The sequence below is a fragment of the Sulfitobacter sp. TBRI5 genome (assembly GCF_051013555.1).
In the GTDB taxonomy this organism is placed as follows: domain Bacteria; phylum Pseudomonadota; class Alphaproteobacteria; order Rhodobacterales; family Rhodobacteraceae; genus JL08.
In genome coordinates this window covers 3,075,000-3,131,581 of the sequence record NZ_CP112884.1, presented here as the reverse complement: position 1 = coordinate 3,131,581, position 56,582 = coordinate 3,075,000, and the positions used below count along the sequence as shown (strand labels likewise).

The following is a 56,582-nucleotide window of genomic DNA, read 5'->3' as shown; positions in this document are numbered from 1 at the left end:
CGAACCAGTCTCTGCAAGGACAGCGACACTGCACAAGTTCCATGTTGGACAGATTCAGTGCATCTTGAAGTGAGTTGGCACACACGAGGTCGGAATTTATAAATGACAACAGTTGAACGGCGAAGAGCTTTAGCGCGTTTATTGCGACCATTCGATGTTGGCCATGAACTAATTAGGGTCGGAGACTTCGGTGACGGTGGTTACCTTGTGCCCGACGATCTGTCTAAAATAAGGGCTTGCTTTTCACCTGGAGTATCCAAGCAAGCGAGTTTTGAGATGGACCTTGCAAAGCGAGGCATCCAGTCCTTCATGGCGGATGCATCAGTCGACGGACCGGCTGAGGACGTGCCGGGTGCCGTTTTTCGCAAACAGCATGTCGGCCCACGTACGGAACGTGGTCTCATCTCATTGAAAGACTGGATCGACGACTGCGTTCCCGGTGAAGGCGAATTGCTTCTACAGATGGATATTGAAGCGGCCGAGTATCCCGTATTTTCATCGCTTCCTCCGCAGTACCTTGCCCGCTTCCGGATCATCGTAATCGAATTACACCGCATACCTTCGATATTGATGAAACCAAAATTCTTTGATCGTGCAAAACCTCTCCTGGATGCAATCGGCGCTTCGTTCACCAGCGTGCATAGAGCGCTCGTCAGGCCAGCAACTCAGTCTCGTGATCCTCGATGAAGGCATAGGAATGGGTATTTATGTCGCCACTCCAACGCCAGATTGCGAGGAAACCCTCAGATCCGGTGCGAAAGGCATGCGGCATCAGGCTGGGATGATGGATCATGTCACCCGCCCCTCGCATCTGGGTGTCATCGCCGGCTGTCCACAGCGCCCGTCCTGCAATAATGGCATAGGTCTCGTCAGCATCATGAAGATGCAGCGGGTAATAGCTTTCGGGTCGCATATAGACCAAGCCCAGCCTTACATCTGGCGCGGGGATCGGTCCCTCTGGCCCCATCAGTGTCAACACGCTTATCATCGCAGCAATACTCTCTTCGGTATTTCCTTCGACGGGGTTTGATCCCCAGGACAGGAAATTCTGTGCGGTCAGAACCGAGCGTGCTGTCGGGTGGGTGCTGTCAGCCAAGACCGCGCGAATGCCCGCATCAAACAGGCAGGGCAGAACAGGGTTGAAGGCCACAGGCGATGGTGTCACCAAAAGGGTTTTGGCCGTATAAGGCCCTTGCGGATCGGCTTCGGTCTCGTAGACCTCCGCGATTGCCCGCAGCATGTCGTGAAAGATATTGTTTTGCACCATGGTAAGTGGACTCCGAATGACAGCCCAGACGTTGTCGGTTTTCGTTCGTCTATCTGCGAGGAACGCGACCGGTTCAGGTCGTAATTATGCTTGGACAGTTCGAAAAAGCTGTCTGACCAATCTGTTTTAGAGGTTGGCGAGAAATCTGCGAAAACGGATCCAACCCAAAAGCAGAGCACTTGTAGAAGGACAGCTTCGCCCCGCATGTGAGACGTCCGTAACCGGCGCAGCGTACGACCGGTTTGGATTTCGGCCAATTTGGACGATTTCAATGGCCTCTGTGGATGGCTCCTGCATTGCAAGACATTTTTGACGTTTATTGCGGCATTTAATCAGTACAGTCGTCTGTCCGGCCTGTTCACGTGGTGATCTGCCACTGGCCTTGATGATTTCCGCAAGCGAGGTTCCAATCGGCTTCACGGCCTAAAGAGGCCATCGTCATTCCCGGAGTGTCCTCGCTCTTGGTTGACTCATTCCGCGTCATCACATCATGCGTCTTGCATTTCTGGCAGGTTTCCCGATCAGGTGATCGGCTGCCGGTAATTCTCCTGCCTCGTCAGCATTGCCCAGATCACGTGCGCCGTTTTGTTTGCCATGGCAACTGTTGCAAGCCGAACCGGCTTTCCAGCGAGCATCCTCGCGGTCCAGATATCGACTTTCTCGGGATGAAGTTTTGCCATCAATGCGCGCGATGTCATGCCAACGATAAGGAGTTTCCTGAGGTAATGATCACCTTTCTTGGTAATCCGCCCAAGCCTCTCTTTGCCGCCACTGGACTTATTGAGTGGGGTTAAGCCCAGCCAAGCGGCCAGATCTCGTCCGGTTTTGAACTGTTTGGCGTCGCCGACGGTCGCCACGATGGCTGACGCCGTAATCGGGCCAATCCCAGGCACCTGCATCAGTTGGCGTGCGTTGGCATCTCGTCGAGCATGGCTCTCGATCAACTTGGAAAAGCCTTCAATTCGGGCGCTGAGCCCAAGGAGTTGATAACACAAGGTGCCGAGAACCCCGTTCGCCAGTTCGGGAATTTTAGGTTGATCACCTTCCAGGTGGCTTTTGGAAAAGCGGACCACAGCCTCAACCCCGGTTGGGAGAACATAGCCAAACTCACGCAGCATCCCCCGTATCATGTTTGAGACCTGGGTTCTCTGGCGGACGATGAGTTCGCGCGTGCGGTGAGCGGTCAAAAGAGCTTGCTGGTCTTCGGTCTTGATCTCAACAAATCTCATCGTCGGGCGGCCAACCGCTTCGCAGATTGCCTCTGCATCCACTGCGTCGGTCTTTCCGCGTTTGACGTATGGCTTGACGTAAGTTGCTGGCATCAAACGGACATCGTGCCCTAACTTGCTAAGTTCTCGACCCCAATGATGGGCCGAACCGCAGGCTTCCATACCGACCACACAAGGCGGTAGGCCCTCAAAGAACTCTAACAGTTTTGCGCGTTTGATCTTCTTGTTGAAGACCTTGTCGCCTGTCACAGAAACTCCATGAACCTGGAAAACATCCTTGGCCAGATCCAGTCCTATGGTTTTTACTTGCATTGGGTGGCTCCTCTCAAAAGCAGATTCTGACACCTGCATTATGGCGCATTGCGACGCCGGGTGGAGCAGGAGCCATCCACTTCATCCGCTCTGGCGACACGCGCTGCTTCACAGCGAGAGCCATGCCGCGCCCGCGAGCATTTTCTGCGTCAGCAATAGTGGCGGGGGCAAAAGGCGGCTGTGTCCCGCGCAGCCGACATTGGTGCAGTCTACTGCGAACGACTGCTCAACGCGAGACAGCAGACATTCACCAAAATTCGGCGAATGACTGCAGTGAGCCCTTTTGCGACCTTCGCCAAGCATTTACAGAAGGCAGCATTCTGCCAAAAGCTGCCATAACGCTGAGGAATACCCCATAGATTTTCTCTCTTTAGAGAATTAGGCTCTTGGAAGGGAGAATGATCTTGGAACGCAGGTTAGCCGCCATACTGGCCGCCGATGTCGTTGGCTATTCACGCCTCACACGTGAGGATGAACAAGCCACACTCGTGGCCTTTAGCAAGCTAAGAGAAGACTTCATCGAACCCTTGATAGTTCAGCACCACGGCCGCGTTGTTAAGGTCATGGGTGATGGCTACCTGGTGGAGTTCAACAGCGCGGTTAATGCCGTACAGTGTGCGGTAGCCTGGCAACAGGGAGTGACTGAAGCGCAGGACACGAAAACCCTGACGTTTCGCATTGGAGTGAACCTCGGAGATATCGTTGTTGAAGGTGATGACATCCTAGGGGATGGCGTGAACCTTGCTGCGCGTCTTGAAGGCCTGGCCGACCCTGGTGGAATCGTGATCTCCGATATGGTTCAAAAAAATGTCTGCCACAAATTACACTTCAAATTTATAGATCAAGGGAAGCAAACACTAAAGAACATCGATCAGGCTTTGCGTACCTGGAAATGGGTAGATGGTGACGTTAATGCCACTGTAGCTGGCGATGTCGTGGCCATTGGTGACAAGCCAACAATCGCTGTCCTGGCGTTCAAAAATCTGAGTGGCGGTCCTGAGCAAGAATATTTTTCCGATGGAGTTAGTGAAGACATCATTACCGAACTGGGACGCTTTCCAGAGTTGTTCGTGATCGCTCGAAACTCGTCGTTCGCATACAAAAACGCGCGGACCCTGGCAGGAAATATTGGGCGAGATCTCGGTGTCCAGTATCTGGTTCAGGGTAGCGTCAGAAAGGCAGGTGAACGAGTTCGGATTTCAGTCCAGTTGGTGGATACTGAGACGGGCAATCAAATTTGGGCAGAGCGATACGACAGACAGTTGGAAGACATCTTCGAGCTTCAGGATGAGATCACTCGATCAGTGGTGGCCGTACTTCCTATTCGCTTACAAAGTGCCATTGTAGAACGTGCCAAACGCAAACCAGTCAAGAGTCTCTCTGCATATGACTTTGTTCTGCGAGCACGATACATGGAGAACCATACGAGCGACAAAGTCCCTGAAATACTTGAACTACTGAAGACAGCAATCGAGCTCGACCCAACATATGCACGGGCCTTCGGCATGCTGGCGTTCGTGCAAGCGTACAGCGTCTTCACATTCAGCCCGATTGGGGATGATCCGACAGCCTCTGCAGAGGTGAATATCCGTAAGGCACTAAGCCTTGATCCAGACGACCATCTAATTCAATCCGATGCAGCACATGTATATCTGATTGCTGGAAAGCATCACCTCTCGGAGAAACACATTAAAAGAGCCTATGCTCTCAATCCCAATGATATTTCTCTTCAGATAGAACGAGGCATAATCACAAACTATTGCGGTGACTCACAGCTTGGCCTGGAGATCTTGAAGACCGCTCTTGCACATGACCCGTTGGCGCGGGACCATTGGTTCGAGAGCCTGGCAGAGACCTCTTACATGCTGCGAAAATACGAAGACGCAATCGAACTATACGAGCAGTGGCAAAATCCACCTGTACATATGCTAACCCATCTTGCCGCTTGCTATGCGCAACTCGGCCAAATGGATAATGCGCGCCAAGCAGTGGAAGAGTTTGAGCGCAGGCGGCCAGCAAACTCAGATTTTGAGTTCTATGCAAACGCACACGCCCGGCTATGCAAGAGATCCGAGGATGCTAATCATTGGGTTGAGGGCTACCGAAAAGCCGGACTCATTGGCCATAACCTTGCCGACAGCTAGGTCCGGTGAGGGTCAGAAGCTGACTTTCAACTGGACAAAAAGAAGGCCAGGTTTGTCCCGCAACTCAGTCATTGCGCCATGACGCGGCGAAGGTCCGGTGCTGATGGAAGCGGGCATTTGGCTGGGCAAGAAAACGAATGAACTTTTGGATGGATTGGGGTGAGCGAGGAATTTTCCAGCCTTGAAGAACTAGACACCAAGCAGTCGACGGAGTTGAAAAGCAGGTGATCTATGTGGGTCTTCTGCAAGATTTGCTGCCGATAGCGACACGGCAAGAATTTCGATACGTGTCATAGTAAACTGACCAACTACAGTCATTGCCCAAATCCTTGCTAGAGTTTCACAGCTTTTGTTTCTCACGGGAAGGCGGCAACAAATCGCAGAAATTGTGGCATTTTTCGAAACAGTATGAATTTTCCTAGAAACAATCGGCTGGACAATGAGCGGGCGCTGGCTTGCGATTTGGGAAACTGAATGTATTCATTCAATTTCATAATGGCGGACAAAATGGGGGATAAGACAACGACCCAATCACTTAACATATTGATAAAATAGAAACTATTAAGGATGAGTGGCGGACAGACAGGGATTCGAACCCTGGAGACGGTCTCCCGCCTACACACTTTCCAGGCGTGCGCCTTCGACCACTCGGCCACCTGTCCGTGGGACGCTGATTAGACCAGCCCGCAATGCAATTGCAAGGGCCAAGCGCATAACAATCGTACGATTGTTTCATGCGGTGCTTTCCAGTAGCCTCATGCCGGTAAAACCAGACCACAGGACATCCGGCACGTTATGAACGATCTTGACCCGGCCACTTCGCCTTCCCGCACCGAACCGACTTCGCGCCGTCGCGTTGACACCGGTACCGTGCAGGCCATTGCTCTGGTGATCATCGCCTGTGCCGTCGCGGGAGAGGTTCTGGTACAATCCCGGTTTCTGCTGATCAATCTGGTGGTTGCAATCATCATTTTCAGCCTGACCAGCGATGTGATCAATTTCATCGCCCGTCAGCGTATCGGCCCGCTGCACATCCCCAACTGGCTGGCCAGTCTGGGCGGTCTTGCCATCATCTCGGCCTCGTTGCTGATCCTGACGTCGATCCTTCTCAGTCAGGTGAACCCGGTTCTGATGACCACATTGCGCATATCCGAAAGCGCCCCCGCCGCGATCGCATCGCTGTTCGCCTGGATGGGTGAAGAGGTCGAGGCGTCGATCCTGCAATCCCTCGGCTCTATCAAGGTTTCGGGGTATCTGCGCACCATCGCGGGACAGGCAGGCAACCTGATGTCGGCCACTGTCATCGTCATCCTGTTTGTCGGGTTCCTGTTCGTCGAACGGATCTGGTTCGGGGCCAAGCTGGACAATATGTTGCGCGATCCGTCACGGGCGCAACAGGTGCGCCGAGTGATCGCGTCGATCATGCACAACGTGAACTATTATCTGCTGGTCAAAACATCGGTCGGGGCCGTTACCGGAACTCTGGTCGGTATGGTCTGCGTCGGCTTTGGGCTGGAACTGGCCGTGGCGCTGGGGGTTCTGACCTTTGTGTTGAACTATATTCCGTCAGTCGGCTCTATCGTGGCGACGCTGCTGGTGACACTGGTCGCCTATGTCGAACTGGGCGATGCCGGGGCAACATTTGCGATTTTCCTGATCGTGGCGATCTTGCAGTTCGTCATCGGCAACGTGATCGATCCGCTTCTGACCGGGCGAACATTGCGCGTTTCCTCGTTCGGGATCATCCTGTCGCTGGCCTTCTGGGGGGCGGTCTGGGGCATTCCGGGCATGTTCCTGTCGGTTCCGATCATGGTGGCAGGCATGATCATCTGCGGCCAGTTTGAGGTGCTGCGCCCGGTGGCGATCCTGTTGTCCCGCGAAGGCCTGCCCGATCCGGAACCCTATGTCGATATCGATCCGGCCGCGCCGCACCGGTCCGCGACAAACGGCAAGTAAGGCGATAAACCCCGCCTTCAGCCTTCGCCGCGGTTCAGCACTTCGGGATTGCGCAACCAGATGTCACGCTGGGCAAACGGAATTTCGATACCTTCTTCTTCGAACCGTTTCGCGATTTCGTGGTTCATGTCGGATTTCACGGACAATACCCAGTTCACATCGCGCAGGATCGCCCGGATTTCAAAATCCAGCGAGTCCGCACCAAAGCTTTGGAACACGATGTTCGGTGCCGGATTGGCCAGAACCATGGGGTGCGCGTTCGCAATCTCGCGCAAAATCTCTTCCACGCGTTTGGTATCGGTGCCGTAAGCCACACCGACGCTGACGATCACACGACCCACGGTATTGCCGCGCGTATAATTCGTGACCGTACCGCTGACAAAATCGGCGTTGGGTATGATCACATCGGTGCGGTCAAAGGTTTCGATCCGTGTCGCGCGCACCGAAATATCGCGCACATATCCCATCTGGCCATTCACTTCGATCCAGTCGCCTTCGGAAATCGGACGTTCGATCAGCAGGATGATCCCGCTGACAAAGTTCTGCACGATGGTCTGAAGACCGAAACCGATCCCGACGGACAGCGCACCAGCCACAATCGCAATTGATGACAGATTGATGCCCGCCGCAGTGATCGCCACCACGGATGCAATGAAAATCCCGACATATCCCAGCCCCGCAACAATCGCTGTCTTGCCGCCGGGATCAATCTGCGTTTTTGGCAGAACCGTGTTGCGCATGGTCCCTTGCAACAAGCGGGTGATCGAATAGCCGATGGCAAAAACGACAGCAAATGTCAGAAACGCCGAAGGAGAAATCTGGACGCCGCCGATGGAAAATCCGCCCAGAAAGTTCAGCCACCATTCATACAGATCAGCAATCCGGGCACCCCAGAACAAGGCCAGAAACGGCAGTGATGCCAGAGTAAGCCCAAACCCCAACAGGACCGGTACCAGCGCATCGCGCCCTGCCTCACCCTTTTTTGTGACCCAGACATAAATGTCGGTTGCAAGCCGGTTCAGCACCAACACCAGGGCCAGCGCCCAGGTGGTTGCGATCATCGGGAAAATGATGCCCTTGCTGGCGGCGGTGTATCCGAACGCGGCAAGTATTGGTGTCGCAATGCCGATCGCCGCCATGGCCGTGCCGATATTGCGCGCCAGCCATTCCGCATTGCTTTTCTGCGTTGCGTCCTCGTCGTCCTCCGGTTTCGGGATGTTGCGCAAGATCTGGCCCAACCTCGAAAACACCAATCCGGCCAACAGGACTTGCGGGAAAAACAGGATCGCTTCGACCTGAGGGGAAAACCGTTCGAAATTCGAAAGCATTTCGAAAAAGCTGCGCAACACGATCAGAACCGCGAGGAATGTGCCGTAGAACCGTGCCTCGGCGCGGCGCTGAAGCGGCAAATTCAAAAGCGGGTCATCTTCGTTTTTTGCGAAAACCTGTTCGCACAACCAGCGGAACAACAGGATAATCGCCCCCCACGCGGGAATGGCGAAGATAAGCGTGCTACCGCGCAACCCAAGATTTCCGGTCAGAACAAAGGCCTGTGCAATAGCCACCAGACCAATCAACGGCAGAATGATGCGCCCAAGCGAGACGATCAACTGCCAGATCCGCGCGCCGCCCCCACCCAAAAGAGCGAAACGCGCGCCAAGACGTTTGGACCAGCGCCCGCCGCGCGCGATCAGGACGAGGCCAATCGCGGCCAGTGCAATAATCACTGGCAGATTATCGCGTGTCGTTACGGTGCGGGTGGGCGCGTTGCGCATCGCCTTTGACTCGGCTCCGATGGCACGCAAGGATCGCAAAACATGTTCAAACGCGACGGGCCATTCCGACAGGTTAAGAGGCGACGGGGACCGTTCCAGAAAATCGTCGCGCATCCGTTCGCGGATCAGCTTGTCGATTTCCGACACAAGAGCATCAGCAAGACTATAGGCTTCCTGTGCCGCGACCACAGGCTCGCGCGCCTGAGCCAGTTGGTTCTTCAGGTTTTCACGACGCACGGCTACCGGTTCCGGATCGCCTGACTCGGGAACAGGACCCAGCGCTTCAAGCTGCGCATTCAGCGTACTTATGCGAGTGTCATTGATGCTTTGCGCGTCCTGAAACTGTTTGCGGAACGCCACGATTTCCTTGCGCAGGTTTTCCATCGTGATGACCGACGCACGATTGGCCTCAATGGCCGCCTCGGCGCGCGCAGCAGTCGAGTCCCACGCGTCGTAATCCGGCGCCTTGCCTTGGGCAACGGCCAGCCCGGCGCACAGCACAAGGCAAAAGGCCGCGATAAGGGTGCGTAACGTTTTCATACGTCTTCGAACACGCCGGGGATGCTGGCCGGCGCCTGTGTCAGCCAGCGCGGCTGCGGCAGGTTCTTTTCGCGCAGGAAATCAGGATTGAACAGCTTGGATTGGTACCGCGTGCCGTAATCGCACAATATGGTTACGATCGTATGGCCCGGTCCCATATCTCTGGCCATCCGCACCGCTCCCGCGATGTTAATGCCGGATGAACCGCCCAGACACAGACCTTCGTGTTCCAGCAGATCAAACACATAGGGCAGTGCCTCGGCATCGTGAATGTTGTAATTGAAATCCGGTGTCAGACCTTCCAGATTCTTGGTGATCCGGATCTGCCCGATCCCTTCATTGATCGACCCACCTTCGGACATCACCAGTTCACCACTGGTGTAAAAATTGTAAAGCGATGCGCCATCCGGATCCGCCAATCCGATCTTGACCCCCTTGGGTTGCAAGGCCTGCGCCACACCGGCCAGCGTTCCGCCTGATCCGACCGCACAGATAAACCCGTCAACCTTGCCGTCGGTCTGCTGCCAAATTTCCGGTCCGGTGCCCTCGACATGGGCCTGTCGGTTGGCCACGTTGTCAAACTGGTTCGCCCAGATCGCGCCGTTGGGTTCGGTCTTGGCCATTTCGCGCGCCAGTCGCTCTGAATAGCGCACAAAGTTATTCGGATTGCGATAGGGCACCGCCGGCACCAGAACCAGCTCTGCTCCGATCAGGCGCAACATATCCTTTTTTTCCTGGCTTTGGGTTTCCGGCATCACGATAACGGTCTTGAACCCCATCGAGGCGCCGACCAGCGCCAGACCGATGCCGGTGTTGCCCGCCGTGCCTTCGACAATCGTGCCACCTGGTTTCAGATCACCGCGCGCAATCGCATCACGGATGATGAACAACGCCGCACGGTCCTTGACCGACTGGCCCGGGTTCATGAATTCGGCCTTGCCCAGAATCTCGCATCCGGTTGCCTCACTGGCCTGTTTCAACCGGATCAACGGAGTGTTGCCGACCGCCCCGGCCAGATCTGATGCAATGTGCATGATACGTCCTCGATTATTCAGTGGCGTTGACGCCTTGGACAGATGTACCCGCGCGCCGCCGCGACCTCAAGCCATTGACGGGGTCAGGCGGTATTTCGCAACCTGTCGCGGTGCCGCGCCAGCCACAGCGTGGCCAGCACCAGCGGCGCATTCCGGATATGGCCCCGATCCAGCATCGCCATCAGCGCATCAAATCCGATCAGATGCACGCGAATATCCTCGTTCTCGCTGTCCAGCCCGCCGGTGCCATTGGTCTTATCCGGCAAATTCGCAAGGCCGACATAGACATAGAAAAATTCGCTGGATGCGCCGGGGGACGGATAACAATCCGCAACGTTTTCAAGCGTATAAAGTTCAACCCCCGCCTCTTCCAGCGTTTCGCGATAGGCGGTTTGTTGCGGCGTTTCCCCGGCATCCAATCGCCCCGCAACCGGTTCAAGCTGCCAGACATCCGGATCACCACGCCCCAGCGGCCCCATGCGCATCTGTTCCACCAGCAGAACCACATCGCGCACCGGATCGTAGGGCAGCACAATTGCAGCATCCCCGCCCATGAAAACCGCACGTTTGACAATATCGGTTTCCTGCCCGTCGAACCGGCGAAACGACAGATCATATTCATCCAGCGCAAAGAAATCGGCATAGGCGCGCCGGTGCTGTGAAATCCGGACATCCGCGCGGCTCAGGCCGCTTGGGCTGACCGGCACGCCCGCCGCTGCGTTCAGACGGGCGGCGGCGCGGGCCTGTATCATCGGGAACATGCGCCCGATCTGATCGTCGGATTTGACCCCGAAATAATCCATCACTTCTATCGCGGCCGTCGAGGCCAGTGGCCCGCAATCCTTTTCCCATTCGGTCAGGGACCACGGCGCACCGGGCTGCCACAGCAATACATCGGGGAAAAAAACCTGTGCCGGTTCGGCATTGCCGTCCTCCGTCACCACATGGACCGGGCTCAGATCATAATCGAACCCGGATTCGTAGAAATCCAGCCGCGCCACGTCTTCATCGCTTAACCCGCGGATCAGCAGGCCCTGCGCCTGCGCGCCAGCCTGCGCGACAATCATCGGAAAGGTCTGATCCTTGGCCCAGTACACAGCATGATCGGGCAACACCGCCTGCGCCATGTCCAGACTTGAAGGTGCGCGCCCCAACACGATCCCGAGAAGCGGCAGATGCCGCAACGTGCCATAACAAAAGAATGAAGTCATGCCGTCAGCGCCATTTCCGCGACGCATGTTCCGTAAGCAGGCCGACAATCACGCCGCCGATCACCAGAACCATGATCAGCGGGCCGTTCAGCAACACCATACCAAACTGGGCCATCAGTTCGAAAATCGCGATCACCGCTTCGAACGCGTTGTCATAGCGGTTACGCATCGCAAGGCGTACCATTTCGTTGCAGCCCTGCACGAACAGACCCCAGAACACCAGACTGACCATACCGGTAAACCCGTTGTTGATCGCGGCCGTGGTGCCCCGCCCTGCCCGCTTGCCCATCACAACCCAGCCGCACAGCACGCCCAGAACGATGTTCACGATTGTGAAATACCCGAAATCCGTGCTTTCGGGCATCAACGGCATAATCATACCGGAGGCGATAAAGGCCAGCACAGCCAGCCCGACAGCGGCGACAAGGCGGGCGGCGTTAGGCATGTATCTTCATTTGAATCATGTGGGCCGTGATATTGTGATCTGGGTTACGTCACAGTTGGCACTTTCAAACGTCGCAGCGCAAGAGGTGAGATAAAAATTCCACATTCTTCGAAACCTCTGATCAAAGCCAAGGGCTGCGATCTGATCCCACTTTTCGTTGAATGTTTCATGCCAGCGCCGCAATGACAGGCTGTAGCTTTTGCCGAATTCCAGCGACCGGACGATGCCAAGACCGGATTTTTCGATCTGCGCGCGCAGCACAGACGGGCTGGGCAGCATGCCGCCCGGAAAGATGTATTTCTGGATGAAATCGGGCCCACGCTTGTAAACGTCCCAACGCCGGTCGGCAACGGTGATGATTTGCAAGGTCGCGTTCTTGCCCGGCTTCAGCCGTTCACGCACCGTTTCGAAATAGATCGGCCAGTATTGTTCGCCAACCGCTTCGAACATCTCGATACTGGCAATGCCGTCATAGACGCCCTTTTCGTCGCGATAATCCTGAAGCTTGAAATCCACCATTCCGGAAAGCCCAGCCTTTTCAATGCGCTTTCGTGCATAGTTGATTTGCTCTTCGCTGATGGTAAGCCCTGTCACCTTCAGGCCGCGCTCTTTGGCGGCGTATTCGGCAAAACCGCCCCAACCACAGCCGATTTCCAGAATATGATCGCCGGGCTGTGCGCCCATCTGATCCACCATACTGGCATATTTGGCAATCTGGGCGGCCTCGTGGCTTTCCTGCCCCGTCTGAAAGATGGCGCTGGAATAGGTCATCGTGTCGTCCAGCCACAATTTATAGAAATCGTTGCCCAGATCGTAGTGATAGGAAATGTTCTTGCGCGCCTGGTTCTTGTGGTTGCGCTGCAGCCAGAACCGCACCCGTTCAAACAGACGTACAATGCCCATTCCGGGAAACCCGTCATATATGTCTTCGTTGTCGGCATGCACCAGATCCATGAACGCCTGCAAGTCGGGGGTCGACCACCATCCTTCAAGATAGCCGTCACAGAACCCCAGATCGCCTTCGCGGATCAGGCGGGCGAACAAATCGTCGTTGTGTATGTCAATTTCGGCCACGGGACCGGGATTCTTGCCGTGGGCGCGAAACCGGCGGCCATCGGGCAAAACAAAATCGACCCATCCGTTGTTCATGCCTTGCGACATCGCAAAAACATTCGAAAAATAACGGGGCAGCCCTTTCTGGCCGTCTGTTGTCGTCAGGATCATCCCCGCTCCTTCTTCGTTCTCTTGCAGAAAAAGGCTAGGCGCTGCGGCGTGGCCCTTCAAGGTTTCAGTCATATGTTTCATCAGAATCCACGATCTTCATAGGCGCCCAGTGCCCTTTTGCGTCCGTCCGCCGGCGTTACAATCGGGTCGGGATACGCATCATCCGGGGACAGGCCCCAGCGCTTTGGAACGGCATCAAAATAGCTTAACGCGGTGGCACTTGGCCGCGCGCGGCCTTCGGCGATCCATTTATCGGCATAGACGCCCTTGGGGTCGAACTTGTCCAGTTGGCTGGCAGGATTGAACACCCGGAAATAGGGTGTCGCATCCGGCCCCGATCCGGCCGACCACTGCCAGCCCATCGCGTTGCTGGCCGGATCCCAATCGGTCAGGCAATCGGCAAACCAGTCCAACCCGATTTTCCAGTGGGTCAGCAGATGTTTGGTCAGGTAACTGGCCACGATCATCCGCCCGCGGTTGTGCATCCGGCCTGTCACATACATCTCGCGCATGGCGGCATCGACAAAGGGCAATCCGGTGCGCCCCTGTTTCCACGCCAGCACATCGGGATGATCACCGTCAGTCTGCCAAGGGAATTCATCCCAGTCCGGTTTCCAGTTACCGGTCAGAATACGCGGTGTGTGATGCATCAGGTGATAAGCAAACTCGCGCCACACCAGTTCCTTGAGAAACGTTTCCGCGCCCTGTTTGCCCTGATCCTGCGCGCGCGCGCCCGCATGCCAGCACTGATGCGGGCTGATTTCGCCCAAGGCCAGGTTTTCGGACAGGTTTGATGTGCCATCCACGCCCGGACGGTCCCGGTTGGCAACGTAGTCCCCCACCAGTTCATCGATAAAATAATCCAGCCTGTCCTGCGCCGCTGCCTCGCCCAGTTGGATATGGGGGCGCACGATCTCTGCGCCGCGATACATGCCACGCCCCAGCGCCCAATCTGCCAGCGGCTCTGATTTTGGCCAGTCATCGGGGGCCGGCAGGGTTGCGGGTTCAGCCAGCGGATAGGCCACATCGCGCCCCTGCACCGACCGCCAGAACGGCGTGAATACCTTGTAATACCCGCCGGTTTTTGTTTCCACGCTCCACGGTTCAAACATCAGATGCCCGCCAAAGGATCGCGCGTCGATGCCCTGATCCTTCAGCGTTGCCTTGATTTCCGTATCGCGTTCCACCGTATCCGGATCATAGAGCCTGCTCCAGTAAACCGCCGTCGCACCCGTATCCCGGATAAGGTCTTGCAACATATCTAGCGCGCGCCCCTGCCGCAGGATCAGATCGCTGCCCTTTTCGCGCAGGCGGTCCTGCAAATGGCCGACCCCAAGACCCAGACGCCATTGTGGCGCGGTGCCCAACCCGCGCACCGCGTCATCGCAGATGAATACGGGTATGACAGGGCGGCCGGACTCAGCCGCCGCACAAAGTGCCGGGTGATCGGACAGGCGCAGATCGCGCCGGAACCACATTATGATGGGGGTATTTGACTGCACAAGGTGCCTTTTATTATCGTCTTTTAGCTTTATACGCGCGCCACGTCCGTCCGGATTAAACGATATCGTCCAAAGCGTTCAAAAGTTGGTCCATTTCGGATTGTGCGGTGTAATGGGTGAAACTCAGCCGCAGCACACCGTCCTCGGGCGAGATACCCAACGCTTCCAGCGCGCGCACCGCATAAAAATCACTGCCCTCGGCCATGATCCCGCGATCCGCCAGCTTTTTCGCCAGCGGAAAGGCCGCGCGCCCCAGATCCAGCGCCACGGTCGGCGCCCGTCCGCTCGCCTTGTCCGGCCCGATCAGCCTGACGGAATTACGGCTGTTTGCCCAGTCCAGAAGCGGCTGCAACAGTCTGGTTTCATGGGCGCGCATCAGGTCGTGCACAAAGGCGGATTTCCTGGCTGGCGCCATATCGCCGCCACCACCGTGATGTGCATGGAGCGCGTCGATGTAATCCGCCATTCCGGCGCAGGCGGCTATCTGGGCATGGTCCGGACCCGCCGGGGTAAAGCGTTTATACAAGCTGTCCGCATTGAAATAATGCCCCTGATTGGGCAGCAATTCCCCCAAGGCCCGCCGGATCACCATCAATCCCTGATGCGGCCCGTATGTCTTATAGGCTGATAACAGATAGATATCGGCCCCCAGCATCCCGACATCGGGGAACCCGTGTGGCGCATAACTGACCCCGTCAACACACACGAACGCGCCCGCCGCATGGGCCATTGCAGTGATTTCAACCACCGGATTGATCGCGCCGATCACGTTGGAGCAATGCGGAAAGCACACCAACCGTACCTTTTCGTCCAGCAACTCATCCAGATCATCGGTGTTCAGCATACCGCTAACGGGGTCGATCTTCCACTCGCGCACCTCGATCCCCTGATCGGCCAGACGCCGCCACGGCCCGGAATTTGCCTCGTGATCCTGATTGGTCACGATTATCGCCTCGCCCTTTTGCATCCAGTCCCCGAACGCACGGGCCAGAACATAGGTGTTCTGTGTCGTTGACGGGCCAAAGCTCAACTCGTCGCCCGCCACCCCAAGCATGGCCGAAAGCCGGGCGCGCGCCTCGTCCATTTCGCAGCCCGCCAGTTGTGACGCGGCATAGGGCGCATAGGGCTGCACCTTGCGCTGCGTATAAAAGCGGAACAACCGGTCGATCACCGGCTTGCAGGTATAAGACCCGCCCGCGTTTCCAAAAAAGGCCTGACCGCGCAGGCTCGGTTCGCTGAACGCCGGGAATTGCGCCCGGACAAAATCGATATCAAGTGTCATGGCAGATTGGTGGCGCGTCCCGCATCATGCGTCAAGACCACAAAAAAAAGGCCGCCCCGAAAGGCGGCCTGATCTTGCAGAGTAAATTGTAACGCGGTTGCTATTCCGCGGGTTCGGCCGCGACAACCGATGTGGTGGGCAAACCATGCTTGATACGCTGCCCGTCACGCCAGATCGCCTTGATCAGCGAAACGCCCATCAACACCATCACAAAGCTGAACGGCAAGGCCCCGATCACCATCGCCGTCTGGATCGCGCCCAGACCGCCGGCAATAATCAGACCGCCCACAACCAATGCCAGGGCAGCGCCCCAGAACAGGATATGCGGGCGCGCCTTTGGTCCTTCATCACCCGCCGCGTTGATCGTGTTGATGATCAGCACCGCGCTGTCCGCCGACGTGACCAGATAGGTCAGCAACAGCACAACAATCAGGATCGACATCAGCCAGGCCAGTGTTTCGCTCAGGATCACACCCAGCATCGCGAACAACTGGTCTGCCTGACCAGCGCCGACAATGGCACCGTTTGCTTCGCCGGTCAGTTCCAGATCGATGGCTGTACCGCCCACGATCGCGAACCAGACGAAACACATCAGCGCCGGGATCACCATCGCACCCAGAACATATTCCCGCACCGTACGACCTTTCGAGATCCGTGCCAGAAACACGCCGACGAACGGCGCGAACGCAATCCACCAGGCCCAGTAGAAGATGGTCCAGGCACCCTGCCAGCCCGACAGTCTGCTTTCGGTGGCCGCAGCATAGGCCGCTGCAATATCACCTGCCGGCAAAGATGCGGCACCTTCCGGCAATCCTTCGGTAAAGGACGCCAAAGTGCCCCACGGGCTTGTCGCGCCGTCATACACGGCCGACAGCGTCTTGGCGGGCAACGCCTGAACGCTTGCCGGCACATTTGCCACAAACGCATCCATGGGTGTTGCCGACCAGACGGTAAAGATGTTCCCCGGAATGGACAGGAGATAATCCCAGATACCGACAAACAACGCCGACAGCCCAAAGAAGGTCGATCCGAAGATGACAAAGAAGGTCAGAACGAAAAAGCTGAGGCCCATGTTGATGTTGGACAGCCACTTGATCCCCTTGCCCACACCGGAAAGCGCCGACAGCGTCGATGCACCCATGATGATCAGCAGTGCAAAGATGATCGCGCTGGTCGAGGATGATTGCGAACCATCCGCCGCCGTCGTGTACAGCCAGTCGCCGAAGCCGATCCGCGAAAGGCCCGCAATAAACTGCTCCACGCCAAAGCCCAGCGTCTGCGCCACACCCAGAACCGTGGCAACAACCGCCACCACGTCCACAGCATGTCCTACCGGACCAGACAGCTTTGTGCCAAAAATCGGCACCAGTGCCGACCGGATGGTCAACGGCAGCCCGCGCCGATACGAGAAATAGCCAAGCGCCAGCCCGACAATCGCATAAGACGCCCATGCCGCAAGCCCCCAGTGGGTGAACGACCAGATATAGGCATCCCGCACGTTTCCGGCAGTGCTGCCTTCGGTGTCACCCATGATCGTCGCGGGGTTCGATCCGAAATGATACATCGGCTCTGCCGTTGCAAAGGTCAGCATCCCGATACCGATACCGGCGCCGAACATCATGGAAAACCACGAAAAGTTCGAAAATTCCGGTTTGTCAGACTCAAGCCCAAGCTTGAGCTTGCCCGCCGTCGGCCACAGCGCCAGCGCGAAACACAGGATCACGAAAAACGCCATCACATAGACGTACCAGTAACTGAACGATGCAAGAATGATACTGTTCAGTGCCCCCAGAACGCTGGCCGCCTGATCGGGGAACGCGATGGCCCACAGGATCAGCGCACCGACCAGTAACTTGGCCGTAATGGTCACATCCTTGGTGAACCCTCGATAAAATCCGGACGCTGCCGTCTTGATCGGCAGCTCCGTTAGAGCTGGTTTTATTGGCATTTTTCCCTCCACTGCCGCCCGAAAGAAAGACGGTCATTTTTGCGTATTGCGTTTTTATTGTGCCTGATATTGCAGCAATACATACATCTCAGGCTCATCATAAGCGGCACTATGTCAACAAAAAAAGGCAGCTTGCGCTGCCTTTGATCTTTTAATCCCTTGCCACTTACGCGTTCACATCCACCACAACCCGGCCCTTGACCTGGCCTTTCAGAATGTCTTTCCCCAGTTGCGGCAGATCGCCCAGCGTCGCCGGTTGCACCATCGCATCCAGCTTGTCCATCGGCAGATCCTTGGCAATCCGCGCCCAGGCCCGCACTCGGTTGTCATAGGGCTGCATCACGCTGTCGATCCCCAAAAGGTTCACACCGCGCAACAGGAACGGAATGACCGTCGCAGGCAAATCCGCCCCGCCGGCAAGGCCAACAGCAGCCACGGAAGCCCCGTATTTCATCTGTCCAAGCACCCGCGCCAGCATTGCCCCCCCCACGGCATCGACACAGCCCGCCCAGGTTTCGCCCTCAAGCGGACGCTTGACGGTTTCGTTGATGTCTTCGCGCGCGACAATCTGTGTTGCGCCCAGCGATTTCAGATAATCGGCAGTTTCGGGGCGTCCGGTTACACCGGCCACTTCGTGTCCCAGATGCGCCAGAATGGCCGTGGCAACCGATCCAACCCCACCGGCAGCGCCGGTCACCAGTACCGGCCCGTGCCCCGGCTTCAGCCCGTGATCCTCCAACGCCATCACCGCCAGCATCGCGGTGAAACCGGCCGTTCCTACCGCCATCGCAGCGCGCGTGTCCAGCCCTTCGGGCAAGGGCACCAGCCAGTCGGCCTTGACCCGTGCCTTCTGCGAATATCCGCCCCAATGCGCCTCGCCCACGCGCCAGCCTGTCAGCACCACCTTGTCGCCGAGTTTATAGCGCGCGTCCTCTGAACTTTCGACAGTGCCGGCAAAATCGATCCCGGGCACATGCGGATAATTGCGCACCAAACCGCCCCCCGGACCGATGCACAGCCCGTCCTTGTAATTCACCGTGGAATATTCAACCGCGACAGTCACCTCGGCATGGGGCAGATCATCCAGACCGATCTGCGACACCGCTGCGCTGGTTTTTCCGTCTTCATTCTTGTTCACGACCAATGCGTTAAACATCTTATTCTCCTGTTCCGCGCGGCGGCACCTTGCGCACCGCCTTCCTCTTCATTTGTCCGCAAATACTCCCGCCGGAGGCTCCGGCGGGGGTTGGCGGGACTACAACCAGAATGTCTCCTGCACGGTTGCACCGCGCATGCCATCGGGGGTTTCGACCTCAAGCCTGGTGCCCGCGTCCCAATGGGTCATGCGCACCATGCCGATGGCCACGTTGGTTTTGAAATCGGGCGACCAGGCCGCCGATGTCACCTGCCCCACACGTTTGCCCTTGGCAAAGACCGGCCACGCGCGGTCACATCCGGGCACGGCATCGCCGTCAATCGCAATCGGGCGCACCTGCTGCACCGGCCCTTCCTTGGCCACCCGCAGCAATGCATCCCGCCCGATACAGCCGATTGCCGTCTGGGTGTCGCAAAACCGCCCCAGCCCGCATTCATGCGGCGTGTTGTCATCCGTCATGTCATTGCCGTAAGACAGCAAACCCGCCTCGACCCGCTCGATCCCGTTGGGGCACCCGGCCCGCACGTTCAGATTTTCTCCGGCCTCGAACAGCGCGTTCCACAAGGGCATGCCGAGATCACTGCCCTCGACATAGATCTCGAACCCGCCCTGCTTGGAATAGCCTGATCGTGCCACGACCAGATCGCGCCCCTCGAACTGGTAAAGCCCGTAGCGGAAAAAGCGGATGCTGCGCACCGACTCTCCGAACACCCGTTCCATCAGATCGTCGGCCTTGGGCCCCTGCACCGCCAGTGGCGAAATATCGGGTTCATCCACCAACACGTCCAGCCGATAACCGTTGGCCACGCCCTTGACCCACAACAACAGGTCACTGTCGGCAATCGAAATCCACCAGCGGTCTTCCGTCAATTTGACCGCAACCGGATCGTTCAGCATCCCGCCAGTTTCATCGACGATGGGCACATAGTAACACTGCCCCGGCAGCATGCCGCGCAGATCGCGCGGCGTCAGCATTTGCATCAGACGCGCCGCATCCGGGCCGCGCAATTCCACCTGCCGCTCGCAGGCCACATCCCACACCTGCACGTGATCCTTCAGATGCCGGTAATCGGCCTGAACCGTCTCGAACATAGTGGGCAGCAACATCCGGTTGTAAACCGTGTACGCTTTCACGCCAGCGGCCTCGACGCAGTCGGAAAAAGGGGTGCGCCGCAAACGGCGGGAGGGAGAGATCAGGGCCATTATTCAGGTTCCGGCATAAAGGGAAGATCGGTATCGGACGTTTTCAGTCCTGCGGCGGTCATCATCGCGTGGATTTGCCCGCGATGGTGGGTCTGATGATTGAAAAGCTGCATCACACAGATCTCCTTGGGCTTTGTCAGTTCTTTTCCAACGGCGCCGGAAAACCATGTCAGATCGCCTTTCAGGTCGATATTGTTCAGCATTTGCGCCCATTGCAGAATCCGTCCATCGGTTTTGAACCGCGCGGCGCTCCAACTGGCAAAAGTGGGGTGCTGTACCAGTCCTTCCTTGGGGCCCACCGCAGGCGGATCGCCCCCGTCAAAGCGCGAAATCCACAGATGATCGCCCCAGACCAGATGATTGAGCGTCGCCATGATCGATCCGAAAAACGCGCCCCGGTCCTGATGCAAAGCCTTTTCATCCAGCGCCTTGAGAGTGTCGGTCATCTGTGTGTTCTGCCACGCATTGTAGCGCGCCATCGTGACGCAATACCCGCGGTCGATCATCACTTGGGGCCTTTCCAGTCGATCGGGCAGATTTCGGCCGACATGCCGGCAAAATCCCACACCCGCCCGTAATCGCGCACGCGGCTTTTCAGCCCCTTGGCGGCAATTATGTCCGGCCCCATCCAGTATTTGGAATTGCTGACCATCACCGGATGTTCCGGGCTCAGCCCCGCGATCATCTCGATCTCGCCCTGTATCTTGCGGCCGATATTGATCGACCGGCGATTGCCTTCGCGCACGATCTCGACCGGCGCCTTTTCCGCGCCGATGATTTCGGACACCAGCATCGTGAACAGGCCCGTCGTGCCGCCCGCGGCTCCGGAAAAGATTTGCAGGATGCCGTTATAGGCTTTCTGGCTGGCACGTTCGTCGACATAAGCGGCGACCTTCCAGTTGCCCTCGCCCATGCGACCGGGAATATCCACCAGCAGCCCGACTTTCAGACCACCCAGATCCTCGCCTTCGTAATGGCCCTCATCAATGGCAATCGCCATCCACGCGTGGCAATGGCCTTCGGTCGGCGGGTGTGCACCCAGTGAAACAACACAGGGGCAGAATACGGTACACGAGCAGTTCAGGAACAGCTCTCCCTTGATTGCCCATTCGGTTGCATTTGTCTGCCGCCGTTTGGGGTTGGGCATCCGCTGGTCGATCCGTTGCGATATTGGCAAACGATCCGCATCAGGTCTTTTGGTCGCCATGTCTCTCTCCCTTTAAATCAGTGTCGTGTACGGGGCCGCCATCACGGCGCATCCGCCCGCGATCAACGCAAATCCCATCGGTTTCGTCACATAATGCCCGATCTGGGGCAGTTTTTCGATCACCATGAACAGCGTCGCCAACCCCATCCACAACAGGCTCATCACCCCGCCGACAAAGCCAAGCACCATGAAGCCCCAGCAACAGCCCACGCAGAACGCGCCCAATCCCAGCCCCATACGCATGCCGCCGCCAAATCCGGTCCGCCAGTGGCCCAGAAAATACATCATCGGGCTGTGGCAAACGCCGTGGCATACCTCTTTGGCGCGGGTGAACTGGAACGCCCCGACCGCGATCAGCAATCCACCGGCAAACCAGTGCGATGTGGCGATGCCCAGCATGTCGATCGCGCCGGAAAACAGCAGCGCCAGTTGCACCAGCGCAATCAGCGCCGCAAACCCGACCCAGACCACGAAATAGCCCAGCAATACGCCCAGCCATCCGGCCCGGGTGCCTGTGGCGCTGGTCATCAGATCCTCGTAGCTGCGCAGGGTCGGCACCAGCGTCGGCAGCATCATCGCCGCCATCATGATCGCCCACATCCAGAACAGCGGGCCGAAAGTGGCCATCGGCATGTACATGTCCATACGCGGATCCATGCCCTGCATCGCCTGCCCCATCGGTCCCGGGCGCCCCAGCAGATCCAGATCCATATCGGCGCTCATGGAATACATGACCCACCATGCCGCCAGAATGGCCGCAAAAAATCCGATCCACAAAATATTGCGTACAGGTGTCAGGCTCACCGAATTCTCCCGCATGTTCGCCGACTCAAGGACTTGCCTTTTTAATGTCAGACATTTAATTGTCTGACAAATGAAAATTGATCCAGACAACCCCGCAGACCTGTCGGCCCAGATCGCCACCGCCATTCGCGACGCGATTATGTCCGGCGCGCTGATCGTTGATGCCCGCCTCCCGTCCGAGGCCGAACTGGTCGAACAGTTCCAGGTGTCGCGCCCCACCGTGCGCGAGGCCCTGAAACGTCTGGCGGCCCAATCCCTGATCCGCACCCAGCGCGGTGCCTCCGGCGGCGCCTTTGTCAACCGGATCAGCTTTGAAGACGCCTACAACCAGCAAATCACCACATCCACATTGCTGCTCAGCATGAACGCGGTCAGCTTTGAAACCGCGTGCGAAGCGCGTTACGCACTGGAACGCGCCTGCGCCCCGCTTTCGGCCACGCGCCGCAGCGCCGATCATCTGGCCACGATGCGCGCCGAAATCCACCGCCAGTCCCAGCCTGGCCTGACGGACGAGGCGTTCTGCGCCTCTGATGTGGCGTTTCACCGCGCGCTGGTCGATGGCGCAGGCAATCCCGTGCTCAGCTATCAACTGGCGGGCGCTGTCGAAGCGATGCAGCCCCTGATGAACATGATCACCTTTACCGCCCGCGACCGCGCGCGCATCGTGGCGCTGCACACCCGCATCGCCGATGCGCTGGAAACACAGGACGGCGATGAAACCAGCGCCGCGCTGTCCGCGCTCGAGGCCGAGACCCAGGCCCTGGCCCAAAGCGTCTTTGCCGCACGTAAAAGCGCGGGCGCACGCGAAAGCTAGGCCCTTGCCGCGCGCAGCACGCAGCGCTACCTGCATCTCATGACAGATACTCTCAACATCGTGGCCGCGCTTCTGACCATCGGCTTTGGGCTTTTCGGCTTTCTTGCGCCGCGCTTTACTGCCGCTGCGCTAGATCTGGCGCCCACCACATCCACCATGGGGCTGTCGGAAATGCGTGCTTCGGTCGGCGGGCTTTTCGTCGTGGCGGGTGCGGCCGCCCTGTGGATCGCAACGCCGCTGGCCTATGCCATGGTGGGGTTTTGTTTTGCCGGCGCGGCGCTCGGGCGCGGCCTGTCCCTGCTGCTGGACAGCCCGCCGCTGCGCAAGACCCTGCTGTTCGGCGGGATCGAAGCCGCACTGGCGCTGTGGCTCATCGCGGCCAATCTCTGACACCGCATCTTCATCTTTTCAAAAATACTTGTCGCGCTGCACAAGCAATTGAAACGCAACACGGGTTGTCTTATATAAAAACTGTCCTTCGGGACTATGAACATAAACGCGCTCGTAATACGCGGATCGGACCCGGGGGCGGTACCCGGCGACTCCACCAAAAACCCGTTCATTTGGCGGTCATGGGGTCGAAATAGGATCGACGAACGTCTAAAGGGGTTAGCTTTGTTTCGGCGGGGTGCCACCGTATCGGCCCGAAAAGTACAATTGCAAATGACAATCGTGCTCCGGTAGCCGTTGCTGCGTAAGCAGTAACCAAACCGAAACTTAAGCCCTTGCGCCTAGCAGCGTAAGGCGGGGTTCGCAGGCACCTGGCAACAGAAGCCTGCACTTTCAACATATTTTTTCGCCGGCGGCCCCGAACACTCACAGAAACGTGAAATTGGCTTGCTTGTCCCGTTTCAAAGTGAGCCTAAACTCTATTCAATGAAACATTTCATAGTCACTCTCACCCTCATTCTCTCGGCTCCGGTCGCGGCGACTGCTGCGTCCTCGCCGCCCGAACAGGGATGTGGCGGTCGCTGAACCTGACCGTCACAAGAGACCCACACGAAAGAAAAGCGCCCCGAGGTCCGGGGAGCTTTTCACGTGAATACATAAGCAAATAGGTCGAATTATGCCGCTGCGGCCCCTTTTCGGGCCTTGCGCCGGCCGGCAAATCCCAGACCACCGATCGCGGCACCCAGCATCAGAACCGAAGCCGGCAGTGGCACGGCCGATACTTGAATACCGTCAACGGAAAACCCGTCATTCAGGCTGTACTGGTTTCCGCCAAGGGATGAAAAATTGCCCAGAACGATATTGGCCGACGACATCTGCTGTCCGAAATCGATAACAACCAGCTTGGCGTTCCCGTCCGGCAGTTTACTGCCTGTGCGCAACTCTTCCACCATGCCGCCTGCACTGATCCGCAAAAACGCGCCCACATCGCTGGCATCGTTCAGGATAAAGGATATCGCATCGAATCTGGATCCGATGGACACATCCCAGGACATGCCCCAGGTGTCGTTTGAATCCAGAAACCACGAACCACCTGTCGGAACGGTGTTTTCACGCCCGAAAACGTTGCTATCGCGCAGGGCCAAAGTTTTCCCTGTGTTGCCCGGCAACCCTGTCACGGTACCACCGCCACCAGTGCCACCCAGTGTCGAGAACGTCCCGACGGCAGTGCCAAATCCGTTGGCCACTTCACCTTCACCCAGCGTACTGCCCAATTGCTCGAAATCCTCGCCCACATTGGGGGCCAGACCGAAGCCTGCGTTGTAAGACGCAGCATCAAAGATCGAAACTGTAATGGAAGAAGCTTGGGCGCTTGCAGTGCTGACCAGCACAATCGTAGCGGCCGAAACCGTTTTAAGAAAAGTCATGATACACACTCGCTAATAAACCAATTGTGGCAGAAATAAGGAACCTGCATCAACCTGACAATCCAAGGATCAGGAACATTCTGTTTCCGAAAACGATCCAAAGGGCCACAGCGGCGGCGGGCAAAGCCTTGCCGAGCCTGCATTTGTCCGTTCCGTTCCGCAGATTTCATCTGTAAACCATGCGCATACAAACAAAATTCCGGGCAGCGCCATGCATTTTTCAATTGTCATTCCGGTTTTCAACGCCGGATCGAAAATCGGAAAAACCCTGTCAGGGCTTCTGGCGCAAACCTCGGTTCTGGATGGGCGCGACAGTTTCGATTGCATCGTCGTCGATGGCGCCTCGAGCGATGACACGCTGGATCATGTGGCTGGCTTTCAGGACGACCGGATCACCGTGATCTCGGAACCCGACAAGGGCATGTATGATGCGCTGGCCAAGGGTCTGGCGCGCACAAAGGGCGACGTGACCAGCTATTTGCCGGCGGGTGAAGTCTTTGATGAAAACGCTTTTGCAGTCGTGTCCGACGTGCTGGGCCGGTTTCCCGATATCAACTGGCTGACAGGGCGGTCCGTCACGCGCAATGCAGACGGCGTGATCACCGATTCCTTCCTGCCGCATCCGTTTCAACGGCGCTACATCGCCTGCGGCATGTACGGCACCCGCCTGCCCGCCCTGCAACAGGAAAGCACGTTCTGGCGGGCCTCCCTGACGCAGGAAATAGATCTGGATGCCTTGCGCCCACTGAAGCTGGCGGGCGATTACTTTATCTGGAAAACCTTTGCCGAAAATCACGATCTCTACGTGGTCAACAGCCATCTCGGGGCGTTTTCAATCGAACAGGGTCAGTTGTCGCAGCAGGTTCGCGGCGCCTATCGCAAGGAATTGCGCACCCTGCGCCGCCGCCCGACGTTTATTGAACGCGCAGGTGCGCTGGTCCACCGGTTGCGCACCAAGTACAGGCAACCAAGGAAAAACGCACCGCGCCTGATCCGCTATGATCACGGTGCAGCCTGCTGGGTGATGAAAAACAAAGGCTGACCTGCCCCTTGACCTGCGCCCTTTGATCCGGCCATCATGGCGCATGGGGTTCAACTGCGAACGCCCCGTGAGGCGCAAGCCGCAGGTTCGCATGTTTCCGCACAAAAAGGATGCATGCCATGGCTGCCCCCAATGAAATCACCCCGCCCCAACTTCTGCGCCTGATCGGAACACCCGATGCGCCCGTGATCGTCGATGTTTCGATCGATCCCGATTTTGCCGCCGACCCGTTTCTGATCCCAGGTGCCATCCGCCATCCCCATACCGACATTCCCGGCCTGATCGCCCGCCTGAACGGGCGCGCCTGCGTGATTGTCTGCCAGAAGGGCCACAAGCTTAGTCAGGGTATGGTCGCATGGCTGCGCAGCGCGGGCGTGGCCGCCGAATACCTGCAAGGCGGCAATTTCGGCTGGCGCGACCTGAAGAACGCGCCGCGTATTCCGGTTGCCGCCATTACTGTTTCAGCAGACCAATCCACGCTGTGGGTGACCCGCCACCGCCCCAAGATCGACCGGATCGCCTGCCCGTGGCTGATCCGTCGTTTCGTCGACAGAACCGCGCGGTTCCTGTTCGTGGCCCCGTCCGAAGTCGACGGTGTGGCCGAGCGCTATGGCGCAACGCCCTTTGATGTCGAAGATGTTTTCTGGTCCCATCGTGGCCCGCTATGCACCTTTGATACAATGCTGGACGAATTTGGTCTGCGCACGCCCGCGCTGGATCGTCTCTCAACCGTGATACGCGGCGCGGATACCAACGCCCACGATCTGGCCCCCGAAGCCGCGGGGTTGCTGGCGTTTTCGGTCGGCCTGTCACGGCAATACCGCGATGATACGACCCAGTTTGAGGCAGGAATGCCGCTTTATGATGCGCTCTATCGCTGGGCGCGCGATGGCGCGGACGAAGGCCATGACTGGCCCGCGGATCGCAATTCATGAACGCCCCCGATCTGTCCGAACTCACCCGCGTTGCCGCCCGGATCGGGCTGTTGTCTTTTGGCGGCCCCGCCGCCCAGATCGCCCTGATGCACAAGGAACTGGTGGAAGATCGCAACTGGCTGGATGAACCGACATTCCTGCGGGCGCTGTCCCTGTGCATGTTGCTGCCCGGCCCCGAGGCGATGCAACTGGCCACCTATGCCGGCTGGCGGCTGCATGGTGTGCGCGGCGGGTTGATTGCGGGTGGATTGTTCGTACTGCCCGGTGCGCTGATCATTGCGGCGCTGGCACTGGGGTATGCAACCTATGGGCAATTGCCGCTGGTGCAGGCGCTGTTCATCGGCATAAAGGCAACGGTGATCATAATCGTCTTGCAGGCGCTGCTCAAGGTGGCGCGCAAGGCGCTGACCTCGCGGGCGGCGTGGATGATCGCGGCGCTTTCCTTTATCGCGATCTTTGCCTTTGGTCTGCCGTTCCCGCTGATCATTGCCTGTGCCGCACTTTGGGGATACGCCACGGCCCGTGCAACACCTGTGCAGGCTCCGCCTTTGCCTGCGGCCACGACGCGACAGGGCCTGGTGCGCACAATCGCGATCTGGGGCAGTTTGTGGCTGTCACCTCTGGCCGTTCTTGCGCTGACCGGTCACAGCTTTCTGACGCAGCTTGGCCTGTTCTTTGCAAAACTTGCCGTGGTGACATTTGGCGGGGCCTATGCCGTTCTGGCCTATATGACACAAACCGTGGTGGCCGATTACGGCTGGATCACCACAGCCCAGATGATCGACGCGCTGGGGCTGGCCGAAACCACCCCCGGACCGCTTATTCTGGTGACCGAGTTCGTGGCCCTTCTGGCCGGTTTTTATCAGGGCGGATGGGGGATGGCGTTTGCAGCGGGCGCACTGGCGCTTTGGGTGACGTTCATACCCTGTTTTCTATGGATTTTTCTGGCCGGCCCTCTGCTGGATCAGATCGCGACACGCCCGCGTCTGGGCGCTGCCCTGACAGCCATCACCGCGGCGGTGGTGGGTGTGATCCTTAATCTGTCGCTGTGGTTTGCCCTGCATGTTGCATTTGCCGACGTAAATCAGACCGCAATAGGCCCGCTGTCACTGCCGGTGCCCGATCTTGCCACGCTCCAGCCTGTGGCACTGGCTCTGATGGGGCTGGCTGCACTGCTGCTCTTGCGCCTTGATCGGGGCCTGCCTGTGACGCTGGCAATCACGGCTGCCTGCGCCGGCTTCATTTCGGTGATCTGACCGGCGCAATTGATCAAGTGGTCTTTTGTTTCGGATCGAATCCCCTATGCTGGTGTCAACACCATTCAGAGGGTAAGCCATGACCCGTTCTATTGATTACGGAAACCTGATGCACCGCGCCATGCGCGGGCTTATCCAGAATGTATTGCAGGACGTGGCCGAGAACGGGCTGCCGGGCGAACACCATTTCTTTATCACCTTTGACACCGGCCACCCTGATGTCGAACTGGCCGATTGGCTGGCCGACCGGTATCCCGGCGAAATGACCGTTGTCATGCAGCACTGGTATGACAACCTTGAGGTGACGGACGAAGGGTTTTCGATCACCCTGAATTTCGGTGACGCACCGGAACCGCTTTATATTCCCTATGACGCGATCAAGACATTTGTCGATCCGTCGGTGGAATTCGGCCTGCGCTTTGAAAACCACAACGACGACAGCGCCAACAGCGATGTTCTGGCGCCTGCGACGCTGGAACTGGCGCAATCCGAAAAAGGCGACAAACCCGTCAAGGACAAGGACGCGGACGTGGTGTCACTCGACAGTTTTCGCAAACCCTGACAGGGTCGCGAGACTTACAGTCACCCGGTCATCTAGCCTTCGACGCGTTCCAGATAGGCGCCCAGTTCCCGGTGAACGTGGCCATCCCGCATGCTTTTGAATTTCAGTTCCAGCCCGCCTTCGACAAGGGTGCGGTCGAATTGCTGGATCTCGTATTCTCCATCGTCATAGACATAGAGGGAAAACACGGTCAGCGTATCATCCTCGATCCGGCCCCAGACATAGGGTTCTCCCTTCATCGGGTCCAAAGGCACGGCCTTGCCAAACACATTGTTTTTCATCGCCGCGCCATAGACGCCGTCCCGTTCGCTTGGCTGAAACTCGACCGAATAGGATTTCGCCTTAAGCGTCCCGTCAGCGCGATAGGTGCCGGTCGTCCAGTCGACGGTAAACCCCGCCTTTGTCGGCGCGATCTTTACATTCAGATCCCGCTGGATCGTCTTGCCACCCGACTCGAACGAAACCGAACCGGTATAGGTGCCGGCAAACCGGTCAATCTGATTGGCAAACGCCATCTGGGCGGCCATCGCCAACGCCAACGCCATGACCAGCCCCAAAATGCCAATCAACCGGAAACGTTCTGATCCAAAAACGGAAATCATCATGGTCTTCCTTTTCGTGGCGACATTTACACGCGGGATACGCATTTACAGCTTACACCTCTATATGTGGGGCCAGATCACCATCAAGGCAAGGGTGCTGTGCCCGCCCTGCGCCAATTGGCCCATATCTGCGCGATTGCCTTGATCCATCCGTATGGGTAAACCGCACCCAACACTGGAATTGGAGAATATGATGGCCCAGACCCGCACAGAAACCGACAGCTTTGGCCCACTGGAAGTCCCCGCTGACAAATATTGGGGGGCGCAGACGCAGCGTTCGATCATCAATTTCCCGATCGGCTGGGAAAAACAGCCCATCGCCATCGTGCGCGCCCTTGGGGTGATCAAAAAGGCCTGTGCGCAGGCCAATGTCGCCTCGGGCAAGCTGGACGCGACGCTGGGCAACGCGATCATTCAGGCCGCTGGCGAGGTGGTAGAGGGCAAATTTGACGATAATTTCCCGCTGGTCGTCTGGCAAACCGGGTCGGGCACCCAATCCAACATGAACGCCAACGAAGTGATCGCCAACCGTGCCATCGAGCTTCTGGGTGGCGTGATCGGATCGAAAGACCCGGTTCACCCCAATGATCACTGCAACATGGGGCAATCCTCGAACGATACGTTCCCAACCGCAATGCACATTTCAACCGCCATGACGGCCCGCGATGTCACCCTGCCCGGTCTGGAAAAACTGCATGCCGCGCTTCAGGCCAAGGTGCGCGAATTTGACGGCATCATCAAAATCGGGCGTACCCATACACAGGATGCCACCCCGCTGACCCTCAGCCAGGAATTTTCCGGCTATACCCATCAGGTCGCGATGGGCATCCAGCGGATCAAGGATGCGCTGGGGCGGATTTACGAACTGGCGCAGGGCGGCACCGCCGTGGGCACCGGTCTGAACACCGCCAAAGGCTGGGATACCACCGTCGCCGCGAACATGGCCGACATCACCGGGCTTCCCTTTATCACTGCCCCCAACAAATTCGAGGCACTGGCGGCCCATGATGCAATGGTGGAAATTTCGGGCGCGCTGAAAACCGTGGCCGCGTCGCTGTTCAAGATCGCCAATGATATCCGCCTGCTGGGGTCTGGCCCGCGCTGCGGTCTGGGCGAACTGATCCTGCCCGAAAACGAACCCGGCAGCTCAATCATGCCGGGCAAGGTGAACCCCACCCAGTGCGAGGCCCTGACACAGGTCTGTGCCCATGTCATGGGCAACGATGCCGCCGTCGGCTTTGCCGGATCGCAGGGGCATTTCGAACTGAACGTCTATAAGCCGATGATGGCCTATAACGTGTTGCAATCCATGCAGCTGATCGGCGACGCGGCCAGCGCGTTCACCGACAATCTGGTGGTCGGCTTGCAGGCCGATCCGGTGCGCATCGAAAAACTGATGCGCGAATCCCTGATGCTGGTCACGGCGCTGGCCCCGGAAATCGGCTATGACAACGCCACCAAGGTGGCCAAGACGGCGCACAAGAACGGCACCACCCTCAAGGAAGAAGCGATTGCACTGGGCTTTGTCGATGCCGAAACATTCGAACGCGTGGTGCGCCCCGAAAACATGATCGGGCCGAAATGACCACGCCGGTCAACCTGAACAAGGCCCGCAAGGCCCGCGCCAAGACGGCGCGCAAACAGGCGGCGGATGAAAACGCCGCAAAGCACGGGTTGACCAAAACCCAGCGTGACCTGAACCGCGCGAAGGCAGATCGCGCGGTCAGCCAACTTGACGCCCACAAGCGCGAGACATGAGCGCGCGGCCAAAAAAACGCTCTCTCACCTTGCGCGGGCACCGCACCAGCGTGTCGCTGGAAGATGAGTTCTGGACTGCCTTTGTGCAGATCGCGCAGGAACGAAACATGCCGATCAACGCGCTGGCCGCCAGCATTGATGAAGAACGCGGCACCGAAATCGGCCTTGCTTCGGCAATCCGTGTGTTCGTGTTAAAGGCACTAACCAACCGCTAGCTGATGGGTGGCACTCTGGCGGACCCTACCAGACCTGCGCCCCTAACGCCGGCTGATCCGCAGCCATATCCCGTCCATGGACCGTACCGTCAGATGCGCCACCGGCACCGGATCGCGCCCGTTTACCACTTCGAACCGGAAATGCCGCACAAGGGTGGACAGCAAAACCACCCCTTCGACCATGGCAAAACCCGCCCCAGTACACACGCGCGGCCCGGCGGAAAACGGGATATAGGCCGTACGCTGGCAGGATTTGCCATTTTCGGTCTGCCAGCGCGACGGGTCAAATTCGTCCGGCGCGTCCCATAATTCTGTGTGGCGGTGCAGATGCCACGGGCTGATCACCAGTTGCGCGCCTTTTGGCACATCACGGTCGCGAAACCGCTCTTGCTGTGTGGCCTCGCGCACCATCATCGGCACCGGCGGGTAAAGCCGCAAGGTTTCGCGAAACACATCGCGGCTGATCCGCAACCCGGACAGCAGTGCAAAATCGCACTTTTCCAGCACCTCAGCCTCGGCGGCGACACGATCCTGCCAGTCGGGGTAAAGCGCCAGCAGATAAAGCGCCCAGGACAGGGCCGACGCGCTGGTTTCATGCCCGGCCAGAAAAAAGATCGCGACCTGGTCCACCATCTCCTGCGTTTCAAAGCACGCGCCGGTTTCCGGATCGGGTGTTGTCATTATCTTGGTGGCCAGATCATCAGGGGCGCTGCCATCGCGGATCGCGCGCATCCGCTCTTGCGTCAACTGGGTGATCAGGCTGCGGATGGCGGCGGCGGTGCGTTTGGTGCGCCGCCGGAAGAAGCGCGGCATCCAGCGCGGCACCGGCACAAAAGCCGCCAGATTAAGGATCGGCTGGCTGCGCTGATAGGTTTTGAACTGGTCAAAAACCTGCGCCGCGATCCGGTGTTCGATGGGAATGGAAAACAGCGTGCGAAAAATCACATCCGCCGCCGCGTGGCTGGTTTCGGCCTCAACCTCCACGATGCCATCACCCTGCGCCGCAAGCCGCCCCACCGCCGCCTGCGCGGCCTCCCAGATCGCGGGAAACGTGTCTTTCAGGCGCCCGCCTTCAAAGGCAGGATCAATGATACGGCGCTGGCGTTTCCAGACCTCGCCGTTTGTCAGGAACACCGATTGGCCCAAAAGCGGGCGCAAGCCTTCGCCGATCCGGTCCGATTTAGGGAAGTCATCGGGGCGCTCTTTCAACACCGTCTGGATCAGATCCGGCTGGTTCAGCAGGAAACTGCGGAAAAACGGCGTGCGGAATTCGGCCATCTTGGCGCGGTAAAGCCGCGCCGGCTGGGCCGACAGTATATCGGCACGAAACAGGCGCGCATAGCGCCACAGCGATACCTTGTCGGCGCGCGCGGGCGGTTTGGGCGGTGTCGTCATGCGGCGACCGATGCGTATTTGGACACCGGCGTTTCGATCCGCGAACGGGATGCGGGCCGCCCCGCATAGCGGTCTTTCAACGTCACCGGCCCTGCGGTGATCCGGAAGTAATCATAGTCCCTTGGCCGGTCGAACGCGCACAGATACTGGAAATGCAGCCGGAAAAACCGCCAGCGCAACTCTTTCCAGCGCGCGGCACTCAGGCTTTGGGTAAAGGCCGCTGAAAATACCAGAGGCCAGCGTTTGCCTTTCGTCGCGACCCCCGACACCGCCACCGGATCGCACAGCGCAAAGGCGCACCCGTCCCCCGGCGCCGAAACATCGACCCACACCAGTTCATTCCGCGTTGACAGAAACTGTAAATCGGCGCGCAACCGGTGCGCCCGGGGCAAGAACGACACCATCGGCACCACCTGCCCCAGCGACAGAAACGCCAGATGCGGCCCCTTTGGCGGCACCCGCCCTGCGCGGATCAGATCCGACAGGATCGACACGGCCAGATGCGCCCCCGAAGAATGACCCACGACCAGAACCTCGTCCACATCGGTATCCAAAGCGGCGGCAATCGCATCGCCGAATTGCGCCATGCGCTGTTCCAGTTCGGGAGGATAGGCACCGCGCGATTGCGCTGAATAGGCGTAATCATGCATCAGGTAATAGGCGAACAGCTTGTTGTCTTTGGCCTTGAACCAGCGCAGCGCCGCCACGGCTGCACCCAGCCCCGCCACCAGCGCCAGTGCGTTACCGGCCACTCCGGCCGACGGCATTACCGCATCAATCCCACGCGCCAGACCGGCCCGCACCAGCGCGGCCAGCGCGACCGCCAGCGCCAGTTGCCCCAGCAACATGCCCACCGGATAAAGCGCCGCGATCACCGGCCCTTTGCGCAACCGCATCAGCCGCCACAACGCACCGGTGCTGAAATAGGTCCACGCGGTGCGCACCAGTTGCGCATAGGTTCCCGGAATGGTGCCAGCCATGCTGGCGCGCACGATATCGGACCACAGAAGTACATCGAATTCCGCCGACACCTGCGCGCCGTCCATATCGCCCGCAACGTGCCAGCCAAAGGTATCACCTACTGTTTTCGGTTTCAGATCAAGGCTGTATCCGGATATCTTCGCCTGATCCGCGCCTTCGCGCCGATACAGTTCACGATAGCGGCGCGGGTGAAAGGGATCATAACCGGGAATATAGAAAACCCGCCTTTTGCGCACCTGATTGGGTGGGGTCCTGTCCATCCTGCTCCTCGCTCTGGCGCAAGGCTAGCGCGATTTTCCGGCAAGAGTAAGGCTCTATCCAAGCGTCGCCAAGGCAGGGAAGCGTTCCAGCAACCAATAGGAAAACGAACTGAATGCCCCGGTGACCAGCGCCAGACCGACAAGGATCAGCAACACACCCATCATCCGTTCGATCAGCTTCATATGCGGCTTTAGCCGGTTCATCACGCCCATCGCGCGGGTCAGGAACATTGCCGCCAGCAAGAACGGCAGGCCCAGACCCAGCGCATAGATGCCCAGCAACATGGTGCCGCGCGCCACCGAAGCCTCGGATGCGGCAAGCGACAGGATCGCTCCAAGCTGCGGCCCGATGCACGGTGTCCAGCCAAAGGCAAAGGCCAGCCCCAGAATATAGGCGCCGAACGATGTGCCGCCGTGATCACCGGCTTCAATCCGCGCCTCGCGGTCCAGAAAGGGAATGCGGAAAATACCCAGAAAATGCGCCCCGAAGATAATCACAACCACGCCTGAAATCTGCGCGAAAAGCTGTTGGTTTTGCAGGAAAAACGCCCCGAACGCCGACGCGGTAAAGCCCAGGAACAAAAACACCGTCGACAGGCCCAGAACAAAACACAACGCCGCCACAACCGCCTTGCGCCGTGCGGCTTGCGACCCTTCGATCTCGTTCAGGCTGACCCCGCTCATATAGGCCAGATAGGGCGGCACGATGGGCAGCACGCAGGGCGACAGAAAGCTGATGATCCCGGCTGTCAGCGCCACGATCATTCCCGGCAAAAGCCCGGCGTCTATGATGTCAATTCCAAACATATCCCGTCCCTTACGCGACACCGCGCACGGCGTCACGCCCCTGTCGCATCGCATGCGGTCACATCTGTGTGGACAGGATGTAACATCCCGCTTATCTGGGGACCATGACCCAGATCACCGATCATCTAGACGCCACCGGATTGCTGTGCCCCCTGCCCGTACTCAAGGCCCGCAAACGGCTGAAATCCCTGCCTGCGGGCGCAGTTCTGGCATTGCGGGCCGATGATCCCGCCGCCGTGGTCGATGTGCCGCATTATTGCCTGGAATCGGGCCATACCCTGCTCGACACCACCGATGCCGATGGGGTCCAGACCTATCTGATCCGGAAATCCGGCAGCTAGGCTTTTGCGCCCCAGCTACGAAAAAGGGCAGACCAGCGGCCTGCCCAAATTCTGTATCATCGTCAATTCCGGATCACTTGCCCAGTGACCACCAGCCTTTGCGCTTTGGCTTGGCCGGTTCACTTGACGCGACCGGTCCGACAGGTTCCGGCACCGGTTCGGGTGCGGGTTTTGCTGCGGGGGCCGGTGTCGGGGCCTGTGCGGCCTTGGATTCGGGCGCAGGAGCGGCATCAACCGGTTGCGCCTTGGCCGCGTCATTGACCGACGCGTCCGGTTCTGCATCGGCTTTCGGCTTTTTGGCCCGCGGTGCCGCAGGTTTGCGGGTGCGTTTCGGCTTGGCCGGGGCGGCTTCGGCGTCTTCTGCCTTCACCTCGGTCGCATCGGCCTGTTCGGCAGCAGCCGGTGCAGCTTCGGCTTCGGCCTCGGCCTTTTTGGCGGCTGCAGATTTGCCCTTGGCCTTGCTTGTCGTCGACCGTGTGCGCGTTGTTTTCTTCTTCGGAGCAGGGGCGTCCTCGGCCTTGTCATCTTCTTCGGGCGCCGGCGCGTCTGCATCAGCGGATGCGTCCTTGGCCGTCACGGTTTCCGCTTGTGCCGGCGTAGCGTCGCCCTCTTCGGTCACATCGCTGTCGCCATCTGCGGACGCACCGTTGGTGTATCCCTCGCCATTGTTCTTGCTGCCGCCACGCCGCCGCGATCTGCGCCGACGTTTGCGCTTGGGTTTGCCATCGCCTTCGCCATTGCCATCCTGCGTTTGCACGTCATCCTGTGCCTTTGCGGCGGCCTCGCTTTGCGCTTCGTCTTCGTCGATCTGATCCATGATCGATGTATCCACCGACACCACATGAGCAGATGCAGCGGGCACAACACGGGTGGCCGTCTTGAATTTTTCCAACGCGAAATCAGGGCTGACCAGATGCGGATCGCCCTCAACCCGCACAGACAGGCCATAGCGGGCCTCGATCTGGGCAATGTGTTCGCGTTTCTGGTTCATCAGGAAATTGGCAATGCCGACCGGTGCCTTGACCAGCACCTCGCGCGAGCGGCGGCGGGTGCCTTCTTCTTCGATCTGGCGCAGGATCGACAGCGCAAGGTTGTCGTCCGACCGGATCAGACCGGTGCCATGACAGGCGGCACAGGGCTGTGTCGTTGCCTCGATCATGCCGGGGCGCAGGCGCTGGCGCGACATTTCCATCAGGCCGAAACCGGAAATACGGCCCACCTGAATACGCGCACGGTCGGTTTTCAACCGGTCCTTCATACGCTTTTCAACAGCGGCATTGTTCTTGCGTTCGTCCATGTCGATGAAATCGATCACGATCAGTCCGGCAAGGTCGCGCAGGCGCAACTGGCGCGCCACTTCATCGGCGGCCTCAAGGTTGGTCTTGGTCGCGGTCTCTTCGATCGAACCTTCCTTGGTGGCCCGCCCCGAGTTGACGTCGATCGCCACCAGCGCTTCGGTCACTCCGATCACGATGTAACCGCCCGATTTCAACTGCACCGTCGGGTTGAACATGCCGGCCAGATAGGTTTCGACCTGGAAACGGGCAAACAGCGGCAGGCTTTCGCGATACTGTTTCACGTTCACCGCGTGCGATGGCATGATCATTTTCATGAAATCCTTGGCGATGCGGTAACCGCGTTCGCCTTCCACCAGAATTTCATCGATGTCACGATTGTAAAGATCACGGATCGACCGTTTGATCAGGTCGCCTTCCTCATAGATCTTGGCGGGCGCGATCGATTTCAGCGTCAGTTCGCGGATCTGTTCCCACAACCGTTGCAGATATTCGTAATCGCGCTTGATTTCGGGCTTGGTGCGTTTGGCACCGGCGGTGCGCACGATCAGTCCCGCGCCCTTGGGCACTTCGATTTCCTGTGCGATCTCTTTCAGTTTCTTGCGGTCGGCTGCATTGGTGATCTTGCGCGAAATGCCACCACCACGTGCCGTGTTGGGCATCAGCACGCAATACCGGCCAGCCAGCGAAAGATATGTCGTCAGCGCCGCGCCCTTGTTGCCACGCTCTTCCTTGACGACCTGCACCAGCAAAATCTGGCGTACCTTGATCACTTCCTGAATTTTGTATCTGCGCGGGCGCGGTTTGCGCGGCGGGCGGATATCTTCGATGTCATCTTCGTCCGCTACGGATTCGATGCTGTCATCCTTGGCGGCGGCACTCGCCCCCTTTGCCGGGCTGTCATCGTCATCATCGCCGCCATCTGCCTGGCCGGCGTCTGCCTGTTCGACATCTGCAGCGTCATCGCCTGTTTCGTCTGTCGTCTCTTCTTCGGCACTTGGTGTGTCCACCGGGGTTTCGGCCACCGTTTCCATGGGCGACGATCCTTCCAGATCGTCATCGCCCAGATCAATGGTTTCCATGCCCGAGATTTCGCCGTCCACGTCCTGCGTTTCAACGGCGTCCTTGGAACTGACCGCTTCGGCCTTGGATCGGCTGCGGCTGCGCCCGCGACTGCGGGATTTCGGTTTTTCGTCTTCGTCTTCACGCGCCTTAAGGCTGTCCGCATAGGCCTGTTCTTCGGCCATCAGCGCCTCGCGGTCGGCGACGGGTATCTGATAGTAATCGGGGTGGATTTCCGAAAACGCCAGAAAACCGTGCCGGTTTCCGCCGTAATCCACAAACGCCGCCTGAAGCGACGGTTCGACCCGCGTAACTTTTGCTAGATAGATATTGCCAGCAAGCTGGCGTTTGTTTTCGGATTCAAAATCGAATTCCTCGACCTTGTTTCCATCCACCACAACCACGCGCGTTTCCTCGGCGTGGGTGGCGTCGATAAGCATTTTCTTAGCCATGTTGTCCAATTGCACCTTGGCCCAGGCCCTGATCCCGGGGGATCACTGCACTCGGGAAGGTGACTTGTTCGGGCGAAAACAGGCGCGCGACAGGCGGCGCCCGAAAGGGCCCCTGCTCTGTGTCTCAATACGTCCGCGCGCTTCATCGCGTTTCTTCTCCGATGCTTGACCTGTTCGGGCCAGCACCCGTTTATTTCCTGTTCATCCTGTTAGACGTTCAGGCATTTCATCGGCCCCTTACGGGCCCTATCGGTCTGCCTCGGTCTTGGGCGGCATATCGCCAGCAAGGCCCCGAAACAGCGAATCTCATCCCATGACACACGCGCAAAATCGCGTTGCCATGTCTCTGTTACAATAAAGCCAGCAAAAGAAGAATGACAATGGGCAATGTGCCCGCAATGCGAAATGAGGCCCCACATTTCGTGCAAGACCCGCCAAACCTGTCCGTTTGGCGGGATATCTCGCGATTTCTCAGCCTGTGCGTGTCTTACAGATAGTCAGACCGCTGCAGGCCATACTTGGCCATCTTTTCGTTCAGCGTACGCCGCGGCAGGCACAATTCGTCCATCACCGCAGCAATCGATCCCTTGTGGCGCCGCATCGTGTTGTCGATCAGCATCCGCTCGAATGCCTCGACATATTCCTTCAGCGGCTTGCCTTCGGTGGTCATAACCGGCTGCATATCCTCGTGATCGGACATCAGCAGCGACGCAATTGTTCCGCTGCCACGGCGCGATTGCAGGACAGACCGTTCCGCCACATTGATCAGCTGGCGCACATTGCCCGGCCATGGCGCCTGCAGCAACTGTGCCGCCTCTTGCGCGCTGACCTTGGGTGTATCGCAACCGTATTCTTCGGCAAACTGTTCGCTCAGGCGGGTGAACAGCGTCAGAATATCCTCGCCCCGCTGGCGCAGCGGCGGCACGGTGATGCGCAACGCGGCCAGACGGTAAAACAGATCGGGGCGCAAGACATCCTCGCAGGTCCGGTTCTGTTCCTGAAGGTTGCTGATCGCAACGATACGGGTTTCGGCCGGTGTGCCCTGCTCGTTGATCACACTCAATAATTTGGCTTGCAGTGTTTCGGGCAGCGCCTCGATATCTTCCAGCACCAGCGTACCGCCGCGCGCTTCCTCGATTGCGGGCAATTGCGCATCTTCGGGCTGCATCGGGCCAAACAGGCGCTTGGCCAGCGCGTCGGGCTCCAGCGCGGCGCAACTGACTAGTACAAACTTCTTGCCTGCGCGGCTGCCCACGGCATGCAGCGCATGTGCCACCAGCGTTTTTCCGGTGCCGGTTTCGCCATCAATCAGAACATGGCCATCCGCCTGCCCCAGATCCAGAATATCCTCTTTCAGACGTTCCATAACCGGTGCCGCACCAATCAGCTTTTTCATCAGCTGGGTGCCGTCGCTCAACTCGCGCCGCAGGGCGCGGTTGTCCATCACCAGACGACGCGCGCCGGTGGCTTTTTTCGCCAGCGCCGACATACGGTCGGGGTTGAATGGTTTTTCCAGAAAATCGAACGCGCCCACGCGCATTGCCTCGACCGCCATCGGCACATCGCCGTGCCCGGTGATCATGATCACCGGCAGTGCGCTGTCATTGCCCATCAGCTTCTTCAGAAACTGCATTCCGTCCATGCCCGGCATCTTGATATCGGAAATCACGATGCCCGGATAATCCGGCCCCAGAACCTTCAGCGCGTCTTCGGCGCTGGCGAATGTTTCAGTGTCATATCCCGACAGGGCCAGCCACTGGCTGATCGACTGGCGCATATCCTGTTCATCATCAACAATCGCAATTTTCATCGCTTGTGCCATCACCGGTCACTCCGCTGCTTCAATTTCTTCTTCCAACAGGGGCAGTTGCATTTCAAACACCGCCCCCCCTTTCCGACCGTTGCGGGCCATCAGGCGTCCGCCAAGGTCGTTTACGATCCCCGAGGAAATGGCAAGCCCCAGCCCCACGCCGTCGCCCGCCTGCTTGGTCGTGTAGAATGGCTCGAACAGGGCGTCCAGATCCTCGATTCCGGGGCCGTTGTCACGCACCGTCAGGCTGGCGACACGGCCCGCCGTCAGGATGATATCAACCTGCGGGTTCGGAACCGATTTGGTCGCGTCCAGCGCATTGCGCAACAGATTGACCATCACCTGTTCAATCCGCATCTGATCACCCATGACCCGCACAGGCGCATCAGGCAAAATCCGGTTGATCTCGACCTGGCGTGATTTCAGCTGCGGCTCCATCATCGACAGCGCCGAATTCAGCGCAAGCCCCATATCCACAGGGGAAAATGTCTCGGATCCCTTGCGCGCATAGGATTTCAGCTGGCGGGTAATACCCCCCATACGCTCGATCAGATCATCGATCCGCCCAAAAGACGACATCGCCTCGTCCGGGCGGTTGCGCCGCAGCAGCAACCGCGCCCCGGCCAGATATGTTTTCATCGCCGCCAGCGGCTGGTTCAATTCATGGCTGACCGCCGCCGACATCTCGCCCAAAGCAGCAAGTTTAGAGCTTTGAGCCAGCGTTTGTTCCGCCACCGAAAGCGATTCCTGCACCCGCTCGCGTTCGGCGATTTCCCGCTGCAGTCTTGCATTCAGTGCGCGAAGCTCCGCCGACTCGCGCTGGAACAGCGCCATGCGCAAGGCGTTCTTGCGGCTGAGCGCATAAAACGCCAGCGCCAGCAAGATTGCGAATCCCATGATTTCAAGCGCCAGAACCCCGTTCACCCGTTCGCGCACCGATGCATAGGTGGTGAACGACGCCATGCGCCAGCCGCGAAACGGAATACGTGTTTCAAGCCGCATCACCGCTTCACCCTGCAGATAGGTATCGGCAGGAAGCGCCGTCCAGTCGGCGGTGGCCTGTATCGCGCGTTGGATCGCGCCCTGCGGCGTCTGCTGCGCCAGAGCCTCGCCCTCGATCCGGCCACGCCATCGCGGTTCGGTCGCCAGAATGATGGTGCCTTCGCTGTCCGTCACAAGCACCGCGTCCGAAATGCCCGCCCAGGCCCGTTCGAATTTCTGCAGATCCACCTCGACCACGATCACGCCCAGAACTGCCGCACCGCTTTCAATGCGGCGCGAATAGGTAAACCGGTAGCCGCCGCTTTCGCGCGGGATCACGGAAAACACCGTTGCATTGGACCGGATCGCATCGACGTAATAAGGCTCTGTGCGATGTTGCGATCCCAGCCTGTTGCGGTCGGTCGCTGCCACGGTGCGGCCGCTGCCATCCAGCAGCATCAGGGATTCCGCGCCAATTTCTTCGACAAAGGAAATCAGCCGCTGCGTTGACAGGCTGAAATCTTCGGATTCCAGCGCCGCAATCAATGTCGGATCGCGCGCCAGAAGCTGTGGCACAATCGAATTACGGCGCAATTCGCTCAGCAGGTTGCCGCTGTACAGCGCCAGCCGCAGTTCGGCCCGGTTCTTGGTACTTTCGGTAAAGCGTTCGGTCAGCAGATGGTTCGTGACCCAGACCGTCGCCACCGCCACCACCAGCAACAGCACCAAAGCCAGGCGCACCCGCCAGCTGATCGGGGCTGCCTGCCGCTTGGGCGCAATGTTCAAAAGGTTGGCCATAGGGCCAAACTACGCGCCCCGTGCCACAGGCTCAAGTCACGCTGTCACCAGCGCCCCCGTCAATGCGCGAAAGAGCGCCGCCCCGTCAGTGCCGCCATGGCCCGCATCCGCCGCCCGTTCCGGATGCGGCATCATCCCCAGTACACGCCGGTTTTCCGACAGGATGCCGGCGATATCGGCCACCGAACCGTTGGGGCTATCGGTATAGGAAAACGCGATCCGGTCTTCGCCCTGCAAGCGGGTAATGGTTTCGGCATCAGCGAAAAAATTGCCGTCATGATGCGCAATCGGGATGTTGATCACATCGCCTGCATTATAACCTTGCGTATAGGCGGATTGCGATGTTGCAACCCGCAACCCTATGGTTTTGCATATATATTTCAGACCCGCATTGCGCAGCAGCGCGCCCGGCAGCAAACCGGTTTCGGTCAGTACCTGAAATCCGTTGCAGATGCCCATCACATAGCCGCCCCGCCCCGCATGATCCGCCACCGACCGGCAAATCGGAGAGTTCGCGGCAATCGCGCCACAGCGCAGATAATCCCCATAGGAAAACCCGCCCGGAATGCCGACAATATCCACCCCCTGCGGCAGGGCCGTGTCCTTGTGCCAGACCATGCTGACCTTCGCACCGGCCTTCTCAAAGGCCACCGCCAGATCGCGGTCACAGTTCGATCCGGGGAAAACGACAACCGCCGCGTGCATCACAACACCTCGATCCGGTAGGATTCGATCACCGTATTGGCCAGCAGACGCTCGCACATCTGCCTGATATCGTCCTCGCCGGTGCCCTCGGCCAGATCCAGTTCGATCACCTTGCCCTGACGCACCTTGTTCACACCGGCAAATCCCATCGCCCCCAGCGCGTGGCGTACCGCCTCGCCCTGCGGATCCAGAACCCCGTTCTTCAGCATCACGTGCACTCTTGCCTTCATCTGTTCCCCCGGACCCTTTGCAGCTTCATTTGTCCAAAAATACTCGAATGCCGAACGCCGGCCTAGTTGATCAGCGTCGGTTTGGTGATCGGTGTCGATGTTTTCGGCATCACCCCCAACCGGCGTGCCACTTCGGTATAGGCATCGGTCAGATTGCCCAGATCGCGGCGGAACACATCCTTGTCCAGCTTCTGGCCGGTTTCCAGATCCCACAGGCGGCAACTGTCTGGGCTGATCTCGTCCGCAATCACCAGACGCTGGAAATCGCCGTCGTAAACCCGCCCGATCTCGATCTTGAAATCCACAAGGCGGATACCGACCGCCATCATCACGCCGGAAAGGAAATCATTGACCCGCAGCGCCAGGCTCAGGATATCGTCCATGTCCTGCTGGCTGGCCCAGCCAAAGGCGGCAATATGTTCCTCGGTCACCAGAGGATCACCCAGACTGTCATCCTTGTAGCAATATTCGACGATCGGGCGCGGCAGTGCAGTGCCTTCCTCGATGCCCAGCCGTTTGGACAGGCTGCCGGCGGCGTAATTGCGCACGATCACTTCCAGCGGAATGATTTCGCAGCTGCGCACCAGTTGTTCGCGCATGTTCAGCCGTTTGATGAAATGCGTCGGCACCCCGATATTGGTCAGACCGGTCATGAAAAATTCTGACAGGCGGTTGTTCAGCACGCCCTTGCCTTCGAACACATCTTTCTTTTCCGCATTGAATGCGGTGGCGTCATCCTTGAAATATTGCACGATCGTGCCCGGTTCCGGGCCTTCATACAAAATCTTGGCTTTGCCTTCGTAGATTTTCTTGCGGCGGGCCATATTGAATATCCTGTGCATGGGGCGGGCCGACTCCCCGGCGCCTTTGTCAGTCTCATAGTCCAAGGGACCCGGTGTCGCAAGCGGGCCGCGCCCTCTTGCGCACACGGCCAAGGGACTGCATATCTATAAGGAACTTATCTTCAGTTTCAGGAAGCCAGAAATGACCACATTCGACGAACGCGAAAACGCATTTGAAGCCAAATACGCCCATGACGCCGATATGCAGTTCAAGGCCGATGCGCGGCGCAACAAATTGCTGGGTCTGTGGGCCGCCGAATTGATGGGTCTGTCCGGCGAGGCCGCCGCCAATTACGCCAAAGAGGTCGTGAAGTCCGATTTCGAAGAGGCCGGACACGAGGATGTCTTTCGCAAAGTCTCTGGTGATCTGGGGGACAAGGCAAACGAAGCGACGATCCGCGCGCAGATGGCCAAGCTGATGGCCGAAGCCAAGGCCCAGATCATGACGGAAGTCTCCAAAGACTGATCCCGCCCTGCCGCGCAGTTCGGCAAAACGTTGCAAAACGGGTGATCCGCGCGCAGGCCGGATCACCTTGTAACGCCACGCGTTCTGCCGCCCGCCTCATGATTATCATGAATATTATGAATTTGCCTCATGCGGGCAGACATGGCACACCGCGCGAAAGCGCGGCGCACCCGGGCTGTGAAACCCTCAAAACCGGAACATCCCAATGACTTCTGCTTTTCGCGACATGTTGGCCACCTATGACGTCATTCTGGCAGATGGGGCAACCGGCACCAATCTGTTCAACATGGGCCTGATGTCTGGTGATGCGCCCGAAATGTGGAACGATGAACACCCCGATCGCATTGCCGCGCTTTATCAGGGGGCTGTGGATGCGGGCAGCGATCTGTTTCTGACCAATTCCTTTGGCGGCAACGCTTCCCGTCTGAAACTGCATGGCGCCGAAAAGCGCGCCCATGAACTGTCACGCATCGCCGCCGAAATCGGGCGCGAGGTCGCCGACAAATCCGGCCGCAGGGTGATTGTGGCGGGTTCGGTCGGACCGACCGGCGACATCATGGAACCCGTCGGCACGCTAAGCCACGCAAACGCCGTTGAAATGTTTCACGAACAGGCAGACGGCCTGAAAGAAGGCGGTGCCGATGTGTTGTGGCTGGAAACCATTTCCGCGCCCGAAGAATACCGCGCCGCCGCCGAAGGCTTTGCGCTGGCCGGAATGGACTGGTGCGGCACGATGAGCTTTGACACCGCAGGGCGCACGATGATGGGCGTGACATCCGCCGACATGGTGAAGATGGTCGAAAAACTGCCCAACCCGCCATTGGGATTTGGCGCCAATTGCGGCACCGGCGCATCCGATCTGTTGCGCACGGTGCTGGGTTTTGCGGCCCAGGGCACCGAACGCCCGATCATCGCCAAGGGCAATGCCGGCATCCCGAAGTATGTTGACGGACACATCCATTATGATGGCACACCGGAGTTGATGGGCGATTATGCGGTGATGGCGCGTGATTGCGGTGCCAAGATCATCGGTGGCTGTTGCGGCACGATGCCCGACCATTTGCGCCACATGCGCGATGCGCTGGACACCCGCCCGCGCGACGCACGCCCGACGCTGGATCAGATCACCGCCGCGCTTGGCGCGTTTTCATCGGCCAGCGATGGCACCGGTGATGATGAACCCGCACCGCGCCGCACCCGCCGCGGCCGCGCACGGGCCTGATACGGGCCTGATACGGGCCGCTTTCGCATGCGAAACAAAAAACGCCAATGCCTTGATATCGCTCAGCCGAATCATGCACCTTAACCGACTGTAAATGGTGTGTTTTTCAGATCAAAGCAGCGTTAACTGATCCCCAGCTCTGGCCGGAACCCGAAACAGATCGCAGCGCAGTTCGGGCTGTTTGTGATGCAGCCCCAAACGGCGGCTGGCCAGTTTGAACCGTTGCGCCACCATCTCAGCATAGGCGCCCTCGCCGCGCATCCGGTGGCCCCAGCGCGCGTCGTAATCGGCGCCGCCATGCATTTCGCGCACCCGCGCCATGATACGGTCCGCGCGGTCGGGATAATGCTCGGCCAGCCAATCCTGCCATAGCGGCGACACCTCGCGCGGAAGGCGCAGCATGATCCAGCTGGCGCTGGTCGCACCGGCACTGCGCCCCGCACTCAGGATCGCTTCAAGCTCGGGATCGGTCAGGGCCGGAACGACAGGCGACACCATCAGCCGGACAGGTACTCCGGCCCGCGACAGGCGTTCGATCACCTTCAGACGACGCGCCGGGGCGGGCACGCGCGGTTCCATCAAGCGCGACAGGCGCGTATCCAGAGTGGTCACAGAAATGCCCACCCGTACCAGACCGTCCGCTGCCAGTTCAGCCAGAATATCAATATCGCGTTCGATCAGCGTACCTTTGGTCACAATCGCGACCGGATGGCGGAACCGCTTTAACACAATCAGACAATCCCGCATGATACCGTGATTTTTCTCGATCGGCTGGTAGGGATCAGTGTTGGTGCCAAAGGCAATCGGGGCCACGCGGTAACCGCGCGCACGCAATTCGGCATCAAGCCGCTGCGCCGCATCCTTTTTTGCCACAAGCCGCGTTTCAAAATCCAGACCCGGTGACATCCCCAGATAGGCGTGGCTGGGGCGCGCAAAGCAGTAGATGCAGCCATGTTCGCAGCCGCGATACGGGTTGACGGACCGATCAAACGGCAGATCGGGCGACCGGTTATAGGTAATCACCCGTCGCGGGTCTTCGATGCTGACATGGGTGCGCAACACCGGCATTTCTTCGGCCAGATCCCAGCCATCATCTTCGGCAACGTGCTGAAAACGCTCGAATCGGCCAGTGACATTGCTGGCAGCGGCGCGTCCTTTCGCGCGATGTTTCGGGTCAAAGCGACTGGAACCTGTGGTCATGCCCTCATTTAGAACATTACGGGAACATTTGCCAGAAAAACTGCGCGCTTCCGGCCACATGCCTGCCAAAAAAGAACGTTTTCGCAGGCATTCGGTCGGTTGCAGCGCCAGCCATGTCGCAATTCGCAAAGTGGAACTGTGACAAAATGCCAAAACGGGCAGAACACTAAACGCCGCGCTGCGTGCGCGAACATTAAGGGAATGCCCCATGTCAGACGAAGACGACATCATCCTGTCAGAGCTGGACGACGAAGAACTGGTCCAGCAGATGTTTGACGACCTGTATGACGGTCTGCGCGAAGAAATCGAAGAAGGTGTGAACATTCTGCTTGAGCGCAAGTGGGAACCCTATGACATCCTGACCAAGGCGCTGGTCGGCGGTATGACCATCGTGGGCGCGGATTTCCGCGACGGCATCCTGTTTGTCCCCGAGGTTCTGCTGGCTGCGAACGCGATGAAGGGCGGCATGGCCATCCTGAAACCGCTGCTTGCCGAAACCGGCGCGCCCCGCGTGGGCAAGATGGTGATCGGCACGGTCAAGGGCGACATCCACGATATCGGCAAGAACCTTGTCGGCATGATGATGGAAGGCGCGGGTTTCGAAGTCGTCGATCTGGGGATCAACAATCCGGTCGAAAACTATCTGGAAGCGCTGGAAAACGAAGGCCCCGACATTCTGGGCATGTCCGCCCTGCTGACAACCACGATGCCCTATATGAAGGTTGTGATTGATACGCTGGTGGAACAGGGCAAGCGCGAGGACTATATTGTTCTGGTTGGTGGCGCCCCCCTGAACGAAGAGTTTTCAAAGGCGATCGGCGCTGACGCCTATTGCCGCGATGCGGCCGTAGCCGTGGAAACCGCCAAGGAATGGATGGGCCGCAAACACAATTCGGCCAAAGCCTGACGGGCAAAAACAGACGCTTTTTGCGGCCCGTTCCGGCATACCGGAGCGGGCCGTTTGTTTGAATAAAGGGTGAACAGGTGGATCTGAGCGACAAAACCCTGACCGAAAAGGGCCTGCCACTGGCCCGGCCCAAGGGCCGCATCCTGCTGGTCGCCTGTGGCGCGCTGGCGCGCGAGATCCTTGATCTCAAGACACAAAACGCATGGGATCATCTGGACCTGACCTGTCTGCCGGCGATTCTGCACAACCATCCCGAAAAAATCACCGATGCCGTGCGCAAGGCGGTGGAAAAGCACCGTAACGCCTATTCCGATATCTTTGTCGTCTATGCGGATTGCGGCACCGGCGGCCATCTTCAGGCCGCCTGCGATGACATGGGCGTGAAAATGGTATCCGGCCCGCACTGCTACAGTTTTTTCGAAGGAAATGAACGGTTTGCGAAACAAAGCGAAAGTGAGATAACGGCCTTTTACCTGACGGATTTTCTGGCCCGGCAATTCGATGCCTTTATCTGGAAACCTTTGGGCATGGATCGCCACCCCGAACTGGTAGACATGTATTTCGGCCATTACACCAAGCTGGTTTATCAGGCGCAAACCGATGATCCAGCACTGACCGCGCGCGCCAAATCCTATGCCGACCGGTTGGGTCTGGAATTCGAACGGCGCTATACCGGCTATGGCGATCTGGCGACAACCCTGTCGGATGTCGCGGCCGAAAAGGATTAGGACGCAGCGGCAACCTGTTGTATACGTTCGATCATCGCGCGCAAACCGTTCGATCTCTGCGCTGAGAGATGATCATTCAGACCCAGCCGCGCCATTTCAGTGCGCGCGTCAACCTGCGCGACTTCAGCCACCGGCAATCCGTTATAAAGCGCGCGCAATACGGCAATCAGCCCGCGCACGATCATCGCGTCGCTTTCGCCATCAAACCGGAACACACCGTTTTCCACGACGGGATGCAGCCAGACCTGGCTGGCGCACCCGTCCACCTTGGTGGCCGGCACCTTAAGCGCATCCGCCAAAGGATCCATCGCCTTGCCCTGTTCGATCACATAGCGGTACCGGTCTTCCCAGTCCTCAAGGTATTCGAAATCTTCGACAATATCTTCAAATGCCTGCGTCGCCATAACCTGCCCTTTCGTCTGCGTGACAGGTAAGGCGCGAGGGCGCAAACGTCCAGACCTGCCTTCGCGCTTTTCAAGTGGATGCAGATGCGATAACCCGATGGACAAAGACGAAAGGGGCAGTACCCATGCGCAGACCAATGACAACGCTTGTGATCGTCGCATCCTTGCTGGGCGGTTGCGGATTTTCCGATTCCGGATGGAACCCGTTCAACTGGTTCGGTGGCGGCCGGTCTGTACCGGTCGAGGCCAGTGACGGCACGAGCAACCCGCTGGTCCCCGACACAAGGCGCACCCGGCGCGAAGCCGAATATGTCTATTCCGGTACACCCATCGATACGATCACCGAACTCAAGATCGAACGCATTCCCGGCGGGGCCATCATCCGCGCGACCGGCGTGTCGCAATACCAGGGCGGCTATAATGCATTCCTGTTTCCGATGATCGACGAAGCAACCACGTCAAGCGGGGTTCTGACCTTTCGCTTTGACATCAATCTGCCTGCCGGTGCGCGGCTGGGCGGACCGGAAAGAACCCGCGAAATCACGGTCGCGCGGCGTGTGACGGAACAGGATCTGGCCGGTATCCGCTCAATCCGCGTCGAAGGCCGGCAAAACGCGCAAGTGTCCAGCCGCTAGGCAGGCATCTTGCGCGGGTCGCTTACAGCGGTACGATCTTGATGGCGCTGCCTTTGGCGGTCAGGGCGATCTTGCCGTCGCACAGACGCAAGGCATCTTCTCCGAACACCTCGTTGCGCCATCCTGTCAGTGCGGGCACATCGCGCAGTCCTGCAGCGATTGCATCCAGATCGGCAGAGGGAGCAATCAGCTTGGCGGCGACGCCCGCGCTTTCGGTCTTGGCCTTCAGCAAAACGCGCAGCAGATCCGCCAAGGCCGGATTGACCTGAAGCTTTTCGCGGCTGCGATCGGGTTCGGGCAGCCCGTCTTGCGGACAGGCCAGCCCGGCAGCGACAGCGGCCAGAATACCATCGGCGATATCGCCTCTGCGCGCTTCGCGCAGCAACAGACGCGAACGCCCCAGATCCTCCATCGTTTTCGGTTTGGTCGAGGCCAGTTCAACAAGCGCATCGTCTTTGTAAACGCGGGACCGCGGGATATCGCGGCTTTGCGCGTAGGATTCGCGAAACGCCGCCAATTCACGGACAATCGCAAGAAACCGCGGGCTGTTTGTGCGGGTTCTGATCCGCCGCCAGGCTTCGACGGGGGCGATATCATAAGTGTCGGGATTGGTCAGGATCTGCAATTCTTCGGCGACCCAGCGGGCACGCCCGGTTTCTTCCAGTTTGGCAGCCAGAAATTCGTAGATCTGGCGCAGATGGGTCACATCGGCCAGCGCATAGGTTTTTTGTGCATCACTTAGCGGGCGGCGCGACCAGTCGGTAAAACGGGATGTCTTATCAACCGGTTTGTTGGCGATCTTGCGCACCAGCGTTTCGTACCCGACCTGTTCGCCAAAGCCGCAGACCATGGCCGCGACCTGTGTGTCGAACAACGGTTCGGGAAACACCTGCGCATCGACCCAGAAAATCTCAAGATCCTGACGCGCGGCGTGAAACACCTTGACCACAGATGTATCGCGAAACAGATCATAAAGCGGTTCAAGCGACATATCGCCCGCCAGCGGATCGACCAGAACGGCATTGCTGTCATCGGTGCCCGGCATCGCCATCTGGATCAGGCACAATTTGGAATAATACGTGCGTTCGCGCAGAAATTCGGTGTCGAGTGCGACATAGGGATGTGTACGCGCCTGCGCACAGAAATCGGCAAGCTCTTGGGTCGTTGTCAGGGTTTTCATAAACAAGCGTCTTCTTTTTCAATCGGTTGGGTCACACCCAATTCCACAGTCATAGCGATACGCCCCGCAGATGGAAAGCGGTGTTGCCGTTACGTCAGATGTCCAGAAACGAGGTGTCGCCCGCCGCGAACCGGCGCAGGACAGCCGGATAAAGCTGGTGTTCGGCCTCAAGCACGCGGGCGGCCAGTGTTTCGGGCGTATCATCCTGAAGTACGGGCACATGCGCCTGCCCCAGCAACGGGCCGTCATCCAGCGCGGCCGTGACCCTGTGCACGGTGCAGCCGTGTTCGCGATCCCCTGCCGCCAGAGCGCGGGCATGGGTGTGCAGACCCTTGTATTTCGGCAGCAGAGACGGATGGATATTGAGCATCTGGCCGCGCCAGTAATCGACGAATTCACCGGTCAGCACCCGCATGAATCCCGCCAGACAGACGATATCGGGCTTGGCATCCATCAACGGCATCATCAGTTCGGTTTCAAAGGCCTGACGGTCCGCGCCAAACGGGCGGTGATCTACCACCGCCGTGGGCACCCCCATCGCGCGCGCCTTGGCCAGACCGCCCGCATCGGCCCTGTTGGACAGCACAAGACAGGGCGTTGCGGGATGATCGGGGTCGCGCTGCATCGACTGGACAAGCCGGATCATGTTCGATCCGCCGCCCGAAATCAGGATGGCAACTCGTTTCTTCAAATCAGGCTGCCCGTGTAACGCACCCCTGCCCCCGCCGTGACGGTGCCCAGATCAATCACCTGTTCGCCACTTGCACCCAGTTGCGCGCGCAGGTCGTCGGCGGCATCGGCATCCACCGCCAGCACCATTCCGACACCGCAGTTGAATGTCTTGAGCATTTCAAGCGGAGCAATATTGCCCACACCCGCCATCCACGCAAAGACCGGCGGCAGCGCCCAGGCATCCAGATTGATGTCCGCGCCCAGATTGTCCGGCAGCACGCGGGGCAAGTTTTCTGTCAAACCGCCACCGGTGATATGGGCCAGCGCGTGCACACCCCCTGCCCTGATCGCCTCCAGTGCCGGTTGCACATATAGCCGCGTCGGCGCCAGCAGCGCCGTGCCCAGCGGGCCATCCGCAAACGGCGCGGCATCGTCCCAGCCCAGCCCCGAAATCTCGACTATCCTGCGTACCAGCGAATAACCGTTGGAATGCACCCCGTTGCTGGCCAGCCCCAGCAGCACATCGCCTTTTATCACGCCGCGCGGCAGATCTGCGCCACGTTCCATCGCGCCGACGGAGAATCCCGCCAGATCGAAATCACCCGCCGGATACATGCCCGGCATTTCCGCGGTTTCCCCACCGATAAGCGCACAGTTTGACTGTACACAGCCTTCGGCAATGCCTTCGATGATGCGCGCGGCCACATCTGTTTCCAGTTTGCCAGTTGCGAAATAATCAAGAAAAAACAATGGCTCTGCCCCTTGGCAGACCAGATCGTTCACACACATCGCCACCAGATCGATGCCGACCCCGTCGACATTGCCGGTGTCGATGGCGATACGCAGCTTGGTGCCCACCCCGTCGGTGGCAGCCACCAGAACCGGATCGCTGTATCCTGCATCCTTGAGATCGAACAACGCGCCGAATCCGCCCAGCCCGGCCATAACGCCGCTGCGGTTGGTCCGTTTCGCCGCCGGTTTGATCCGATCGACAAGCGCGTAGCCCGCATCGATGTCAACTCCGGCCTGTGCGTATGTGATACCGTTCTTTGCGTCGCTCATTGCCCGACCCTTGCTGCTGCGGATTGCTCTGGCGCGGGGTTAGAGCATTGTGACGGCGCGCGCAACGGTTTGGCTTGACGCAGACGTTCTGTCTGCTAACCACAGGCACAGGTCGGGCCTGTAGCTCAATTGGTTAGAGCAGAGCGCTCATAACGCTTTGGTTGGGGGTTCGAGTCCCTCCGGGCCTACCAGCATTTCGCTATCTGTGAAACGAGAACGACTGCACCAATCCGACCCTAGCGCGCAATCACGATATCGGCGCGCAAGCCGCCCAGTCGGTCGCTTTCACCCAGACGCAGCACGCCGCCATGGGCGCGGGCGATGTCGGCGGCGATGGCAAGGCCAAGGCCCACGCCGCTGCCCTTGTCCTGATTGCGCGACGGATCAAGACGCATGAACGGCTTGATCGCTTCGCCGCGCATGTCGGGCGGGATGCCCGGGCCGTCATCTTCCACGCGAAAGCGCAGGGATTTGTCGGTCAGCGCCACCGATACCTCGGCGCGGGTGCCATAGCGCACCGCGTTGCCGATCAAGTTTTCAAGGGCTCGGCGGATCGCAATCGGGCGCACGCGCACCTCGCCCGTGCCGGTGCTGTCCACACAGGTCACGTTCTGTCCGCTGCGATCGTAATCGGCAACGATCTCGGCCACCAGAAGGTGCGGATCCACCTTTTCGGGTTCACCTTCGGACGCGCCTTTGGCAAAGCTCAGAAACTCGTCCAGCATACGCTGCATCTCGTCCACATCCTGAAGCAATGGTGCGGCGTCGTCCTCGTCCAGCATCGACAGGCCCAGTTTCAGCCGTGTCAGGGGGGTGCGCAGATCATGGCTGACGCCGGACAACATCAATGTGCGCTGTTCGATCTGGCGTTCGATCCTTGCGCGCATGTCGACAAACGCGCTGCCCGCTGCCCGAACCTCAAGCGCACCGGACGGGGTATAGGGCACATGCCGCCCGCGTCCGAACGCCTCAGATGCCGTCGCAAGCCGTTTGATCGGGCGCAACTGGTTGCGCAGATAGAAATAGGCAATCACTGTCATCAACCCGCCGAAAAACACCATGTTCACCAGCAGCTGGTGCGGGTTGGACGCCGACACGCGCCGCCTGTCGAACCCGACCTGAACCACGCCGTGACGGGTATGCGCAAAAGTGATGACCTCGCGGTTGTCGGGCAGCAGAATGCGTTGCATCCGCGGCAGATTGGATTTCAGAACATCGATTACGACGATGCCCGAAAAATCGTACCAGCGCCGCCGGTTCTGATCGGGCACCACATCGGCCGCGACAAATGCGATCTTCATGTTCAGGGTCTTGGTGATCTGGTCCAGCGAACTCAGCGCCTGTGCCGGATCAGGTGCGGTTTCGATCCCGTTATAGACCAGCCGTAATTCCCGCGTGACGGTCAGGGTCATCTGGTTTGTCACGTCTTCGAAATGGCGCTGGATGAACACCACGGACACCACCAGTTGCAAAAACACGACCGGCAGGATCAGGATCAGCGCGGCGCGTCCGTAAAGACCGCGCGGCATATAGTGTTTGAGCCATCCAAAAGACATGCGCTATACCTATCCCGACGCCCGCCCGTTAGAAAGCCAAATGACAAGCCCACCCGACAGTTTCGTTCCCCCCACCGGCATCGCCGAGATGCTGGAAACCGGTTTGCGCCGCATCGTAGCGCCGAACCCGTCGCCGATGACCTATCGCGGCACCAACACCTACCTGTTGGGCACGCGCGATCTTGCCGTGATTGATCCCGGCCCCGACAGCGCCGCGCATCTCGCGGCCATTCTGTCCGCGATCGGCACAGGTCAGCGCGTGACCCACATTATCGTATCGCACGCCCATCTGGATCACAGCCCGCTGGCCCGGCCCCTGTCGCAAAAGACCGGCGCGCCGGTCTATGCGTTTGGCCCTGCCTCTGCCGGGCGCAGTGATGTGATGGCGCAGCTGGCCGCAGGCGGGTTGGCGGGGGGCGGCGAAGGCATCGATGCGGATTTTGCGCCCGACGAAACACTGCACGACGGGGCCACCCTGCACACGCCCGACTGGACGCTTGAGGCGCTGCACACGCCCGGACATATCGGCAACCATCTGTGTCTGGCCTGGAAGGATGCCTGCTTCACCGCCGATCACGTGATGGGATGGGCCAGTTCGCTGGTGTCACCCCCCGATGGCGACCTGACCGATTTCATGGCGTCCTGCGCCCGCCTGCAAGCGCGCAGCTGGCGTGCGTTCTATCCCGGCCACGGCGCCCCCATCGACGCGCCGAACGCGCGGCTTGACTGGCTGGTTGCCCACCGGCGCACCCGCGAAGCCGCAATTCTTGAGGCGCTTACGCACGGCCCCGCCGACGCCGCAACGCTTGCCGCCGCGATCTACACCGACACGCCCCGCGCCCTGATCCCCGCCGCAACCCGCAACGTTCTGGCGCATCTTGTTGATCTGACAGGGAAATCCATCGTATCTCCCTGCGGCGCATTATCGGCTGACGCGCGATTTGAACGATGTGACAACAAACTTCCCGCGAATTCATAAGATTCCGCCAAAACCCTCTGGACGCCGCAAAGTCTGATTGCTATATCGCCCAAACCGTTCCGGCGTAGCTCAGCGGTAGAGCAGTTGACTGTTAATCAATTGGTCGTAGGTTCGATCCCTACCGCCGGAGCCAAAATCTCTTAAAGAGATCAAAGAGTTACAAAGCCGCCCTCCGGGGCGGCTTTTGTTTTCTGCAACATCTCTGCAACATGGCAATATTTGCTTTCGCCAATACGGGGCCCCGTCGCGTCAAACCGCTAGACGACAGCGGTCCTGGTTACTCAAGGGCCAGCACTTGCACGTTTGATACGCAGTGAATGGCAAGAAACCTCGAGACCAGCCACTCGTGCGAAGTGCAGAGAACGGCTGGAGAGAGCCCAAAGTGCATAATGCTGCGGTCGGGATCAACTAGCGCAAACAGTTACTAAGCTGCCATTCAAATTTGCCAACCAACGGTATGTGAATGAGAGATGGCCTTCCGTCTAATCCCCTTAATAGCCTCGCTCGGTGGCAAAGAACTTGAGGCAGGGAAAGTTCGCTTTCGATACCAGATGCCCAAGACCCAAGCGAGATGGACATTGAGCATAAAGGCGAAACACGGCGTTTTGCCCGGCTCTCCGACGCCGAATGCGGGAAGGTCGATCCTTAGATGCAAATGAACCCTTGACCATTTTCAGAATTGGCATTAGATGAAACGAAATGACGTTTTGCTCAGTGAAACGTAAGAATAAAGGGAACTGGTCGCTCATGTCGCAGACCCACAAGCCAACCAACAGTTAGGGAGGAGCCTGACACGATGAAAGATAACGTAAAATTGACGCTCACCATGGGCCTCGTAGCCGGTAGTCTGGCCATTGCTGCGCCAGCCTACGCAGAAGGCGAAGTGGTGTTTGCGTCCTGGGGTGGATCATTTCAGGATGCTTTACGCTCAGCAATGCTAGAACCTGCCGCCAGCACATTGGGCGTCACGGTCAAGGAAGACACGACAAACGGCATTCAGGACGTGCGCGCACAGATCACAGCGGGTGCTGTCGCTTGGGATGTAACAGAGCAGGACTTGCCCTCGTGCGAAACACTCAGCCGAGAAGGCAAACTTGAGCCGATTGATTATTCGATCGTTGACACAACGGGTATCCCTGAAGAGCTGATCCATGAAAACTACATCGGCTTCATCAACTTCACCAAAGTGATTGCTTATCGCACCGACGCCTTTGACGGAGCCGGACCATCCAACTGGGCCGAGTTCTGGGATCTGGAAAACTTCCCCGGCAATCGCGGCATGCACGGCAAGGTGAACTACAACCTTGAGGCTGCCTTAATGGCCGATGGTGTGCCTATGGCGGAAGTCTACGATGTGTTGGCCACGGATGAGGGCATGGCGCGCGCCTGGGCCAAACTGGGAGAAATCGCACCCGAAGTCACCGTTTGGTATCGTGGCGGTTCTCAGTCTGCACAATTGTTGCGTGATGGTGAGGTGGACGTGATCCATATGGGCCATAACCGCGTGGAGAGTGTGATCGAGTCCGGCATTGATGTCGCCTATGCATTCGATGGTGGCACGATGGATGTCGATTGCCTGCTGGTGCCCAAAGGCGCGCCAAACGTCGAGAATGCGATGCGCCTGATCAATGAATTGCTCAGTGCCGAAGCGCAGGCGCGGTTGGCGGTTACGATGCCGCTGGGCCCGGTGAACACGGGTGCATTCGACACCGGCATTATCTCGGGAGAGCAGGCTTTGTCGGTCAACACGCATCCCAGCAACTACGACAAGCAGCTTCTGGTCGACCCGAACTTTTACATCGGCCAGCTGGGTGAGTTGACTGAAGAGTTTGACACGCTGATCCAGCAGTAAACCAATTGGGCGCAGCGCAATGTGCACTGCGCCCATTTTCAAGTTAGGAGCCAGCATGTCCTCTGCCAACCAATCCCTTCCCATCGATATATCCAGCCTCAGCAAGGCCTATGGAGCGGTCAAAGCACTTGATGATGTGTCGCTGAATATTGCTGCAGGCGAATTCCTGACATTGCTTGGGCCATCGGGCTCGGGCAAAACGACACTCCTGATGGCACTGGCCGGATTTGTACGCCCTGATGGCGGGTCGATCCGGTTCGGCGATCGCGAAATGATCGCGACACCGCCGCATAAACGCGGCCTTGGCATGGTCTTTCAAAGCTATGCGTTGTTTCCATTCATGACCGTGGCTGAGAACGTCGCCTACCCACTGAAAATCCGTGGCGTTTCCAAAAGCGATCAAAAGACCCGCGCCGAGCGTGCGCTGGATACCGTACAGCTTGGCGGCTATGGGGATCGGCGCATCACCCAAATGTCTGGCGGCCAACGACAGCGCGTGGCTCTGGCCCGCGCCATGGTT

General features: G+C 58.7%; 53 protein-coding genes, 3 tRNA genes and 1 other RNA gene (1 of these 57 only partly in view). 24 read left to right on the top strand and 33 right to left on the bottom strand.

Going from position 1 to position 56,582, the window contains the following annotated elements:
• Positions 1 to 102: 102 nt before the first annotated feature.
• Positions 103 to 687: a hypothetical protein gene (locus OLX72_RS15725; protein ID WP_433989051.1), complete on the top strand. Its 585-nt coding sequence runs from the start codon at positions 103 to 105 to the stop codon at positions 685 to 687.
• Here the strand turns inward: OLX72_RS15725 and OLX72_RS15720 are convergent.
• Both OLX72_RS15720 and OLX72_RS15715 read right to left on the bottom strand, forming a co-directional pair.
• Complete coding sequence (locus OLX72_RS15720; RefSeq protein ID WP_433989050.1) at positions 653 to 1,267, bottom strand: dimethylsulfonioproprionate lyase family protein; 615 nt, start codon at positions 1,265 to 1,267, stop codon at positions 653 to 655. The two genes, OLX72_RS15725 and OLX72_RS15720, sit on opposite strands and share 35 nt — an antisense overlap.
• A 521-nt stretch (positions 1,268 to 1,788) precedes the next feature.
• Positions 1,789 to 2,808, bottom strand: a complete 1,020-nt coding sequence (locus OLX72_RS15715) for an IS110 family transposase (RefSeq protein WP_433989049.1) — start codon at positions 2,806 to 2,808, stop codon at positions 1,789 to 1,791.
• Positions 2,809 to 3,206: 398 nt separating this feature from the next.
• On the opposite strand from OLX72_RS15715, the gene OLX72_RS15710 reads away from it, so the two are divergent.
• Positions 3,207 to 4,952: an adenylate/guanylate cyclase domain-containing protein gene (locus OLX72_RS15710; RefSeq protein WP_433989048.1), complete on the top strand. Its 1,746-nt coding sequence runs from the start codon at positions 3,207 to 3,209 to the stop codon at positions 4,950 to 4,952.
• Positions 4,953 to 5,524: 572 nt separating this feature from the next.
• Here the strand turns inward: OLX72_RS15710 and OLX72_RS15705 are convergent.
• Positions 5,525 to 5,614, bottom strand: a tRNA-Ser gene (locus OLX72_RS15705).
• 133 nt (positions 5,615 to 5,747) lie between these two features.
• Between OLX72_RS15705 and OLX72_RS15700 the strand changes: the two genes are divergently transcribed.
• A complete protein-coding gene (locus tag OLX72_RS15700; protein WP_114870267.1) occupies positions 5,748 to 6,908 on the top strand; it encodes an AI-2E family transporter in 1,161 nt (386 codons plus the stop codon).
• A 17-nt stretch (positions 6,909 to 6,925) separates the two neighbouring features.
• Here the strand turns inward: OLX72_RS15700 and OLX72_RS15695 are convergent, their stop codons facing one another.
• The 13 genes from OLX72_RS15695 to OLX72_RS15635 form a co-directional block, all read right to left on the bottom strand.
• Positions 6,926 to 9,223, bottom strand: coding sequence for a DUF3772 domain-containing protein (locus OLX72_RS15695; protein WP_114870268.1), 2,298 nt, complete (start codon positions 9,221 to 9,223; stop codon positions 6,926 to 6,928).
• Positions 9,220 to 10,257, bottom strand: coding sequence for a cysteine synthase A (locus OLX72_RS15690; protein ID WP_114870269.1), 1,038 nt, complete (start codon positions 10,255 to 10,257; stop codon positions 9,220 to 9,222). Before OLX72_RS15690 ends, OLX72_RS15695 begins: the two co-directional genes overlap by 4 nt.
• An 83-nt stretch (positions 10,258 to 10,340) precedes the next feature.
• Positions 10,341 to 11,468 carry an NUDIX domain-containing protein gene (locus OLX72_RS15685; RefSeq protein WP_114872269.1) on the bottom strand — a complete coding sequence of 376 codons (1,128 nt, stop codon included), beginning with the start codon at positions 11,466 to 11,468 and terminating at the stop codon, positions 10,341 to 10,343.
• Positions 11,469 to 11,472: 4 nt separating this feature from the next.
• Positions 11,473 to 11,913 (bottom strand): TrgA family protein, encoded by a 441-nt coding sequence (locus OLX72_RS15680; protein WP_114870270.1) that lies wholly within the window; start codon positions 11,911 to 11,913, stop codon positions 11,473 to 11,475.
• Between the two features lie 15 nt (positions 11,914 to 11,928).
• Entirely contained in the window at positions 11,929 to 13,137 is a 1,209-nt protein-coding gene (locus OLX72_RS15675; protein WP_433989047.1) for a class I SAM-dependent methyltransferase, read from the bottom strand.
• Positions 13,138 to 13,217: 80 nt separating this feature from the next.
• A complete protein-coding gene (locus tag OLX72_RS15670) occupies positions 13,218 to 14,639 on the bottom strand; it encodes a cryptochrome/photolyase family protein (RefSeq protein ID WP_217621154.1) in 1,422 nt (473 codons plus the stop codon).
• Between the two features lie 55 nt (positions 14,640 to 14,694).
• Positions 14,695 to 15,921: an aminotransferase class V-fold PLP-dependent enzyme gene (locus tag OLX72_RS15665; protein ID WP_433989046.1), complete on the bottom strand. Its 1,227-nt coding sequence runs from the start codon at positions 15,919 to 15,921 to the stop codon at positions 14,695 to 14,697.
• A 100-nt stretch (positions 15,922 to 16,021) separates the two neighbouring features.
• Positions 16,022 to 17,869: a BCCT family transporter gene (locus tag OLX72_RS15660; protein ID WP_433989045.1), complete on the bottom strand. Its 1,848-nt coding sequence runs from the start codon at positions 17,867 to 17,869 to the stop codon at positions 16,022 to 16,024.
• A gap of 166 nt (positions 17,870 to 18,035) precedes the next feature.
• A complete protein-coding gene (gene acuI, locus OLX72_RS15655) occupies positions 18,036 to 19,025 on the bottom strand; it encodes an acryloyl-CoA reductase (RefSeq protein WP_433989044.1) in 990 nt (329 codons plus the stop codon).
• A gap of 99 nt (positions 19,026 to 19,124) precedes the next feature.
• On the bottom strand, positions 19,125 to 20,228 hold the full coding sequence (locus tag OLX72_RS15650) for a dimethylsulfoniopropionate demethylase (protein WP_433989043.1): 1,104 nt from the start codon (positions 20,226 to 20,228) through the stop codon (positions 19,125 to 19,127).
• The gene (locus OLX72_RS15645; protein WP_433989042.1) at positions 20,228 to 20,734 is read right to left on the bottom strand and encodes a DinB family protein; all 507 of its coding nucleotides are present in this window, start codon (positions 20,732 to 20,734) and stop codon (positions 20,228 to 20,230) included. The genes OLX72_RS15650 and OLX72_RS15645 overlap by 1 nt, the downstream gene beginning before the upstream one ends.
• Positions 20,734 to 21,435, bottom strand: a complete 702-nt coding sequence (locus tag OLX72_RS15640; RefSeq protein WP_433989041.1) for a DUF1326 domain-containing protein — start codon at positions 21,433 to 21,435, stop codon at positions 20,734 to 20,736. Before OLX72_RS15640 ends, OLX72_RS15645 begins: the two co-directional genes overlap by 1 nt.
• A 12-nt stretch (positions 21,436 to 21,447) precedes the next feature.
• Positions 21,448 to 22,167, bottom strand: a complete 720-nt coding sequence (locus OLX72_RS15635) for a DUF2182 domain-containing protein (RefSeq protein WP_433990468.1) — start codon at positions 22,165 to 22,167, stop codon at positions 21,448 to 21,450.
• Positions 22,168 to 22,309: 142 nt separating this feature from the next.
• Between OLX72_RS15635 and OLX72_RS15630 the strand changes: the two genes are divergently transcribed.
• From OLX72_RS15630 to ssrA, 3 genes are all read left to right on the top strand, one after another.
• A complete protein-coding gene (locus OLX72_RS15630; RefSeq protein ID WP_114870278.1) occupies positions 22,310 to 23,053 on the top strand; it encodes a FadR/GntR family transcriptional regulator in 744 nt (247 codons plus the stop codon).
• Positions 23,054 to 23,092: 39 nt separating this feature from the next.
• Positions 23,093 to 23,443: a DUF4345 family protein gene (locus OLX72_RS15625; protein WP_114870279.1), complete on the top strand. Its 351-nt coding sequence runs from the start codon at positions 23,093 to 23,095 to the stop codon at positions 23,441 to 23,443.
• Positions 23,444 to 23,487: 44 nt separating this feature from the next.
• Positions 23,488 to 23,835: a transfer-messenger RNA gene (gene ssrA, locus OLX72_RS15620) on the top strand.
• Positions 23,836 to 24,117: 282 nt separating this feature from the next.
• On the opposite strand, the gene OLX72_RS15615 is transcribed toward ssrA, so the two are convergent.
• Positions 24,118 to 24,870: a VPLPA-CTERM sorting domain-containing protein gene (locus tag OLX72_RS15615; RefSeq protein ID WP_433989040.1), complete on the bottom strand. Its 753-nt coding sequence runs from the start codon at positions 24,868 to 24,870 to the stop codon at positions 24,118 to 24,120.
• A gap of 211 nt (positions 24,871 to 25,081) precedes the next feature.
• Between OLX72_RS15615 and OLX72_RS15610 the strand changes: the two genes are divergently transcribed.
• From OLX72_RS15610 to OLX72_RS15595, 4 genes are all read left to right on the top strand, one after another.
• Positions 25,082 to 25,912, top strand: a complete 831-nt coding sequence (locus tag OLX72_RS15610) for a glycosyltransferase (RefSeq protein ID WP_433989039.1) — start codon at positions 25,082 to 25,084, stop codon at positions 25,910 to 25,912.
• Positions 25,913 to 26,031: 119 nt separating this feature from the next.
• Positions 26,032 to 26,847, top strand: coding sequence for a chromate resistance protein ChrB domain-containing protein (locus OLX72_RS15605; RefSeq protein WP_114872272.1), 816 nt, complete (start codon positions 26,032 to 26,034; stop codon positions 26,845 to 26,847).
• Positions 26,844 to 28,103, top strand: a complete 1,260-nt coding sequence (chrA, locus tag OLX72_RS15600) for a chromate efflux transporter (protein WP_114870283.1) — start codon at positions 26,844 to 26,846, stop codon at positions 28,101 to 28,103. The genes OLX72_RS15605 and chrA overlap by 4 nt, the downstream gene beginning before the upstream one ends.
• 79 nt (positions 28,104 to 28,182) lie before the next feature.
• A complete protein-coding gene (locus OLX72_RS15595; protein ID WP_433989038.1) occupies positions 28,183 to 28,665 on the top strand; it encodes an SspB family protein in 483 nt (160 codons plus the stop codon).
• A 32-nt stretch (positions 28,666 to 28,697) separates the two neighbouring features.
• Here the strand turns inward: OLX72_RS15595 and OLX72_RS15590 are convergent, their stop codons facing one another.
• Positions 28,698 to 29,270: a hypothetical protein gene (locus OLX72_RS15590; RefSeq protein ID WP_254684583.1), complete on the bottom strand. Its 573-nt coding sequence runs from the start codon at positions 29,268 to 29,270 to the stop codon at positions 28,698 to 28,700.
• A 190-nt stretch (positions 29,271 to 29,460) separates the two neighbouring features.
• Here OLX72_RS15590 and fumC point away from each other — a divergent pair, with 190 nt between their 5' ends.
• The 3 genes from fumC to OLX72_RS15575 are packed head-to-tail and all read left to right on the top strand — an operon-like array spanning position 29,461 to position 31,240.
• On the top strand, positions 29,461 to 30,852 hold the full coding sequence (fumC, locus tag OLX72_RS15585) for a class II fumarate hydratase (RefSeq protein WP_114872274.1): 1,392 nt from the start codon (positions 29,461 to 29,463) through the stop codon (positions 30,850 to 30,852).
• Positions 30,849 to 31,025: a DUF4169 family protein gene (locus OLX72_RS15580; protein ID WP_114870285.1), complete on the top strand. Its 177-nt coding sequence runs from the start codon at positions 30,849 to 30,851 to the stop codon at positions 31,023 to 31,025. Before fumC ends, OLX72_RS15580 begins: the two co-directional genes overlap by 4 nt.
• Positions 31,022 to 31,240 (top strand): ribbon-helix-helix domain-containing protein, encoded by a 219-nt coding sequence (locus OLX72_RS15575; RefSeq protein WP_114870286.1) that lies wholly within the window; start codon positions 31,022 to 31,024, stop codon positions 31,238 to 31,240. Before OLX72_RS15580 ends, OLX72_RS15575 begins: the two co-directional genes overlap by 4 nt.
• Positions 31,241 to 31,282: 42 nt before the next feature.
• On the opposite strand, the gene OLX72_RS15570 is transcribed toward OLX72_RS15575, so the two are convergent.
• The 3 genes from OLX72_RS15570 to OLX72_RS15560 are packed head-to-tail and all read right to left on the bottom strand — an operon-like array spanning position 31,283 to position 34,683.
• Complete coding sequence (locus OLX72_RS15570; protein ID WP_114870287.1) at positions 31,283 to 32,635, bottom strand: cytochrome P450; 1,353 nt, start codon at positions 32,633 to 32,635, stop codon at positions 31,283 to 31,285.
• Positions 32,632 to 33,876, bottom strand: a complete 1,245-nt coding sequence (locus tag OLX72_RS15565) for a hypothetical protein (protein ID WP_114870288.1) — start codon at positions 33,874 to 33,876, stop codon at positions 32,632 to 32,634. Before OLX72_RS15565 ends, OLX72_RS15570 begins: the two co-directional genes overlap by 4 nt.
• A 54-nt stretch (positions 33,877 to 33,930) precedes the next feature.
• On the bottom strand, positions 33,931 to 34,683 hold the full coding sequence (locus tag OLX72_RS15560) for a cytochrome c biogenesis CcdA family protein (RefSeq protein WP_433989037.1): 753 nt from the start codon (positions 34,681 to 34,683) through the stop codon (positions 33,931 to 33,933).
• 104 nt (positions 34,684 to 34,787) lie between these two features.
• On the opposite strand from OLX72_RS15560, the gene OLX72_RS15555 reads away from it, so the two are divergent.
• A complete protein-coding gene (locus tag OLX72_RS15555) occupies positions 34,788 to 35,024 on the top strand; it encodes a sulfurtransferase TusA family protein (RefSeq protein ID WP_114870290.1) in 237 nt (78 codons plus the stop codon).
• A 73-nt stretch (positions 35,025 to 35,097) separates the two neighbouring features.
• Here the strand turns inward: OLX72_RS15555 and OLX72_RS15550 are convergent, their stop codons facing one another.
• From OLX72_RS15550 to purC, 6 genes are all read right to left on the bottom strand, one after another.
• Positions 35,098 to 37,833 carry an Rne/Rng family ribonuclease gene (locus OLX72_RS15550; RefSeq protein ID WP_433989036.1) on the bottom strand — a complete coding sequence of 912 codons (2,736 nt, stop codon included), beginning with the start codon at positions 37,831 to 37,833 and terminating at the stop codon, positions 35,098 to 35,100.
• Positions 37,834 to 38,320: 487 nt separating this feature from the next.
• Positions 38,321 to 39,655 (bottom strand): sigma-54-dependent transcriptional regulator, encoded by a 1,335-nt coding sequence (locus OLX72_RS15545; protein ID WP_114870292.1) that lies wholly within the window; start codon positions 39,653 to 39,655, stop codon positions 38,321 to 38,323.
• Between the two features lie 6 nt (positions 39,656 to 39,661).
• Positions 39,662 to 41,422: a sensor histidine kinase gene (locus tag OLX72_RS15540; RefSeq protein WP_114870293.1), complete on the bottom strand. Its 1,761-nt coding sequence runs from the start codon at positions 41,420 to 41,422 to the stop codon at positions 39,662 to 39,664.
• Positions 41,423 to 41,458: 36 nt separating this feature from the next.
• Positions 41,459 to 42,127: a phosphoribosylformylglycinamidine synthase subunit PurQ gene (gene purQ / locus OLX72_RS15535; protein ID WP_433989035.1), complete on the bottom strand. Its 669-nt coding sequence runs from the start codon at positions 42,125 to 42,127 to the stop codon at positions 41,459 to 41,461.
• Positions 42,127 to 42,357, bottom strand: coding sequence for a phosphoribosylformylglycinamidine synthase subunit PurS (purS, locus tag OLX72_RS15530; RefSeq protein ID WP_114870295.1), 231 nt, complete (start codon positions 42,355 to 42,357; stop codon positions 42,127 to 42,129). The genes purQ and purS overlap by 1 nt, the downstream gene beginning before the upstream one ends.
• A 62-nt stretch (positions 42,358 to 42,419) precedes the next feature.
• Complete coding sequence (gene purC, locus OLX72_RS15525; RefSeq protein WP_114870296.1) at positions 42,420 to 43,181, bottom strand: phosphoribosylaminoimidazolesuccinocarboxamide synthase; 762 nt, start codon at positions 43,179 to 43,181, stop codon at positions 42,420 to 42,422.
• 160 nt (positions 43,182 to 43,341) lie between these two features.
• Here purC and OLX72_RS15520 point away from each other — a divergent pair, with 160 nt between their 5' ends.
• Both OLX72_RS15520 and bmt read left to right on the top strand, forming a co-directional pair.
• Entirely contained in the window at positions 43,342 to 43,665 is a 324-nt protein-coding gene (locus OLX72_RS15520; protein WP_433989034.1) for a DUF1476 domain-containing protein, read from the top strand.
• 205 nt (positions 43,666 to 43,870) lie between these two features.
• Entirely contained in the window at positions 43,871 to 44,887 is a 1,017-nt protein-coding gene (bmt, locus tag OLX72_RS15515; RefSeq protein ID WP_114870298.1) for a betaine--homocysteine S-methyltransferase, read from the top strand.
• Positions 44,888 to 44,998: 111 nt separating this feature from the next.
• Here the strand turns inward: bmt and OLX72_RS15510 are convergent, their stop codons facing one another.
• The gene (locus OLX72_RS15510) at positions 44,999 to 46,087 is read right to left on the bottom strand and encodes a PA0069 family radical SAM protein (protein WP_433989033.1); all 1,089 of its coding nucleotides are present in this window, start codon (positions 46,085 to 46,087) and stop codon (positions 44,999 to 45,001) included.
• 208 nt (positions 46,088 to 46,295) lie between these two features.
• Between OLX72_RS15510 and OLX72_RS15505 the strand changes: the two genes are divergently transcribed.
• Both OLX72_RS15505 and OLX72_RS15500 read left to right on the top strand, forming a co-directional pair.
• Positions 46,296 to 46,994, top strand: a complete 699-nt coding sequence (locus OLX72_RS15505) for a corrinoid protein (RefSeq protein ID WP_114870299.1) — start codon at positions 46,296 to 46,298, stop codon at positions 46,992 to 46,994.
• A gap of 77 nt (positions 46,995 to 47,071) precedes the next feature.
• Positions 47,072 to 47,722, top strand: coding sequence for a DUF1638 domain-containing protein (locus OLX72_RS15500; protein ID WP_114870300.1), 651 nt, complete (start codon positions 47,072 to 47,074; stop codon positions 47,720 to 47,722).
• On the opposite strand, the gene OLX72_RS15495 is transcribed toward OLX72_RS15500, so the two are convergent.
• Positions 47,719 to 48,126: a SufE family protein gene (locus OLX72_RS15495; protein WP_114872276.1), complete on the bottom strand. Its 408-nt coding sequence runs from the start codon at positions 48,124 to 48,126 to the stop codon at positions 47,719 to 47,721. The genes OLX72_RS15500 and OLX72_RS15495 overlap by 4 nt on opposite strands.
• 125 nt (positions 48,127 to 48,251) lie before the next feature.
• On the opposite strand from OLX72_RS15495, the gene OLX72_RS15490 reads away from it, so the two are divergent.
• Positions 48,252 to 48,761: a hypothetical protein gene (locus tag OLX72_RS15490; RefSeq protein ID WP_162798005.1), complete on the top strand. Its 510-nt coding sequence runs from the start codon at positions 48,252 to 48,254 to the stop codon at positions 48,759 to 48,761.
• 22 nt (positions 48,762 to 48,783) lie between these two features.
• On the opposite strand, the gene rnd is transcribed toward OLX72_RS15490, so the two are convergent.
• The 3 genes from rnd to purM all read right to left on the bottom strand — a co-directional run bounded on the left by rnd (position 48,784) and on the right by purM (position 51,675).
• Positions 48,784 to 49,941: a ribonuclease D gene (gene rnd / locus OLX72_RS15485; RefSeq protein WP_114870302.1), complete on the bottom strand. Its 1,158-nt coding sequence runs from the start codon at positions 49,939 to 49,941 to the stop codon at positions 48,784 to 48,786.
• 94 nt (positions 49,942 to 50,035) lie between these two features.
• Entirely contained in the window at positions 50,036 to 50,632 is a 597-nt protein-coding gene (purN, locus tag OLX72_RS15480) for a phosphoribosylglycinamide formyltransferase (RefSeq protein WP_114870303.1), read from the bottom strand.
• Positions 50,629 to 51,675 carry a phosphoribosylformylglycinamidine cyclo-ligase gene (gene purM, locus OLX72_RS15475; RefSeq protein ID WP_433989032.1) on the bottom strand — a complete coding sequence of 349 codons (1,047 nt, stop codon included), beginning with the start codon at positions 51,673 to 51,675 and terminating at the stop codon, positions 50,629 to 50,631. The genes purN and purM overlap by 4 nt, the downstream gene beginning before the upstream one ends.
• A 114-nt stretch (positions 51,676 to 51,789) precedes the next feature.
• On the opposite strand from purM, the gene OLX72_RS15470 reads away from it, so the two are divergent.
• Positions 51,790 to 51,866 (top strand) — tRNA-Ile (locus OLX72_RS15470).
• Positions 51,867 to 51,911: 45 nt separating this feature from the next.
• Here OLX72_RS15470 and OLX72_RS15465 read toward each other — a convergent pair.
• Positions 51,912 to 53,231, bottom strand: a complete 1,320-nt coding sequence (locus OLX72_RS15465) for an ATP-binding protein (RefSeq protein ID WP_114870305.1) — start codon at positions 53,229 to 53,231, stop codon at positions 51,912 to 51,914.
• A gap of 40 nt (positions 53,232 to 53,271) precedes the next feature.
• Here OLX72_RS15465 and OLX72_RS15460 point away from each other — a divergent pair, with 40 nt between their 5' ends.
• The 4 genes from OLX72_RS15460 to OLX72_RS15445 all read left to right on the top strand — a co-directional run.
• Positions 53,272 to 54,210, top strand: a complete 939-nt coding sequence (locus OLX72_RS15460; protein ID WP_114872277.1) for an MBL fold metallo-hydrolase — start codon at positions 53,272 to 53,274, stop codon at positions 54,208 to 54,210.
• A gap of 58 nt (positions 54,211 to 54,268) precedes the next feature.
• Positions 54,269 to 54,343 (top strand) — tRNA-Asn (locus OLX72_RS15455).
• Between the two features lie 663 nt (positions 54,344 to 55,006).
• Entirely contained in the window at positions 55,007 to 56,062 is a 1,056-nt protein-coding gene (locus OLX72_RS15450) for an ABC transporter substrate-binding protein (protein WP_097803160.1), read from the top strand.
• 19 nt (positions 56,063 to 56,081) lie between these two features.
• Positions 56,082 to 56,582, top strand: partial view of an ABC transporter ATP-binding protein gene (locus tag OLX72_RS15445; RefSeq protein ID WP_433989031.1) — the start only. 624 nt of this gene lie beyond the right edge of the window; only the first 501 of its 1,125 coding nucleotides appear in the window; it begins with the start codon at positions 56,082 to 56,084; its stop codon lies beyond the right edge, outside the window.

Bases quoted from the DNA above. Each gene is read 5' to 3' on its own strand.
- OLX72_RS15465 (WP_114870305.1), bottom strand. From the start codon at position 53,231: ATGTCTTTTGGATGGCTCAAACACTATATGCCGCGCGGTCTTTACGGA.
- OLX72_RS15645 (WP_433989042.1), bottom strand. From the start codon at position 20,734: ATGATCGACCGCGGGTATTGCGTCACGATGGCGCGCTACAATGCGTGG.
- OLX72_RS15560 (WP_433989037.1), bottom strand. From the start codon at position 34,683: ATGTTTGGAATTGACATCATAGACGCCGGGCTTTTGCCGGGAATGATC.
- purS (WP_114870295.1), bottom strand. From the start codon at position 42,357: ATGAAGGCAAGAGTGCACGTGATGCTGAAGAACGGGGTTCTGGATCCG.
- OLX72_RS15460 (WP_114872277.1), top strand. From the start codon at position 53,272: ATGACAAGCCCACCCGACAGTTTCGTTCCCCCCACCGGCATCGCCGAG.
- OLX72_RS15450 (WP_097803160.1), top strand. From the start codon at position 55,007: ATGAAAGATAACGTAAAATTGACGCTCACCATGGGCCTCGTAGCCGGT.
- OLX72_RS15650 (WP_433989043.1), bottom strand. From the start codon at position 20,228: ATGGCCCTGATCTCTCCCTCCCGCCGTTTGCGGCGCACCCCTTTTTCC.
- fumC (WP_114872274.1), top strand. From the start codon at position 29,461: ATGGCCCAGACCCGCACAGAAACCGACAGCTTTGGCCCACTGGAAGTC.
- purQ (WP_433989035.1), bottom strand. From the start codon at position 42,127: ATGCACGCGGCGGTTGTCGTTTTCCCCGGATCGAACTGTGACCGCGAT.
- OLX72_RS15540 (WP_114870293.1), bottom strand. From the start codon at position 41,422: ATGGCCAACCTTTTGAACATTGCGCCCAAGCGGCAGGCAGCCCCGATC.
- OLX72_RS15590 (WP_254684583.1), bottom strand. From the start codon at position 29,270: ATGATGATTTCCGTTTTTGGATCAGAACGTTTCCGGTTGATTGGCATT.
- OLX72_RS15580 (WP_114870285.1), top strand. From the start codon at position 30,849: ATGACCACGCCGGTCAACCTGAACAAGGCCCGCAAGGCCCGCGCCAAG.
- rnd (WP_114870302.1), bottom strand. From the start codon at position 49,941: ATGAAAACCCTGACAACGACCCAAGAGCTTGCCGATTTCTGTGCGCAG.
- OLX72_RS15575 (WP_114870286.1), top strand. From the start codon at position 31,022: ATGAGCGCGCGGCCAAAAAAACGCTCTCTCACCTTGCGCGGGCACCGC.
- chrA (WP_114870283.1), top strand. From the start codon at position 26,844: ATGAACGCCCCCGATCTGTCCGAACTCACCCGCGTTGCCGCCCGGATC.
- OLX72_RS15715 (WP_433989049.1), bottom strand. From the start codon at position 2,808: ATGCAAGTAAAAACCATAGGACTGGATCTGGCCAAGGATGTTTTCCAG.
- OLX72_RS15695 (WP_114870268.1), bottom strand. From the start codon at position 9,223: ATGAAAACGTTACGCACCCTTATCGCGGCCTTTTGCCTTGTGCTGTGC.
- OLX72_RS15550 (WP_433989036.1), bottom strand. From the start codon at position 37,833: ATGGCTAAGAAAATGCTTATCGACGCCACCCACGCCGAGGAAACGCGC.
- bmt (WP_114870298.1), top strand. From the start codon at position 43,871: ATGACTTCTGCTTTTCGCGACATGTTGGCCACCTATGACGTCATTCTG.
- OLX72_RS15720 (WP_433989050.1), bottom strand. From the start codon at position 1,267: ATGGTGCAAAACAATATCTTTCACGACATGCTGCGGGCAATCGCGGAG.
- OLX72_RS15520 (WP_433989034.1), top strand. From the start codon at position 43,342: ATGACCACATTCGACGAACGCGAAAACGCATTTGAAGCCAAATACGCC.
- OLX72_RS15710 (WP_433989048.1), top strand. From the start codon at position 3,207: ATGATCTTGGAACGCAGGTTAGCCGCCATACTGGCCGCCGATGTCGTT.
- OLX72_RS15680 (WP_114870270.1), bottom strand. From the start codon at position 11,913: ATGCCTAACGCCGCCCGCCTTGTCGCCGCTGTCGGGCTGGCTGTGCTG.
- OLX72_RS15610 (WP_433989039.1), top strand. From the start codon at position 25,082: ATGCATTTTTCAATTGTCATTCCGGTTTTCAACGCCGGATCGAAAATC.
- OLX72_RS15660 (WP_433989045.1), bottom strand. From the start codon at position 17,869: ATGCCAATAAAACCAGCTCTAACGGAGCTGCCGATCAAGACGGCAGCG.
- OLX72_RS15490 (WP_162798005.1), top strand. From the start codon at position 48,252: ATGCGCAGACCAATGACAACGCTTGTGATCGTCGCATCCTTGCTGGGC.
- OLX72_RS15630 (WP_114870278.1), top strand. From the start codon at position 22,310: ATGAAAATTGATCCAGACAACCCCGCAGACCTGTCGGCCCAGATCGCC.
- OLX72_RS15615 (WP_433989040.1), bottom strand. From the start codon at position 24,870: ATGACTTTTCTTAAAACGGTTTCGGCCGCTACGATTGTGCTGGTCAGC.
- OLX72_RS15510 (WP_433989033.1), bottom strand. From the start codon at position 46,087: ATGACCACAGGTTCCAGTCGCTTTGACCCGAAACATCGCGCGAAAGGA.
- OLX72_RS15690 (WP_114870269.1), bottom strand. From the start codon at position 10,257: ATGCACATTGCATCAGATCTGGCCGGGGCGGTCGGCAACACTCCGTTG.
- OLX72_RS15495 (WP_114872276.1), bottom strand. From the start codon at position 48,126: ATGGCGACGCAGGCATTTGAAGATATTGTCGAAGATTTCGAATACCTT.
- OLX72_RS15685 (WP_114872269.1), bottom strand. From the start codon at position 11,468: ATGACTTCATTCTTTTGTTATGGCACGTTGCGGCATCTGCCGCTTCTC.
- purM (WP_433989032.1), bottom strand. From the start codon at position 51,675: ATGAGCGACGCAAAGAACGGTATCACATACGCACAGGCCGGAGTTGAC.
- OLX72_RS15555 (WP_114870290.1), top strand. From the start codon at position 34,788: ATGACCCAGATCACCGATCATCTAGACGCCACCGGATTGCTGTGCCCC.
- OLX72_RS15665 (WP_433989046.1), bottom strand. From the start codon at position 15,921: ATGACACTTGATATCGATTTTGTCCGGGCGCAATTCCCGGCGTTCAGC.
- OLX72_RS15570 (WP_114870287.1), bottom strand. From the start codon at position 32,635: ATGACGACACCGCCCAAACCGCCCGCGCGCGCCGACAAGGTATCGCTG.
- purC (WP_114870296.1), bottom strand. From the start codon at position 43,181: ATGGCCCGCCGCAAGAAAATCTACGAAGGCAAAGCCAAGATTTTGTAT.
- OLX72_RS15635 (WP_433990468.1), bottom strand. From the start codon at position 22,167: ATGTATTCCATGAGCGCCGATATGGATCTGGATCTGCTGGGGCGCCCG.
- OLX72_RS15675 (WP_433989047.1), bottom strand. From the start codon at position 13,137: ATGATCCTGACGACAACAGACGGCCAGAAAGGGCTGCCCCGTTATTTT.
- OLX72_RS15505 (WP_114870299.1), top strand. From the start codon at position 46,296: ATGTCAGACGAAGACGACATCATCCTGTCAGAGCTGGACGACGAAGAA.
- OLX72_RS15640 (WP_433989041.1), bottom strand. From the start codon at position 21,435: ATGGCGACCAAAAGACCTGATGCGGATCGTTTGCCAATATCGCAACGG.
- OLX72_RS15725 (WP_433989051.1), top strand. From the start codon at position 103: ATGACAACAGTTGAACGGCGAAGAGCTTTAGCGCGTTTATTGCGACCA.
- OLX72_RS15595 (WP_433989038.1), top strand. From the start codon at position 28,183: ATGACCCGTTCTATTGATTACGGAAACCTGATGCACCGCGCCATGCGC.
- OLX72_RS15625 (WP_114870279.1), top strand. From the start codon at position 23,093: ATGACAGATACTCTCAACATCGTGGCCGCGCTTCTGACCATCGGCTTT.
- OLX72_RS15565 (WP_114870288.1), bottom strand. From the start codon at position 33,876: ATGGACAGGACCCCACCCAATCAGGTGCGCAAAAGGCGGGTTTTCTAT.
- OLX72_RS15700 (WP_114870267.1), top strand. From the start codon at position 5,748: ATGAACGATCTTGACCCGGCCACTTCGCCTTCCCGCACCGAACCGACT.
- OLX72_RS15545 (WP_114870292.1), bottom strand. From the start codon at position 39,655: ATGGCACAAGCGATGAAAATTGCGATTGTTGATGATGAACAGGATATG.
- acuI (WP_433989044.1), bottom strand. From the start codon at position 19,025: ATGTTTAACGCATTGGTCGTGAACAAGAATGAAGACGGAAAAACCAGC.
- OLX72_RS15605 (WP_114872272.1), top strand. From the start codon at position 26,032: ATGGCTGCCCCCAATGAAATCACCCCGCCCCAACTTCTGCGCCTGATC.